The sequence below is a fragment of the Brucella ciceri genome (assembly GCF_041930145.1).
Classification (GTDB): Bacteria; Pseudomonadota; Alphaproteobacteria; order Rhizobiales; family Rhizobiaceae; genus Brucella; species Brucella intermedia.
In genome coordinates, this window is the sequence record NZ_JBHEEV010000009.1 from 57,672 (window position 1) to 114,510 (window position 56,839).

The window sequence follows — 56,839 nt, forward strand, 5'->3', positions numbered from 1 at the left end:
GAGCGCGGATTCCGTGAGATGCTCGGTCAAAAAAGCGGCAAAAAGGACTGTTTTTCGGAGAAATTCGTCCGGTTTTGCTGCAACATGCGCGCTGTCACAACATTTCGCTATAATGTGGCATGCAGGCATGAAACGCGGTTAAGGGCTCGTTCCAATCATCGCGGAACGGCTCAGGTGGTGAATTGGAGGATTTCTATGCCGAGCTATCGCGCGCCAGTTGAGGATACGAATTTCGTTCTCAACGACGTTCTGAATTATCAGCGTTACAACAATCTGCCGGGCTTTGCCGACGCGTCGCCCGATGTCGTCGAGGCGATCCTGTCGGAAGGCGCGAAGCTTGCGGAAGGCACCTTGTTCCCGGTCAACCACACGGCCGACCGTGAAGGTTGCAAGCGTTTGTCGGATGGCTCGGTCACCACGCCGAAGGGCTTCAAGGAAGCATATGATCTCTATCGTGAAGGCGGCTGGCTCGGCCTCGCCGTGCCGGAGCAATATGGCGGACAGGGGCTTCCCTATCTGCTGCATACGGCTGTCGGCGAATATATGTCTTCCGCCAATATGGCGCTCACCATGTATCCGGGCCTGACGCAGGGCGCGATTGCCGCGATCCTGACCCATGGCACCGACGAGCAGAAGGACACCTATCTGCCGAAGATGGTGGAAGGCACCTGGACCGGCACGATGAACCTGACCGAGCCGCATTGCGGCACGGATCTGGGCCTGCTACGCACCAGCGCCACCCCGCAGGAAGACGGTTCCTATAAGATTTCCGGCCAGAAGATTTTCATCTCGGCTGGTGAACATGACATGGCGGAAAACATCATCCATCTGGTGCTGGCCCGCATCGATGGCGCGCCGGAAGGCGTGAAGGGCATTTCGCTGTTCATCGTGCCGAAGTTCATTCTCGATGAAAACGGCAATCCGGGCGAGCGCAACGGCGTTTCCTGCGGTTCCATCGAAGAAAAGATGGGCATTCACGGCAATGCCACCTGCGTCATGAATTATGACGAGGCAAAGGGTTATCTCATCGGTGAAGCCCACAAGGGCCTGCGCGCCATGTTCACCATGATGAACGAGGCGCGTCTGGGCGTGGCCTTGCAGGGGCTTTCGATTGCCGAAACCGCTTACCAGAATGCCGTGATCTATGCGCGTGAGCGCATTCAGGGCCGTGCGCTTTCGGGTGCCGCAGCGCCCGATAAAAAGGCCGATCCGATCATCGTCCATCCGGATATTCGCCGCAACCTCATGAATATCCGCGCTTTCAACGAAGCCGGTCGCGCGCTCATTCTGTGGACGGCCCTCAACTCCGACATCGCGCACCGCTCCGGTGACGAGGCCGAGCGTCAGACTGCCGATGATCTCGTCGGGCTTCTGACACCCGTGCTGAAAGGCGTTCTGACCGACAAGGGTTTTGAACATGCCGTTATGGCGCAGCAGGTGTTCGGTGGCCACGGCTATATCGAAGAACATGGCATGAGCCAGTATGTGCGCGATGCGCGCATCGCCATGATCTACGAAGGCGCCAACGGCATTCAGGCGCTCGATCTGGTGGGCCGCAAGCTGGCGCTGAACGGCGGTCGCGCGGTTACGGCTTTCTTCAAGGAAGTGGGAGAATTCTGCGAAGCCAATCGTGAGAACGAGAAGCTTTCCTTCTTCACCAAGCACCTGAAGAAGGGTCTCAACGATCTTCAGGCCGCCACCATGTGGCTGATGCAGAATGCGATGGCCAAGCCCGACAATGCCGGTGCCGCCTCCAACGACTATATGCATCTGTTCGGTCTGGTGGCGCTCGGCTTCATGTGGGCGCGGATGGCCAGGATCGCGGAAGAAAAGCTTGGCAGGGGTGAAGGCAACAAGGCTTTCCTCGAAGCCAAGCTTGTCACTGCACGCTATTATTTCGAGCGGATCATGCCGGAAAGTGCAGCCCATCTTGCACGCATCCAGTCGGGTGCGGATTCGATGATGGCGCTCGAAGCGGACACATTCTGAACCAGAGATTACGCCGGGCTTTCGGGCCTGGCGTGCCAAAATTTGGCGGGAAGGAGCAAAAATGGCTGAGGCTTATATTTACGATCACGTGCGCACACCGCGCGGGCGTGGCAAGAAGGACGGTTCGTTGCACGAAGTGCCAGCCGTCCGTCTGGGCGCGAAGGTTCTTGAATCCCTGCGCGACCGCAACGGCATCGACACGGCAAAGGTCGATGACATCATTTTCGGCTGCGTCGATCCTGTCGGCGAAGCTGGTGCAGTTATTCCGCGTTCCGCCGCTTTTGAAGCCGGTTATGATTTCAAGGCGCCGGGCATCCAGATTTCGCGCTTCTGCGCTTCGGGTCTCGATGCGATCAATCTGGCGGCAGCCAAGGTCGCGTTCGGTTCCGACGATCTGGTGATCGCCGGCGGCGTCGAAAGCATGTCGCGCGTCGGCATGGGCATGTCGGGCGGCGCCTGGTACATGGACCCGTCGGTCGGCTTCCCCGGCTATTTCATGCCGCAGGGCGTTTCCGCCGATCTGATCGCCACGAAATACGGCTTCAGCCGCGATGACGTCGACGCCTATGCCGTCGAAAGCCAGAAGCGTGCCGCCAAGTCGTGGGAAAAGGGCTATTTCAAGAACTCGGTCATCCCGATCAAGGACCAGAACGGCCTGACCATTCTCGATCATGACGAGCATATGCGCCCGTCAACCGACATGCAGGCGCTGGGCCAGCTCAACCCGTCCTTCGTGATGCCGGGTGAAATGGGCGGCTTCAACGCCGTCGCCATTCAGGCCCATCCGGAAATCGAGACGGTCAACCACGTCCACCATGCCGGGAACTCGTCCGGTATCGTCGATGGCGCGGCTGGCGTCCTCGTCGGCTCCAGGAAGGCTGGCAAGGCATTCGACATGAAGCCGCGTGCCCGCATCCGCGCTTTCTCCAATATCGGTTCCGAACCGGCGCTTATGCTCACCGGCCCGGTCGATGTGACGGAAAAGCTTCTCAAGCAGGCAAAGATGAAGCTCTCGGACATTGATCTATTCGAACTGAACGAAGCCTTCGCCGCCGTGGTTCTGCGCTACATGCAGGCCTTCGACATTCCGCACGACAAGATCAACGTCAATGGCGGCGCCATTGCCATGGGCCATCCGCTGGGCGCAACCGGCGCAATGATCCTCGGCACGGTGCTGGATGAGCTGGAACGCCGCAATCTCAACACCGCGCTGGTGACCTTGTGCATCGGTGCCGGCATGGGCACGGCGACGATCATCGAGCGGGTATAGGGCGAGGGAGGTTTTACGAATGGCTTACACGAATTTCAAAGTTGAAACCGACGCCGACGGCATTGCTCTCGTCACCTGGGACATGCCTGAAAAGTCGATGAACGTCTTCACCGTCGAGGCGATGCAGGAACTGAACGCCATCATCGACGCAACGACCGCCGACGAGAAGGTCAAGGGTGTTGTTATAACATCCGGCAAGGACAGCTTCTCCGGCGGTGCGGACCTGACCATGCTGGAAGGCATGTTCAAGGAATTCCAGAAGCAGAAGGCCAAGGACCATCAGGTCGCCGTGCAGGCGCTGTTCGACAATGTCGGCAAGATGAGCGGCCTTTTCCGCAAGCTTGAAACCTGCGGCAAGCCCTGGGTTTCGGCCATCAATGGCACCTGCATGGGCGGTGCGTTCGAAATGTCGCTCGCCTGCCATGCCCGCGTTGCATCCGATGCGCCGGGCGTGAAGATGGCTCTGCCGGAAGTCAAGGTCGGCCTTTTCCCCGGCGCTGGCGGTACGCAGCGCGTTCCTCGCCTTGCCAACCAGCAGGATGCGCTCCAGATGATGACGACCGGCTCCAGCCTGACGGCGCAGCGCGCCAAGGCCATGGGTCTCGTCACCGAGATTGCTCCGGCCAAGAAGCTGGTCGAAACTGCCAAGAAGCTCATCAAGGGCGGTCTGAAGCCGGTTCAGCCATGGGATGAAAAGGGCTTCAAGCTTCCGGGCGGCGCGATCTATTCGGCTGCCGGTGCGAACCTTTGGCCTGCCGCAACGGCAATCCTGCGCCGCGAAACCTCCGGCAATTATCCGGCAGCGCTTGCCATCCTGAAATCGGTCTATGAAGGCCTGCTGGTGCCGTTCGACACCGGCCTGAAGATCGAGCAGCGCTATTTCACCGAAATCCTCCAGACGACAGAAGCAGGCATGATGATCCGCTCGCTCTTCGTGTCGCTGCAGGAGCTGAACAAGGGCGCGCGCCGTCCGACGGATGAGAAGCCGACCAAGCTCAAGAAGATCGGCGTTATCGGCGCGGGCTTCATGGGGGCGGGCATCGCCTATGTGACGGCGAAGGCTGGTATTCCGGTTGTGCTGATCGACCGCGATCAGGAATCCGCCGACAAGGGCAAGGCACACACCGCCGATCTGGTTACCAAGGAAATCCAGAAAGGCCGCGCCACCGAGGCCGACAAGGAAAAGCTCCTGTCGCTCATCACCGCGACGCCAGATTATGCTCTTCTCGACGGTGCCGATCTGGTGATAGAAGCCGTGTTCGAGGATCGCGAAGTCAAGCGTGTCGCGACCGAAAAGGCAGAGGAAGTTCTGAAATCGTCGGCGATTTTCGCATCCAACACCTCGACTCTGCCGATCACCGGCCTTGCCAAAGTCTCGAAGCGCCCGAAAAACTTCATCGGCATTCATTTCTTCTCGCCTGTCGACAAGATGATGCTGGTCGAAGTGATCATGGGTAAGAAGACGTCGGACAAGGCGCTGGCCGTCGCGCTCGATTACGTCCGTGCGATCAAGAAAACGCCGATCGTCGTCAACGACACGCGCGGCTTCTACGTCAATCGCTGCGTGCTGCGCTATATGTCGGAAGCCTACAACATGCTCGTTGAAGGTGTGCCCGCTGCCATGATCGAAAATGCCGCCCGCATGGCCGGCATGCCGGTTGGTCCGCTGGCGCTCAACGACGAAACGGCCATTGATCTGTCGCAGAAGATCCTCAAGGCAACGCTTGCCGATCTGGGCGAAAAGGCTGTCGATCCGCGCCATGTGGAACTGGTGGATCGTCTCGTCAACGAGTTCGACCGCAAGGGCCGCAAGAATGGCAAGGGCTTCTATGATTATCCGGCCAAGCCTGCGAAGAAGCATCTGTGGCCGGGACTGAAGGACCTCTACCCGCAGCAGGACCCTGACAAGGTCGATGTGAAGGAACTGAAGGAACGCTTCCTCGTCACCATCGCCCTGGAAGCTGCCCGCGTGATGGAAGAAGGCATCGTCACCGACCCGCGTGAAGCCGATGTCGGCTCCATTCTGGCCTTCGGTTTCGCGCCTTATACCGGCGGCACGCTGTCCTATATCGATGGCATGGGTGCGAAGAAGTTCGTCAAGCTCGCCAAGGAATTGCAGAAGAAATACGGCCAGCAGTTCAAGGCGCCGAAGCTTCTCATCGACATGGCTGAAAACGGCGAAAGCTTCTACAAGCGTTTCAATCCGTACAAGGCGGAAACGAAGAAGGCAGCGTAAGCTCGTCCCTTCCTAGGATCATCGGAGCGCGGCATGTTTCATGCCGCGCTTTTGTTTACGCTTCCGCCGCTGCTGGATTGCGCTCACCGCCAATAAGAAAATTTTCCCTGTTAATTCAGCCATCTTGCGCAATTCACGCTTTTTCGGTAGGTTGCAGCTGAAGATGGGACGGAAGATTAGGTTTAAAATCCTTTGAAACATATCTCCTGACGGGGCTGTCCGGATGATATGTCGGAACCTATGTGGCGGATCATGACTATGTTTTCTCACGAGAGCGTGTGGGCGGCCATCGATGCTCTGGCCGAACGTCATTCCCTGAGTGCGTCCGGGCTGGCGCGTCGGGCAGGGCTGGACCCGACGACCTTCAACAAATCCAAGCGCTATGCGTCGGACGGGCGCGCGCGCTGGCCTTCGACGGAATCGCTGGCCAAGGTGATGGAAGCGACCGGCTCGACCTTCGATGAGTTCACACGGCTCATCGGCGGGGAAACCCGCACGCCGCAATTTGGCGAATATACGCAGGACATGCAGTCGATCCCGCTGCTGGGCATGGCCGAAGCGGGCGCGGGCGGCTACTTCGACGATGCCGGTTTTCCGGCAGGGCAGGGCTGGGACATCGTGGAATTTCCCGCCAGCACGGGCGAAGGGGTGTATGCGCTGGAGGTTTCGGGCGACTCCATGTTGCCCCTTTACCGGGATGGCGATACGCTGATCGTTGCACCCAATACCGCCATTCGCCGGGGCGATCGCGTGGTGGTGCGAACGAAAGACGGAGAAGTGATGGCCAAGATCCTGCATCGCCAGACGCCGCGAACCATTGAGCTTCATTCGCTCAATCCAGAGCATCCAAACCGCGTCTTCGAGTCCAGAGATATCGAATGGGTCGCCCGCATTTTGTGGGCGAGCCAGTAATGGCGCAATCGCAGAACAGAAGCCACGCGCGCGCCGTTTTCGGCGGGCTGGCAGGTATAACGGGCGCTGTACTGGTCGCGGCCTTCGTGGCGCCGTTTTTTGGCGCGCTGGACCGTCCCGTCGTCGTCATCGATTCCGGTGATGCACAGACGAAGACCGGTACGGGCAACGGCATCGTTGTCGAACAGTTCGACTATAACGAGCCGGGAAGCTCGCCTGAAACGGGCAATACGCCGGAGGGAACGCCGTCGCAACCGGGCCAGACAGGTCCCGCCGATGGGCAGGCGTCTGCGGCAGCAGAAACGGGCAAGCCAAACGATCAGGCTGATGATGGCGGCATGGAACGCGAAGCGCCGCGCCCGCCGCTGAGCGATCTCGGCCTTGCATCCACGCCAAAGCCACCGGAGCCACCGGCACCGGCTACGCCTGTTGACGCAGGCGAGCAGATGCAGCTTTTGCAGCGTCCCGTCGCCGTGGCGGCCGGACGGCTGGAAAGCCAGGGCCGCACGATCGAGTTGCAGGGCATTGAAATCGTGCCCGTCGAACAAACCTGCCAGACCGCTTCCGGCGAAAGCTGGCCGTGCGGCATGCAGGCGCGCACAGCCTTCCGGCAGTGGCTGCGCTCCCGCGCCGTCATGTGCCGCCTGCCGCAAAACGATAGTGGCGCTGCGGTCGCGACCGAATGCACGCTTGGCAATGAAGATGCCGCCGCGTGGCTCGTTGCCAATGGTTGGGCGAAGGCTGCCCCCGGCAACGCCTATGAGGAAGTAGGCCGCAAGGCCGTGGAAGCACGCCTTGGGATTTTCGGCGACAGGCCCGATACGTCGCTGCCCAATCCGGAACCCGGCAGCAGCGATATGATGGATAACCCTTCACCTCTGGCCCCTGAACAGGAACCGCAGCCGCCATCGCCATCGCCATCGCCACAGCCACTGGACGGTTTTCCACCCGCGCCGCCCGCACAATAGAGCGGGACGAATTGAGAGCATTTCCAACGGTTTAAGCAGAACAGGAAACGCTCCAAGTCAACCATCATCCCGCTATGGGCTGCAACCAGCCCTATCCTGAGCCCGTGCGAAGCAGCGTGTCGAAGGGGCGGGCCTAAGGGGGGGCGAAGGGTCGGGCTTGAGCTTTCTGAACCTTCGTCCGACGATTCTTCGACAGGCTCAGGATGATCCTACGCTTCGCTCCGCACCTCAGGATGAGGATGTCGGTATAAAACAAAAGGGCGGCTCGAAGCCGCCCTTTTGTTCGATTCATTGATCTGGGTTAAGTATGTATTGATCTCTACGCCAGTTCGCCAGCCAGCGCCTTTTTGATCAGCGCGCGGGTTTCATCAATGCCGTAAAGCGCGACGAATGAGCCGAAACGCGGGCCGCGTTCCTGACCGATCAGCACTTCATAGAGCATCTGGAAGAAGGAAACCGAAACGCCGGGGCCACCTTCCGGGCTCTTCTTGGTATGGTCCTGATAGCGCTCGATGGCACGGGCGACATCGAGAATGGCGTTCTGGATGTCGTTGCCATCGGTTCCCGCAGGCAGCGTTGCGAGCTTCGCATCCAGCGTTTCGAGGGCTGCGCGTTCCACATCGTCCGGCGCACGGAACTGCTTGGTCGGCTTCACGAAATCGTTGAAGTAACGGATCGCATAGCCGACGAGCGCGTCGAGTTCCGGATTGTTTTCCGGTGTGACGCCCGGCACGTGCCGCGAGATGAAGCCCCACAGCACGCCCGGATTTTCGGCATTCGATGCGCTGACCAGATTGAGCATCAGCGCGAAGGTGACCGGCAGGTTCACCTTCGGCGGGTTGCCGTAATGAATGTGCCAGACCGGATTGTTCAGCCGGTCCTTCCATTCCTGACGTTCATAGGCCGAAAGATAGCTGAAATACTCGTCCACCGCCTTCGGGATGACATCGAAATAGAGCCGCTTGGCGGTCTTCGGCTTCTGGAAATTGTAAAGCGCAAGGCTTTCGGTCGGCGCATAGGCCAGCCATTCGTCGATGGAAATGCCGTTGCCCTTCGACTTGGAAATCTTCTGGCCAAGCTGGTCGAGGAACAGTTCATAGACGAAATGCTCCGGTGCGCGCCCGCCGAGGATTTCGCAGATGCGATCATAAACGCCAGCATTGGTCTGGTGGTCCTTGCCGAACATTTCGAAATCGACGCCGAGCGCCGCCCAGCGCATGCCGAAATCCGGCTTCCATTGCAGCTTCACATTGCCGCCGGTGACGGGCAGGGTGGTCTCAACGCCGTCTTCATCGTCGAAGGTGATGGTGCCAGCCTTGGCATCCACGCTTTTCATCGGCACGTAGAGCACGCGGCCGGACTTCGGCGAGATCGGCAGGAACGGGCTGTAGGTTGCCTGCCGTTCTTCGCCGAGCGTCGGCAGCATCACCTTCATGATGTCGTCATAGCGCTCGACGGCCTTGAGAAGCACCGCGTCGAACTTGCCGGATTTGTAATATTCGGTCGCGCTGGCGAACTCGTAATCGAAGCCGAAAGTGTCGAGGAAGCGGCACAGCATGGCGTTGTTGTGATCCGCAAAGCTCTTGTAGTCGCCGCCGAACGGGTTCGGAACGGCCGAAAGCGGCATTTGCAGATAGGGCTCGAGCGCTGCCCGGTCCGGCACATTGTCGGGGATCTTGCGCATGCCGTCCAGGTCGTCGGAGAAGCAGATCAGGCGCGTCTTGACCTTGTCGCCGGTCAGGATGCGGAAGGCATTGCGCACCATCGAGGTGCGCGCCACTTCGCCAAAGGTGCCGATATGCGGCAGGCCGGATGGGCCATAGCCGGTTTCGAAGATCACCGTATCGGGCAGGCCGGTCTTCTCATAGCGCTTGAGAATTTTCTTCGCTTCTTCAAAGGGCCATGCTTTCGCTTCCGCAGCCGCCGCGGTCAGTTCCGGGGTCAGCGTGATTTCGGGAAGGCGGTGCGAAGTCATGATTTTATCCTGATATCCTGTGAAGGGCTTTATTCTTTGAAAACGATGCGCCAAATGCGCACCCCTGCTCTATGGCGCGGCAACCCCGGTGCCGTCAACGGTCAGCGCCGAATTTCCTTGCGTAACCGCGTGAGGCTTCCTAATTTTCCCGTCAATTCCAATGAAATGATGATTCCGATCATGTTGTACAGGAGTAGCCCGATGAAAAAGATCACGCCGCAGGATGCGCTTGTCTACATCATGATCACGACGTCTGCTGCGGACACGACAATGACCGATGCCGAACTGTCGTCCATCGGCAATGTCGTTTCCCGCCTGCCGGTCTTTCAGGGCTTCGACAAGGAGCGCCTGCCGAAACTCGCCAGCGACTGCTATGCGCTTCTGGCGGATGAGGACGGACTGGAAAAAATCCTTGATCTCGCGCATGACGCCTTGCCGGAACGCCTCTACGATACGGCCTATGCGCTGGCCGTCGAAGTGGCGGCCGCTGATCTGCATGTGGAGCAGGAAGAGCTTGAATTCCTCCAGATGCTGCGTGACCGCTGGACGCTGGATGAACTGACCGTCGCCGCCATCGAGCGCAGCGCCCGCGTGCGCTTCCGCAAGCTCGATCCTGCTGTCTAGAACGGCTTTCCTGATCCTGGGCATGCAAAACGGGCGGAAAATCCGCCCGTTTCTATTCGTTCGGGAAAATCAGCACACGACCGGGAGCAGTCGTGCCTTGCGCCTTTCCAGAGCGACACGCATGATGCGGGCAGCTTCTGCGAATGTGGGCGTTTCCTTCCAGTGTTCAGCATGAATGATGCCGGTCGGGACGATAGCTTTCAGCGCTTCCAGCGTGTGGCGCGGCACCATGTCGGTGCAGTTCCACAGGCGGCGGAAGACGACGCTGATCCGTGTCACCTTGCCGTTGACCTGAACGGACGGCTCGGCGGTTTCCAAGGCCCAATCCTCATAGGCATCGACTGCATCCTGAAATGCATGATGCAGATAGATCGGTGCGTGACCGTCATGAAGCGGGGGCAGCAAACTGGACATTTCTGTTTCCTCTCTTCCAATGTGGTTCAGTTTTTCAGGGGGCATTTGCCGCTGGATGGATGAACTGGCAGCGCACAAATGCATTTCAAACAAGAGCCATGCAATGCTCTTCACTGGTCTATGTGTGCCGATCAGAAACTGAAGCTCACGAAATACGACAACACATAATTAACCATGATCTACGGAGAAAGCCCTGTTTGACAAGAGGCGATTTTCTTTAATTCAGCTTTTGGCGGAAAAATAATTCAAACGCATAGGTTGAATTACTGCAATAATAAGCTGGCCAATCTTTGAAATATTAGTTTTACTCTACGGTTACAAATGCCGGAAAACGAAGTCTTTTTCGGCATTTATTGTCACCGTAACAGATTTTGATCCTGTCATTTATGGGTGACTGATGTAGAAATGCGAACAACTGAGGCAAGATTGCGGGGCACGGGATATGGCGCAACTGGTTCTGTCGCGTAGGGCTTTTCTGGCGGGCTCAACCGCCTTGGCTGCTGTCGCCGTCTGGCCGCAACGGTCGGCTGCGGCAGGTCAGGCGCAGAAAGGCGGGCGGCTGGTTGTGGCCGCAGATTCAGAGCCGCGCAATCTCAATCCGGCCATCGTGGCATCCAATGGCGTCTTCTTCGTCGCAAGCAAGGTGGTCGAGCCTCTGGCGGAAGCCTCCTTCGAGGGCGAGAACGGTCTCGCGCCGCGTCTTGCCACTGGCTGGGAAGGTTCCGCCGACGGGCTGACGGCGACATTCCGCCTGCGGGATGGTGTCAAATGGCATGACGGCAAGCCCTTCACATCGGCGGATGTGGCCTTTTCGGCGATGGAAGTCTGGAAACCGCTGCAAAACCTAGGCCGTGTCGTCTTCAAGGCGCTGGAAAAGGTCGAAACGCCGGATGATCTGACGGCTATCTTCCATTTCTCCGAACCGACACCCTTCCAGCTTATCCGCAATGCCTTGCCGGCCTTGACCGCAGTGCTGCCGAAGCACGTCTTTGCCGGCAGTGACATCATGGCCAATCCGGCCAATGAAAAGCTCATTGGCACCGGCCCGTTCAAATATGCCGAGCATAAGACCGGCGAATATTACCGGCTGGTCCGCAACGACGATTATTGGGGCGAAGGCGAGCCTTATCTGGACGAGATCGTCTATCGTGTGCTGCCGGACAGGGCAGCAGCGGCGGGTGCGCTGGAGGCCGAGGAAATCGACCTGGCCGCCTTTTCCGCCGTGCCGCTTGCCGATCTGGACCGTATCTCGAAGGTTCCGGGCCTCACCGTCATTTCCAAGGGGTATGAGGCGCTGACCTATCAGCTGGTGGTGGAGATCAACCATCGCCGCAAGGAACTGGCCGACCTGAAGGTCAGGCAGGCGATCGCCCACGCTATCGACCGCGATTTCGTCGTGAAGACGATTTTCCTGGGCTATGCCAAGCCTTCAACCGGCCCTGTGCCGCGTTATGACAGCCAGTTTTATACCGATGACGTGCCGTCCTATCCGTTCGATGTCGCCAAGGCCAACGCGCTTCTGGACGAGGCGGGCTACAGGCGGGGCAAGGATGGCACGCGCTTCACGCTGAGGCTTTTGCCCGCACCCTATTTCAACGAAACGAAACAGTTCGGCGATTATCTGCGCCAGGCGCTTGCTGCTGTCGGTATCGATGCGCACATCGTCAACAATGATTCCGCCGCGCATCAGAAGGCGGTTTATACCGATCATGATTTCGATCTCGCCATTGCGCCCACGGTCTATCGCGGCGATCCGGCCATATCGACCACAATTCTGGTCGAAAGCGGCATTCCGGCAGGCGTGCCGTTCTCCAATCAGGGCGGCTATGCCAATGCGGAACTGGATGCGTTGATCGCCAAGGCCGCGCGTGAGATCGACGAGAAAAAGCGCACCGCCCTTTACCACCAGTTCCAGCAGATGGTGCAGGCGGATTTGCCGCTCATCAATGTCGCGGAATGGGGTTTCATCACGGTTGCAAGCGACCGCGTGAAGAATGTTTCCAACAATCCGCGCTGGGCTGTTTCCAACTGGGCGGATACCTGGCTCGAACAGTGACGAACCACCTGGATTGATTGTATCCTGCCATTGTGAAACAGATTCTGGCCCTTTTCCGCAAGCGACTGGTCGGCAGCATCATCGTGCTGCTGATTGTCATTGTCGGCTGCTTTTTCATGCTGGAAAGCGCGCCCGGCGATGCCGTCGACGCCTATGCCGTGACATTCGGCGGGGATGCGGCAACCATTGCCGAGATGCGGGCGCGCTGGGGGCTGGATCAATCCATCTGGCACCGGCTTGGAGCCTATCTGGCAGCGCTTGCGCAGGGTAATCTCGGCTGGTCCGTCAGTTTCAACCGGCCCATTCTTGACGTTATACTGGAACGCCTGCCCAACACGCTGCTTCTGATGGGGGCGGCGACCGCTCTGTCCTTTGCCGCAGGTTCGCTCCTCGGTATTGTGGCCGGGGCGAGGCCCGGAAGCTTTCGCGACCGGCTGCTGTCAGTCGCATCGCTCGTTCTCTATGCGATCCCCGGTTTCTGGCTGGCGCTCGTGCTGGTCATCCTGTTTTCGATCAGGCTGCGCTGGTTGCCGTCGAGCGGCATTGAAACAATCGCTTCCGGCAAGCAAGGGCTGGCGCGGGCAGGCGACATTGCTGTCCATCTGGTGCTGCCGGTTGTCTCGCTGGCGGTGATCTATCTGGCGCTTTACCTGCGGGTCATGCGGGCCGCCATGGCCGACATATGGCGCATGGATTTCGTGCGGGCCTTGCGGGCGAGGGGCATTTCGCGTTCGCGCATCATCCTGCGCCATGTGGTGCGCAACGCCTTGCTGCCGCTCGTGACCGTGCTGGGCTTGCAGGCCGCATCGATGCTCGGCGGCAGCGTGGTGATCGAAAGCGTTTTCGCCGTGCCGGGGTTGGGGCGGCTGGCGCAGGAGGCCGTTGCGAGCCGTGACACGCCGCTTCTGCTCGGCGTCATTCTGGTCAGCGCCATCATGGTGATCGCGGTCAATTTCCTCATCGACCTGATCTATCTCTGGCTCGATCCGCGCATCGCGAGGGGAGATGGCAGGGCATGAACCAGCCTAAACGTTATTTCAGAACGGGTGAGGGCATAACAGGCATGATCCTGCTGGCGCTGCTGGTTCTGGCGGCACTTGCCGCACCTCTCATCTTTCCCGGCGATCCTTTAAGCATTGTCGCAACGCCGCTGCTGCAACCCCTTGAAAATTCCCATTTTCTTTTCGGAACAGACCGGCTTGGACGCGATGTTCTGGCGGAGCTTTTCTATGGTGCGCGCACATCGCTGGGCGTCGGGCTGGCCGCCGCCCTTGCTTCAATTGTCCTTGGCAGCATCGTCGGAACGCTGGCCGGTTTTGCGGGCGGCATCATCGATGAAGTGCTGATGCGCATCACCGAAGCCTTCCAGACAGTTCCGGGCTTCCTGCTGGCGCTGGCGCTCACCAGCATTGCCGGGCCGTCGCTGCCGGTGCTGATTGCTGCAATCGCCCTTTCAAGCTGGACACAGGCTGCACGTCTGACACGCGGGCAGGTACTTTCGATCCGCGAAAGCGACTATGTGGTCTCGGCCCGCGTCATCGGCATGCATCCGATGGAAATCGCCTTCCGCCAGATATTGCCCAATGCGCTGCCGCCGGTGCTGGCGCTGGCGCCGGTCATCGTCGCTTCCGCCATATTGATCGAAGCCGCCTTGTCCTTTCTGGGTCTGGGCGATCCAAACCGCGTCACCTGGGGCGGCATGATCGCCGAAGGGCGCACGGTCTTGCGTTCGGCCCCCTGGCTGTCCATCCTGCCGGGTCTGGCGCTGGCAATGACTGTTGTCGGCGTCTATCTGGCAGGCGAAGGGCTGACGAACGCCATATCCCGCCGGGAGGCGCTGTCGTGAGCCCCCTTGTCCGCCTTGAAAAGCTATCCGTATCCTACGGCAGCGAGCCCGCGCTGGAGAATATCGATCTGGATATAGGACAGGGCGAAACGCTGGCGATCATTGGCGAAAGCGGCTCGGGCAAAAGCACGCTGGCGCTGGCCCTGGCCTCTCTCCTGCCGGGCAATGCGCACATTTCCGGTCAACTGGATTGGGCGGATGGCAAGCCGCGAGCGGGCCGCGATATAGGCTTCGTATTTCAGGACCCCGCGTCGAGCTTCGATCCGCTGATGACCGTCGGCGCACAACTTGTGGAAACCATTCGCGCCCATGCGAAAATCGACAGGGTGGCGGCGAAAGCAAGAGCGACAGGTCTTTTGCAGCGTGTCCATATTCCGCAAGCCGACGCCAGTTTCGCACGCTATCCGCATCAGTTTTCCGGCGGGCAGAAACAGCGCATCGCGATTGCGCTCGCCATTGCCGCCAGCCCGCGCCTGCTGATCGCGGACGAACCGACGAGTGCGCTCGACACCATCGTGCAGAAGGAGATCGTCTCCCTCCTGCGCGAACTGGTGCGCACAGACGGGATGACGCTGATCTTCATCACCCATGACATCGCGCTGGCCTCGGGACTGGCCGACCGCATCGCGGTTTTCCGGCAGGGAAAGCTGGTGGAGTTCGGCCCGGCACGAAATATCGTCTCCAACCCGCAGACGGATTACACCCGGGCGCTGATTGCCGCCGTGCCAGTGCTGGAGGCGGCGCATGGCTGAACCGCTTTTGCAGGCAGATCAGCTTGTGGTTCGCTATGGCGACGCCGTTGCGCTTGACGGCATCAGCCTCACGATCGAGCCGGGTGAAACGCTGGCGCTGGTCGGTCCATCGGGCAGCGGCAAGTCCACGTTGGCGCGTGCACTTCTGCGGCTTCACCCGCCTGAAAGTGGCGCAATCCGCTTTGAAGGCCGCGACTGGATGGCGCTCAAGGGAGCTGAACTGCGCAGGCAGCGCGCGCGCATGCAGATGGTGTTTCAGGACCCGCTTTCAGCCTTCAACCCGCGTGCGAGCGTTTATGATCTCCTGCGCGAGCCGCTGCGCATTCACGGGCTGAAGCGCGACATTGCCAGCCTTCTGCAAAGGGTTGGGCTTGATCCGGCGCTGGCGCGGCGCGGCGTCCATGAGATTTCCGGCGGGCAGCGCCAGCGTGTAGCGATAGCGCGGGCGCTTGCAACCGCTCCGTCGCTGGTCGTGCTGGACGAAGCGGTTTCGGCGCTCGATGTTACCGTGCGCGGCGCCATTCTCGCCTTGTTGCGGGAAATACAGAAAGCCGAGCGGACGGCCTATCTTTTCATCACGCATGATCTCGCGGTCGCGGCCCGGATGGCGGATCGTATCGCGGTGATGGAGCGCGGGCAGATTGTCGAATGCCGCCCGACGCAGGAATTGATAACGGCACCGCAAGCGCCTGTCACAAAGGCGCTGATCGATGCGGTGCCGAGACTATTTGTCTAAGCCTTCCCCAGTTCCACCGAACGCTTGCGGGCCGCTTCCACGGCTTCGGCCACAAGCGTCTTGAGACGGTCGCCGCCCATCAGCACTTCAAGCGCGGCGGCGGTGGTGCCGTTCGGGCTTGTCACCTGTTCGCGCAGTTTTGACGGCGTGTCCGTGCTGGCATCAGCGAGGGCGCCTGCGCCCATCACGGTCTGCATGGCAAGCAACGCTGCCGTTTCACGCGGCAGACCGGCGGTCACGCCAGCGTCGGTCAGCGCCTCGATGAAGTGGAACACATAAGCCGGGCCGGAACCCGAAACGGCGGTGACGGCATCCATCAGCGCTTCTTCGTCCACACGCGCAACCTTGCCGGAGGTCTCAAGCAGACGCGCGATGAAAGCTTCGTCCTCATCGCTCACATTAGCGTTCTTGTAGGTGACGAGCATGCCCTTGCCGATGGCCGCTGGCGTGTTGGGCATGCAGCGGAGCACGGCAGCGTCCTGTCCCAGCTCGCTTTCAAAAAGCGCGACAGGAATGCCCGCTGCGACGCTGACGAAAGTGGCAGCCGATGCAAACCGCTTATAGGCGGGCAGAACCTTTGCCATGACCTGCGGCTTGACGGCTACGAGAACCATGCGCGGCTTCAGATCACCGGGCAGGGCGTCTGCATCGGCAAAGGCATGGACGCCAGCGCCGGCAGCGCGATCGCGAAGCGCTTCGGTCGGCTCAACGACATAAACGTCCTTCGCCTTGAGGATACCGCTATCGAGCCAGCCCTTGAGCATGGCGAAGCCCATATTGCCGCAACCGACCAGAATTACCGTGTCATGCATATTGATCGTTCCACCCTTGGAGTTCGTTTGGAGCATGGTATAGCGCCGCCTCGCCGGACTGCGCAAGCATATGCGGCCTATCCACGTGTTTCTAAGGTTAAATCATTGATCGATCAGGCTATATCGCGCACTATGAGCCTGAATTGAGTGGAGTTTCGGAGGGGAAGAATGGATCCGGCTTTGACAACGGGCGTGCCGCCAGCCGAAGCTTTCGGCCATGTCCGCATCATCATAGGCATGATCCTCGGCTTGTGCGTTTCCCGCCTTTTGACAGGACTGGCGCGGTTCATCCAGCATCCGGGCAAGCAGAAGATTTATCCGGTCCATCTGGCCTGGGTGGGTTTCATCCTGCTTTCGGTCATCCATTTCTGGTGGTTCGAATTCGGCCTGCGCACCATTCAGCTCTGGACCTTCGAGAAGTATCTCTTCGTGATTTTCTACGCCGGTCTCCATTTCCTGCTCTGCACGCTGCTCTTTCCCGACAGCATGGAGGAATATACCGGCTACCGCGATTACTTCATTTCCCGGCGCAAGTGGTTTTTCGGCATTCTGGCATTGGTCTATGTCGCCGATTTCATCGACACGCTGTTGAAGGGCGCCGATCACTACCGGGTCTACGGCATCGAATATCCCATACAGGTCGCCTGCTTCATCCTGTTCAGCCTGATTGCCGTGTACTGGGGCGACAGGCGCTATCATGCGGCTTTTGCTGCCGTTGCGCTGGTTTATCAGATCACCTTCACGCTGCGCCATTTCGCGACCTTGAGTTAGAGCATTTCCAGCAAAAGTGTGAAACGTCTATGCGGGGAAATCAGTTCACTGGACTGATTTCTTATGCCGCTTCGATGCGTTGGATAATGCTATGAAACAAATAGTTAGAGCGGCTCTGTTTTAACCGGAACCGCTTTACGACTGTCGCTCTGCATTGCGCCGGGTTTCACCGTCCACGATTTCGCGGAACCGGCGCAGCAGCGGGTGGCGGGCGGTCTGCCTCACGCCGTAACCCAGGTTGAAAGCATAGTCGAAATCGGGCGGATTGAGCCCGATATTGTGCTGCATCATGGTTTCAAGCTTGTCGAAGCCCTTGGCGAAGATCGCCTCCGGTGAGCCGCCTTCGTTATAATCCGCCCAAAGCTCGATGATTTCCGTGCGCAGATCGTCCGGCAGCGGCTCGCACAGCGTCATGAGGTCGGCTCTTTCGCGCTCGGCTCGCCCGTCATCGGCGGATTGATGGATGGCGGGCACATCGCCCGAAATCGCTTCGCCCAGATCGTGGACGATGCACATCTTGATGAGTTTCAGCCGGTCGCAATCGCCCAGTTCCCGGTCGAACAGCGATACCAGCAGGCAAAGTCGCCAGCTATGTTCGGCGGTGCTTTCCGGTCGGCCTTGAGAGGTATGGCCGGAACGTAATGTGCTTTTCAGTCGTTCTGCATTCTGGATAAATCGAATGATGCCGTGCAGCCGGTCTGGATCGATGGCGTATTCCGTTTCGGCGTTCATGCGGGCCTCCTGATTTATCTGCATGAATCAACGTATATAATTGCAATTTTAACGGTTTATTTGCCATGATGAATATTAATCTGGATCAATAAACAGGGTGCAATCGGGACGGAACGATGGTGGAGAGGGACAGAGAGGGGAAACGTGCGGCTGGCCGTCCGCTTCTGGCCTATGCGCCGGAATTCCTGCAACCTGCTTCCTCGTTCCGTGGATTTCAGGATACTGAAGAGCGCGAACATCAAAGACGCCGGGAGGAACTGCTTCGCCGCAAGCAGGAACTGTTGGACGCCGAACATGATGGCTCCATTGATCCGAAGGCCGATATGCAAGGCCGGATGTACGCCGTGCGTGAGGCCTTGCAGGCCAATCTCGATGGTGCGGCGGCCAGGGCGCAACCAGTGCCGCAAACTCCCACAACCGCTTCAAAGCCTGAAAGCCAGCCGGTGAAATTGCCCCGTCGCAGGCGGCGCTGGGGGCTTCTGGCCGGTTTCACGCTGCTGGGCGGAATTATCGGAACTACCTATGCCTTTCTGGTGCCGCCACAATATGCGGCTACGGCTTCCATGCAGGTCTTCCCGCCGGAGCGGCGCAGCGAAATTGCCTCCAATGCCGTTCTTGAGCGGGCCGCGCAGATGGCGCGTATCGAACGTGCCACCGACCTCGGTGCCCCATCCGTTCTGGAGGAACTGCGTTTTCGCCTGACCCGACTGCTGCCCGAAGACCTGCGGTCTCCCGCAGTTGCATGGCCCCACTTGCCGGGCGCGCAATTGCTGCGCCAGCGCCTCGATTTCACGCAGGCGCTGGACAGCGGGACGGTGAATGTCGAAGCGACGGCAGACAAGCCGGAAACGGCGGCACTTCTCGCCAATGCCGTTGCGCAGGCGTTTCGCGATCATCTGCAGGGCGGCGCTTCGCCGGGCGGGCCTGAAGGCGACCTTCCGGCGCGACTGCAACGGTTGGAAGCGGATGCCGAAGCGGCACGGCAGGCGGCAAATGCCTTTCGTATGAGCCGGGATTTCGGCGATGACAACAACAAGGCCGCGCTTCAGCGCGAGTTCGCCGACAGCAAGGCTGAGACGGCGCGGATCGCAGCCGAGGCCAACAGCCTGAATGGGGCCAGCGCCGAAAGTCTCGTCCGCAAGGGCGTGCCGGAAAGCATGCGTTCGGGAGCCCTCGGAGCGCTGGTGGAGCGCTATCGCACAGCGGGGCAGGGGGGCGAAGCGAAGCAGATCGAGGCCCAGATCGCGACGGAGATTTCAAGCCAGCGCAGCGTCTTGCAGGCCGATCTTAAGAATGCGGTCGAACGTGAACAAAAAGCAGCCGCCGCCATTGCCGGTTTCGGCTCGACGCCCGCCACGGACGAAGACAAAGCCCGCCTGCAAATGCTGGAGCGCGATGCAGCGGCGAAGCAGGCGCTGTTTGAAGATTTGCAGATGCGTGCGGCGCGCGGTGAACCGGCCTCCGCTGGTTCCGCGGCGACGGTGCGGATTGTAGCGCCGGCCATTGCTGAACCGAACCCGCGCGATCTCCCGCCGCAGTGGATCATCGCCCTTGGCTTTGGGGGCGGTTTCCTGCTTGGCCTTCTTTCCATGGCGCTGGCCGGTCGCAAGCCTCGGTCGCCGTCAAAGATGGAAGCTGAACCGGAAGAGGTTCTTGAAACCTACGGCGAGACGCGTCTTGCCGCCGTAATCCGCGAGGCCAATGCGCGGTGGGAAGCCGAGAATGAAGGCGTCAGCCGACCGAGGGAAAACACCGCCCTCGGTCGTGCCATCGACGAGGTGCGTTCGTCCCGTGCTTCGCGGCTCTGACATGACCCGGCGTTCTGAAATTTCATAAAATCCTGCCATAAAATCCTGCATTGTCGCGCATTCGCCAATTGTCATCGGGCGTCATGACGCTTATGGGCATGTGTGCGGAAAATATGTCGTGTATTTCCCAGACAATCCCGAATGAACGGAGCGCTCGCTATGGCCCAATTGATTGATGGCAAGAAGCTCGCCGAGGATGTGGTTTCCACGGTGAAGACCGAGACCGAAAAGCTCGTGGCTGCAACCGGCATTGTGCCCGGTATTGCAGTGGTGATTGTCGGCGAAGACCCGGCAAGCCAGGTCTATGTCGCTTCCAAGAGCCGCAAGGCCAAGGAATGCGGTTTTCACTCCGTTCAGCATGACCTCCCGGAAACGGCGTCGGAGCGCGAGCTTCTCGACCTGATCGAGAGCCTGAACAACGACCCCGCCATCCATGGCATTCTGGTGCAGTTGCCGCTGCCCAGGCACATTGATTCAGGCCGGGTGATCCAGACCATTTCCCCCGACAAGGATGTCGACGGTTTCCATTTCATCAATGTCGGAAAGCTTGGCACCGGCGAGGTTGAAACGGCTTTCGTACCCTGCACGCCAGCGGGCGCGATGATCATGATCGAGCGCGTGCATGGCCGCGATCTTTCGGGGCTCAATGCCGTGGTGATCGGGCGTTCCAACATTGTCGGCAAGCCGATGTTCAATCTCCTGCTCGCCGCCAATGCGACGGTTACGGTAGCGCATAGCCGCACGAAAGACCTGCCCGCGATTGCCCGCACGGCGGACATTCTGGTGGCGGCGGTCGGACGCCCGCAGATGGTCAAGGGCGACTGGGTCAAGCCGGGCGCAACAGTGATCGATGTCGGCATCAATCGCATTCCGGCGCCTGAAAGGGGCGAAGGCAAGACGCGACTGGTCGGCGATGTCGATTTCGCGGAAGCCGAAAAGGTCGCCGGAGCGATCACCCCGGTTCCGGGCGGCGTCGGTCCGATGACCATCGCCATGCTCATGGCGAACACGCTCACCTCGGCTTGCCGCACTGCTGGCGTGAAAAAGCCAGTTTTTTGACACAATTGAACTGCGCTTTTTGTGCAGTTTCATTCCGGTTTTGATGGTTTGAGAGGCAAAACAGCTGAAATCACTGTTTTGCCTTAATTTCATTTCCGGCCTTTTCAGAACACCGAAGCGCCTTCGTCAGCCCGACCGGCGATCTGGCGGAAAGCACGAAACAATTCGCGTCCCATGCCATGTTCATTGCCGGAAAGATCGGGGCGATCCTCGCCGCGATCGTTCAGCAGGGCGATATTGGTCAAGGCTTCCAGCGTACCGTTGACGGCATCGAGGCGGATAACATCGCCGTCGCGGATTTTCCCGATGATGCCGCCATCAAGCGCTTCCGGCGTGACATGGATGGCAGAGGGAACCTTGCCCGATGCGCCGGACAGGCGGCCATCGGTGACAAGGGCGACACGCTGGCCGCGATCCTGCAAGATGCCCAGAACTGTCATCAGCTTGTGCAGTTCCGGCATGCCATTGGCTTTCGGGCCCTGATAGCGAACCACGGCGATGAAATCGCCGGTCAGCTCGCCCGCCTTGAACGCGGCCTGCATTTCCGCCTGATCGTTGAATACCCTGGCGGGCGCTTCGATAACCTGACGTTCCGGCTTCACGGCGGAAACCTTGATGATCGCATTGCCGATATTGCCGGTCAGGACCTTGATGCCGCCGGTAGGCTGGAAGGGCGCGTGAATCTTCGCCAGAACCTTGTCGTCGCCGCTTTTTTCCGGCACCGGCTCGCGCACGACATTGCCGTCAGCGCCAAGCTTCGGCTCGATGGCGTAAGGCCGCAGACCTTCGCCGAAGACGGTGCGCACATCCTCATGCAGAATGCCGCCATCGAGAAGCTCGCGGATGAGAAAGCCCATGCCGCCAGCGGCATGGAAATGGTTCACATCGGCAAGACCGTTCGGATAGACACGCGCCAGCAGCGGGACCACGTCCGAAATCTCGGAAATATCATGCCATGTCAGCTTGATGCCGGCGGCGGCGGCCATGGCGATCAGGTGGATGGTATGGTTGGTGGAACCGCCGGTCGCATTGAGACCGATGACGCCATTGACGAAGGAACGCTCGTCCAGCATTTCGCCGACCGGCGTGTATTCATTGCCGAGCGCGGTGATCGCCAGCGCACGCTTTGCCGCTTCGCGGGTCAAGGCGTCGCGCAGCGGCGTTCCCGGATTGATGAAGGATGCGCCCGGCAGATGCAGGCCCATGATTTCCATCAGCATCTGGTTGGAATTGGCCGTGCCGTAGAAAGTGCAGGTGCCGGGGCCGTGATAGGATTTCGACTCCGATTCCAGCAATTCGGCGCGCCCGACCTTGCCTTCGGCATAAAGCTGGCGGGTCTTGGCCTTTTCGTCGTTCGGCAGGCCGCTGGTCATCGGCCCGGCAGGCACGAACACGGCGGGCAGGTGGCCGAAGGCCAGCGCACCGATGATGAGGCCGGGAACGATCTTGTCGCAGACGCCGAGATAAACGGCGGCATCGAACATATCATGCGACAGGCCGACGGCGGTCGCCATCGCAATCACTTCGCGGGAGAACAACGACAGTTCCATGCCCGCGAACCCTTGCGTGACACCATCGCACATGGCGGGCACGCCGCCTGCAACCTGCGCCACGCCGCCTGCTTCACGCGCAGCCTGCTTGATGAGCTGCGGAAAGGTTTCGAACGGCTGATGCGCCGACAGCATGTCGTTATAGGCGGTGATGATGCCGAGGTTCGGAATCTCGTCGCCGGTCAGCGCCGCCTTATCGTGCGGACCGCAGGCGGCAAATCCATGCGCGAGGTTGGCGCAGCCCAGCACCGCCCGCTTCGGCTTGTTGGATGCAGCCTCACGCACACGGCCAAGATAGGCTTCGCGCGTCGGCTTGGACCGTTCGCGAATGCGCGCGGTGATTTCCTGAATGCGTTTATGCGCCGTCTCGGTGGGCATGGGTGTCACCTTTGCCGATATAACCAGAGCATTTCCTGTTTTTGATGAATCGCTGGAAATGCTCGATCTGTTTGTTTTATCGCGCATCTTTTCCGAAAACCGGTTCCCACTTTTCGGGATGCGCTCTAGCTGCTCCAGTAAAGCTGGATCGGTGTGCGGGCATGATGGAAGACAGCCCGCACGGGCATTTCATTCTCGTCATCGCCGGAAAGCGCCTTTTCCAGCGTTGCCTGCTTGGCGGCGCCTTCGATATGCAGAACCAGCATTTCGGCTTCGGCGATGATGGGAAGGGTCAGGGTCAGGCGTTTCTCACCAGCACCCTCGGCATGGATGGGCAGCACGAGCGCCCGGGTTTTCGGGTTGATCGCCTGATCGAGGCGGTCCGCACCCGGAAAGAAGGAGGCGGTATGCCCGTCATTGCCCATGCCAAGCACCACCACGTCGAAAGGACGGCGCAGCGCATCGATGCGGCTGGCGGCGGCAAGCGCCGCCGTTTCAGCGGTCGCTGCCGGATTGTAAAGGCCGACGAACCTTGCCACGCCCGCATGGTCGCGCAGAAGATGCTCACGCACCAGCTTTTCGTTGGAGCGGTCGCTTTCGACGGGCACGAAACGCTCATCCACAAGTGTGATCGTAACAAGGTTCCAGTCGATCATCTTGCGGGAGAGCACTTCGAACAGCCTGAGCGGCGTGGTGCCGCCGGAGACGGCGAGCGTCGCCTGTCCCCGTTCAGCGATGGCGGCATTCAGCTTGTTCGCAATGGCTTCGGAGAGCGCCTGCGCCAGTTCTGTTCCGCTGGTGAAATCGTGCCGTTCGATGCTCATTCCATTCCCTTCCAAGACAGAAATCAGAGGCTTTCGTGCCATGTGCGCCCGTCACGCTCGATGAGCGCGATGGACGATGACGGCCCCCATGTTCCTGCCGTGTAGCCCTGCACAGGCTGGCTGTTCAACTCCCAACCCTGCAGGATCGGATCGACCCAGCGCCATGCGGCTTCAACTTCGTCGCGCCGCATGAACAGCGTCTGGTTGCCGCGAACCACATCCATGATGAGGCGTTCATAGGCATCCGGATTGCGCTCGCTGAAGGATTCGGCAAAGCTCATGTCCAGCGGCACATGGCGCAGGCGCATGCCGCCCGGACCCGGATCCTTGATCATCAGCCACTGCTTCACGCCCTCATCGGGCTGGAGCCGGATGACGAGCTGGTTGGCGATCACCTTGCCGGCGCTTTCGCCAAAGATCGAATGCGGGATCGGCTTGAAGGTAACGACGATTTCCGAAACGCGCGTGGCAAGCCGCTTGCCGGTGCGCAGGTAGAAGGGTACGCCAGCCCAGCGCCAGTTGGCGATTTCGGCCTTCAGCGCCACAAAGGTTTCGGTATTGCTGGTGTCGCTTTCCAGATCTTCCAGATAGCCGCGCACCGGCCCGCCCGCCGAGGCACCGGCGCGATATTGGCCGCGCACCGTCACATCTTCGACATTGAGATTGGTAATCGGCTTCAAGGAGCGCAGAACCTTGACCTTTTCGTCATGGACCGCATCGGCTTCGACCGATGAAGGCGGCTCCATCGCAACAAGGCAGAGAAGCTGGAGAATGTGGTTCTGCACCATGTCGCGCAGCGCGCCCGCCTTGTCGTAATAACCGGCGCGTCCTTCCAGGCCGACCGCTTCGGCGACGGTGATCTGCACATGGTCGATATGGGCGGAGTTCCACAACGGCTCATAAAGCGCATTGGCAAAGCGCAGCGCCATCAGGTTCTGCACGGTTTCCTTGCCGAGATAGTGATCGATGCGGAAAATCTGGTCTTCGCGGAAAACGCTGCCGAGCGTGTCGTTGAGCGCCATGGCGGATTCCAGATCGCGACCGATCGGCTTTTCCACGATGATGCGCGTGTCGCGGGTGATTAGCCCATGCGCTTTCAGCCGAGTGGCGATATCACCGAACAGCGTCGGGCTGACGGCGAGATAGAAAGCGCGGATCTTTTCCGGCTTCTTGCCGATCAGGGTCTTGAGTGCATCCCAGCCTTCTTCCGACTTGGCATCGACAGCCACATAGCTGAGGCGGGCGAGAAACCCGTCGACTTCCTTCTCGTCGACTTCCTCTGGCTTCACATGCTCATGGATGGCATTGCGTGCGAACTGCCGGTATTCGTCATCCGTCATGGCGCTGCGCGATGCGCCGATGATGCGCGTCGGGTCGGTGAGCTGGCCTGCACGCTGACGCTGATACAGCGCCGGGATGAGCTTGCGTTCGGCAAGATCGCCGGAACCGCCGAACACGATGCAGTCGAAGGGCTCTACCGGAATTGTCTGGCTGGTCATCTATCGCTCTCTTCTCTTCTTGCGCAAATCAGTCTGCCTGTGGGCAGCATGCGATTTTAACGCTGCCCTTGTCTATTATCTAATCGATTTAAATTCAACAGTCGCAATGCCGCATTCCCGCGAAAGTGAAAGCATCCTGCGATAATTGACGGATTAACGGCTTGTGCACACATGACATGTTCATCTTAAGGCCATATTGGAACAAACAATCTGGATTCAAGTGATTTGGCCAAGTTGGACGGTATCTTGGTTATGCCAAAGGAGAATGACATGAAGAGGCTGCAGGATAAGGTCGCAATCATCACCGGCGCCGGTTCGGGCTTCGGTTCAGGCATGGCGCGCCGATTTGCAGCCGAGGGTGCCAAGGTCGTTCTCGCCGATGTGAACGTGAAGCATGTTGAGGATGAACTCGCCGAGATCGGCAAGAACGGCCTTGCCGTGCAGGCCGATGTTTCGCGCAAGGACGACATGGAGCGCGTGGCGCGCGCGGCGTTTGAAGCATTCGGCTCCATCGACATCATGATCAACAATGCCGGTTTCACACATCGAAACATGCCGCTGACGGAAGTCACGGAGGACAATTTCGATCTGATCGCCGCGGTCAACATGAAGGCGCTTTATTATTCGACCCAGATCGTGGTGCCGATCATGGAGCATCAGGGCAGCGGCGTCATCATCAACACGGCTTCCGCAACTGCGCTGCGTCCGCGCAAGGGGCTGGTCTGGTACAGCGCCTCCAAGGGCTGGATCATCAGCGCGACCAAGGCCATGGCGCTGGAGCTGGCGGAAAAGAACATCCGCGTCAACTGCATCTGCCCTGCCGAAAGCGAGGGTGAGGCATTGAAGCTGTTTCTGGAGGAGGATACGCCGGAAGCGCGGGCAGCGCTCAAGGCGACCATTCCGCTCGACCGGTTCTCGACGCCCGACGATGTGGCGGAAGCCGCTCTCTGGCTGGCCTCGGACGCCGCGTCGATGGTGACGGGGACGGCACTCAATATCGACGGCGGTTACTCAATCTGAGATTGCAGCTCTGGCGGCCTGCAAATGGCGTTGTTTTGCGCCTCCGGTGCTCATGCTCACCATAACCACAATCTACCAATCTAGCCGTTGGCTTCGGCGAGGAAGTCATCGAAGATGGCTTCCAGCCGCCTGTGCCGTTCGGCTGCCATGAGCTTTCCGGTTTCCGTCTTGAAACCGGAGGCAAGGCCGAACAGTTTCGTGCGGAAATGGTCGAGCGCGAAACGCTTGTCGTCCAGCGGGCGGTTTTCGGCGTGCGGGTCGCGCCAGTCGTAAAGCGCACTGCCCATGCGGCCCGCAATGTAGAAGCACCGCGCTGCACCAATGACGCCGATGGCATCGAGCCGGTCGGCATCCTGCAATATTTTCGCTTCCACCGTGACAGGCTCGATATTCGCCGAAAAACTGTGCGCCTCGATGGCGTGGGCGGCAAGGCCGATGCTCGCTTCATTCCAGCCGAGATCGCGCAGCAGCCCCGTCGCCTTTTCTGCCGCCAGACGCGAAGCGCGGTTTCGGTCGGGCGAATTCTTTTCCACGCTCACGCAATCATGCAGCAGGGCGGCGGCGCAAAGCACTTCCGCATCGCCGCCTTCATGACGCTGAATGGCGGCTGCATTCTTCCAGACGCGGGCAAGGTGGGACAGGTCGTGCGACCCGTCCTCGCCATGTTCGAGCGCATGAGGCAGCAGCCTTTCGGCGAGCGTTTCAAAGGGCGTGAAGATATGTGCTGTCATGCTGGTTCCGCCATGGTTGGGGGATTCGGTCCATGACAGAATTACGGGTTCCTGCGCAGCACGGTCCAGTTATAAAATGCGCCGAGCATCATGATCAGGCATGTGCCGAGAAACACGGAGCGCATGCCGAAGTGACCGCCGACAAAGCCGCCCGCGACCGGCCCGGCAACCTGGCCGACATATTGCGCCGAGACGGAAAGCCCGAGAATGCCGCCCGCCACACGGTCGGGGACATTGTGCCTTATGACGCTGCTGATGCAGGGCAGGAGGCCGCCCAGTGCCAGCCCCATCAGAAAGCGCAGGCCGATCAGCTGCCAGGCTTCGGTCACGAAGGCCTGCGGGATCAACAGGAGTGCGGAAATCGACAGCGCGCCGATGATGACGCGCGTATGGCCGATGCGGTCGGCAAGGCGACCGAGCCGCGATGACGACAGGATGCTGCCGAGTGCGGCAGCCGCCATCACCACGCCGGAAATTAGCGTCACTTTCGTCTGGTCGTCCATCAACTGCATCACATAGACGGTGATGATCGGCTCTATCGACATATTGGCGAAAAGCAGCAGCATGCCCGTCACCAGCATGGCGATAACCGGTTTCCTGTCGGGAACGGCTGCCCAGATGGATTCCGCCTTCTGCTCTTTCGTCGGCTTGGGCGGCTTGCGCTCTTCGCGGATCAGAAATGTCGTGGCCAGAAAGGTGAGAAAGATCACGCCGCCCGCCAGCCAGAAGGTTGCGCGGATGCCGATCAGCGGCGGCAATGCGCCGCCGAGCAGCGGGCCTGCCAGATTGCCCGCCATGATGCCCGCAGAAAGCGCGCCCAGCGCCCAGCCGGTTTTTTCCCTTGGCGTCTGCGTGGCGACGAGGATCATGGAGCCGGACGAATAGCCGCCCGCAATGCCGACGAACAGGCGCAGCGCCACCAGTTGCCACACGCTCGTCACCATGCCGATCAGCGACATGGCGATGGCCATGCCGAGGCTGGCGCGGATCAGCATCAGCTTGCGTCCGTAACGGTCGCCGAGCTTGCCCCACAGCGGCGCGACGAAGGCTGCGGCCAGAAAGGTCGCGCCATAGGCGATGCCCGACCATTGCACGATCGCCGCATGATCCGCGACACCCAGCTGTTCCACATAGAGCGGCAGGAAGGGCAGGAGGAGCGACATGGCTATGAGCGTAGTGAAGGAACCGAGGAGGCAGATCAGCAGGTTCTGCTTCCAGTAGCGTTCCGGGTTGTCTTCGGCGGTCACATTTTCCTGGCAGGCTGCGGTCTCATCGTCGGCAGCGGCTTGGGCGGTGCTCATGTCATATCTCGCGATTGCAATGTATTCCATTTTGGGATACCAAAACGGTATGCATGAATGCGCCTGTCGAAACGACTTGTCAATCGGGGCGCTGCCTTAAAACGGAGAATGGTTGCCGATGTCACAGATGAGGCAGGTTGAAACGCAGCTTCGCGACATGATCCTCGGCCTGGAACTGGGGCCGGGCGAGCGTTTGACCGAACGCTGGATCGAGGCGCAGTTTGCCGCCTCGCGCACACCGATCCGGGCGGCACTTCTGCGGCTGGAAGCGGAGGGGCTGATCTGCCGCGAAGGGCGCGGCTGGACGGTTTCGCCAATCAATCTCGGCGAGATCGAACAGATCGGCGTCTATCGCGAGGCGCTGGAAATCGCCGCGTTAAAGCTGACCTGCGCGCTGGAAGATCGCAGCGGCGTGGAGCCTATTGCGGCCATGCTGGACAGTTGCGACGCCGACACCTCGCGCGAGGAATGGCACCGGATCGGCATGGATTTTCATATCGAGCTGGCGCGGCTTTCCGGCAACGAGTTTCTCAGCCGTGGCGTGCGCGATGCCATGCAGCGCCTCTCACGGGCGCGCTGGCTGGAGGTGCGCGACGAGGCGGCGCTCGCCCGCGCATGGGCCGAACACCGCGCCATTCTCGACGCGGTGCGCGAAGGAAATGCCGAAAAGGCGACGGCGCTGATGGGCGCGCATCTGGACGGAAGCCGCAGCCGCCTCGTCAGCAATCTCCACGAGGACCGTCGCGGCCTCAAGGCGCGCGGCTTTGCCGTCATCAGCGCGTGACAGGGGTCACCGCCATTCGGGCAGCTTATGCCCGTCTCGCGAATAATATTGCGTGCGCCCATCACCGATGCCGATATCCCGCAAGAGATATTCCGGCGAATATTCGTTGATGGTGATACGGGTGCGCCTGAACGAAAACAGGCGTGAAAACAGCGCGCTCCAGCCGCTTTCCGTTGCGTGGCTGATCGCGGAGGCCGTGGCGGTCGTGCAGGCAGAATCGAGGTTTTTCATGATCTCACCTATCGGATGAAGCGGCTGTGGGAGGCAGCCGCCTGTTAAATTCTGCCTATAGCTATGCGCCGGAAAACCTTTGTTTTCCAATCGAACATCGAGTAGTGTGCATAAGGAAAACTTATGCATCATGACGACAGCGCTTCCCCCTTTATCGGCCATTCGCGTTTTTGAATCCGCCGCCCGCCATGCAAGTTTCACCCGCGCTGCGGCGGAGCTGGGCATGACGCAGGCTGCGGTCAGCTATCAGATCAAGATATTGGAGGAGCGCGTCGGCGCGCCCCTGTTTCTGCGTATGCCGCGACAGGTGGAACTGACGGAACTTGGCAAATGTCTGGCGCCTTCCATCACGGAAGCCTTCGAGACGATGCGCAATGCCTTTGCCAGCCTGCGGGAGGATGCGGAGGGCACCCTGTCGATCAGCGTTCTGGCCACCTTTGCCGCCAACTGGCTGGCGCATCGGCTCGGCTCGTTCCAGATGCGGCATCCATCGCTTGCGGTCAGGCTCGACACGTCCGACAGCTTGATCGACTTCGCGACGACCAATGTCGATATCGCGATCCGAAGCGGCTTCGGCAAATGGCCGGGACTGGAAGCGCATCAGCTCATCAAGGCGAGTTTCACGCCGATGCTGAGCCCGGCTCTGGCCGCAACCATCGGCGGGGTGAAGGAACCTGCCGACCTGCTACGGCTCAAGATCATCGACGCGAGCGACCCCTGGTGGAAAATCTGGTTCGAGGCGGCGGGGATCGAAAACCCGCAATTACCGGGCAATACGCAGAACCGGCTTGGAGCGCAGCACATTGAAGGGCGGGCGGCTGCCGCAGGGCAGGGCGTCGGCATCCTGACGCCCGCTTTCCACCAGATGGAAATCGCCACCGGCCAGCTTATCCAGCCCTTCGACATTCTCGGCGACGATGGTCGCGCCTATTGGCTGGTCTATCCCAAATCCCGCCGCACCACGCCAAAAATCCGCGCATTCAGGGAATGGATATTGAGCGAACTCGACTGCGGATAGATGGCAGCAGAAAGGCTCAATCTTTCGATGCGGCGAGGAAAACCGCGTGCTGGGCGTCATATGCGCGCTTGAAAGCCGCGCGTGCCTCCCCGCGCGCGACATAGGCGGCAAGGTTCGGATAGTCGTTCAATATGCCTGAACTCTTCAGCCGCCGCAGTACGGACACCATCAAAAGATCACCGGCACTGAATGCGCCCTCAAGCCAGTCATTATCGCCCAGACAGGCGGAAAGTGCGTCCAGTCTTTTGCGGATACGCGCTTCCACGATCGGCATGCGCTGCTCGTACCAGCTTTCCTGCCGTTCGACAAAACCGGCCATTTCCCGTTCGACGATTACCGGTTCGATGGTGTTATGCGCAGCGAACATCCATGTGATGGCGCGTGCGCGGCCATTGGCGTCATCCGGCAGAAGACCGGGGTTCTGCTCCGCGATATGAAGCACGATCGCGCCGGATTCAAACAGCGCCAGATCGCCCTCTTGATAGGTCGGTATCTGCCCGAAGGGTTGAAGATCGAGGTGGGGGCGGGCTTTCATCGCCTCAAACGAGACGAGGCGCATATCATAGTCCCGCCCGGTCTCTTCAAGCGCCCATCGAACGGGCATGTCCCGCGCCATCCCTCGGCCGCGATCGGGAGAATTTTCAAATGCGGTGATGATAGGACGTGGCGGACTGTCGCCGCTGGAAGGCGTTTTCGTCATGATGGTTCCTCCTCAACATCACTTCAAATGCAAGCCGGGCTTTCCGATGCAATCTCCGCCTTGTTCTCCAAACAATACCGACCAGTTGGTATGTTGTCAACGCGGGTGAAAAGCTAGCACTACAGTTGCACATTCATCAGGTCGTGGCGAACAGAGCGATTTTCGAGCACGGAGGGGAGCGGGGTTAAGGATACGCGAGCACCGGAGCGCAAAAAATGTTCTTTGCCGCCCGGCATCACGAGGAACGCAACTGTTGTTTCAGGAAGGGGAGACACGGTGAGGAGATCGGGCCGAGGATAACAGGAAAGGAGGGACGGATTGGGAAACGGAGAAAGAGGCGGGGGCGAAGCAGCGTGCCGGGCAATGAAAAGCCGGGAAGGTGGCGGCAGGTGCGAAGAGAACAGCGAAAGGGAGATACCATCGCAACGGGGAGGAGACCCGCGTAAACATCCAGATGCAGCAGTCCAATTGTCCAGTCAAAACATGCAATGCCGATCGTGGGGCCTGCTCGTGCGTCTTTTCCTTCGTCGCTCTACGGGGGAGACTTGCTCCATCGCATAAGCGCCAGAACGCCAGGCGCTCAAATTTTTTTCTGTCTCATGTCACATTCGGCATTGCCCGCTCGTCATGTCTATCGAAAGCCCTTCAACCAAAAGGAACGATACCATGACCCCTCTGCTCAACCCGTTCAACGTTGCCCCCGCCACGATGAAATCCTGGATGGCCGCTTCGATGACCATCGCCTCCAGTCTGGAAGCGAGCCTGATCGAACTCGTCAAAATCCGCTCGTCGCAGATCAATGCCTGCGCCAATTGCATCAACATGCATACGGTCGAGGCGCGTTCGCTGGGCGAGACCGAACAGCGCATCTATTTGTTGTCGGCATGGCGCGAAGCACCGTGCTATTCTGAGCGCGAGCGTGCGGCGCTGGGCTGGGTCGACGCGCTGACCCGCCTGTCACAAGGCCACGATCTGGAAGAAGCACGCCGCGCCATGCAGGCACAGTTCTCCGAGGAAGAACAGGTGAACCTTACGCTGATGATCAACATCATCAATGGCTGGAACCGCATGGCGGTCGGCTTCAATCTCTGGTTCGAACCCGAAACCAAGCAGCCTGTCGCAAAGGCAGCCGTCTGATGACCGACATATCCTCACAAGGCGATGCAGCCGAAAGCTTCGATCCGCTGCGCCCGAAACTGATCCGCGTTGCCTATCGTATGCTGGGTTCGGTCGCCGATGCCGAGGATATGGTGCAGGAGGCGTTCATCCGATGGATGAACGCCGACCGCAGCGAGGTGCGCGAGCCGGAAGCCTTCCTGCGCCGCACTGTCACCCGTCTATGCCTCGATTTCCTGAAATCCGGGCGCAACCAGCGCGAAACCTATTTCGGGCCGTGGATTCCCGACCCGGTTGTGGAAGAAGAGGCGGATGACGATGTCACCCTGCCGCTGATGCTGGCGCTGGAGCGTCTTTCGCCGCTGGAACGTGCGGCCTTCCTGCTGCACGACGTCTTCGGGCTGGATTTCGACGAGATAGCGCGGACCATCCAGCGCGATGCCGCAGCCTGCCGCCAGCTTGCGGCGCGGGCTCGCAAGCATGTGCGCGAGGAGCGTCCGCGTTTTCAGGTCGACAGGCAGCGCGGGCTCGAACTGGCGCAGGCCTTTTTCACGGCGTCGCGCAGCGGCGACATGAAAGCGCTTGGTGCGATGCTGGCGGCAGATGTGAACCTTCATGCCGATGGCGGCGGCAAGCGCCCGGCTTTCCCGAAGCCTGTTTTCGGCTTCGACGAGGTGATGAAGACCCACGAGAAACTGGCCGCCTATTTCAGCGGCAACCAGTCCACGCTGTTGCGCACGGTTTTCATCAATGGGTTGCCCGGCTTCATCACGCAAGAAGCCGATGGAGAAATCCAGACAACGGCGCTGGATATCGAAGAAGGAAAGATCGTCGGGATTTATGTCGTGCGCAATCCCGACAAGCTGAAGCACTTGCACTGAACTGGAGCGCCACTATCCGATGAAATAGCGGCAAAGCCCCGCCGCGCTAATGCCGATCAGCACGGTCGGCAGCATGGAAAAGCGCGTTGCAGCGAAGATGGTGATCGCGAGCGCTATCAGGTCGGCAGGCTTGTCCGACACGAAATCGGGCGCGATGACCGAGATCAGGACGCAGCCGGGGGCTGCTTCCATCACCGCCGTCGCACGTTTGCTGAGCGTACGGTTGCGCAGCAGCACATAGCCGCCGATCCGCGTGAGATAGGTGACGCTTGCCATCAGGACGATGGTCAGAACAGCTAACGGATCGATCATTCTTCACCTGCCAGCAGATAGGCTGCAACGAGACCGGACAAGGCCCCGGCGGCGACATACCAGGCGCCGGGAATGGTGAGATAGGTCAGTGCGGCCACGACAAGGCTGACCAGCCAGGGCCGCGCGGCCGCGAAGCCTTTCCACATGCCCGCCAGCAGCACCAGAAATACCGCCGGAAACGCCATGTCGAAACCATAGGGGCGCAGGTCTCCCATCATCGGCCCAAAGGCCGCACCCAGCGTGGTGAATAAAACCCATGCAAGGTAGAAAGGAATCGCCACGCCGGCATAGAAGGTGAGGCTCAAGGCCGGATTGACGCCCTTCGACTGGCGACGTTTGGCGTCGGCAAGGCCGAGCGCCCAGCTTTCATCGCACATCAGAAACAGGCTGGCGAATGCCTTGCGCTTGGGCAGATGGCGGATGAACGGGGCCAGCGCCGCGCCCATCAGCAGGTGGCGGCTGTTGACCAGAAAGGTGATGGCGACGATCAGCAGGACATGCGGCGGTGAGGTCCAGAGCTGGATGGCCGCAAATTCCGACCCGCCTGCAAAGTTCAGTCCGGTCATCAGCGGCACTTCCACGATGCTGAGGCCTTTTTGAGCCGCCTGCGCGCCCAGCACCAGCGCATAGGGAATGATGCCAAGCAGAACCGGCAGACCGGCTGCGGCCCCGCGACGGAATTCCGAGCCGCGCCCGGATCTGCTTTTTTGAGGCGCATAGGCCTGTGAAATATCCATAGAATTCCTGCTGGAGCGGTGCGCTCTGTCTGGTTGTTTGGCGGCGCTTGTGCAGCGTCGGGCGTCTCATCTGGCTGCAAGATACTGTGGCTGGCCGCTGGTTCGCGGCCGCCCCTTGGTCAGTCTCTTGCGGGCTTTCTTGAGAGGTTTCGCAACTATAACCGTTCTCTTCGGCAATTTGGTTGCGAATTACGCCGGTTTGCGCCAATGTTTGGCAGGAAATGCCACAGATATCGCCATAAATGGAATTCAAAGCCAATGAAGCTGGATGAGATCGATAAACGGATTCTCCGCGTGCTGCAGCGCGATGGCCGCATTGCCAATAATGATCTGGCACGCGAGGTCGGCCTGTCGCCTTCGCCCTGCTTGCGGCGGGTGAAGCTTCTGGAAGAGGCGGGCGTGATCGACCGCTATGTCGCCGTGTTGAACCCGGCCAAGGTCGGCAAGGGTTTGACTTTCTTCACGCGCATCCGGCTGGACCAGCAGGACGAGGAGACGCTGCAGACCTTCGCCAAGGAAATCCTGAAGCTGCCGCAGGTGCTCGAATGCTATTTCATGCTGGGCGACTATGATGCGATGATCCGGGTGGTCGCGGCGGATATCGAGGATTACCGCCGCTTCCAGTCGGAATATCTGAGCCGGATCAAGGGCGTTCAGAACCTGAAGACCGACGTGCCGAGCCAGACGGTCAAGCAGACTTCCGAAATGCCCCTGTAGCGGCATTTGTCGGGGGGATGCGATTATGCAGCCTCCTCTCTGGCAGGCATCGGGTGCGCGCGCGCCAGCTCCTCATTGATCTGATCGGCCAGTGCGAAGAAGTGCCTTCGCACCTGCGGAGCATAGGGGTTGGCGTGTTCGATCGCCTGAAATACTTCCGGCGCATCGTGGCGCACCATGCCGACCGCCTGCATCAGAAGATCGAAGCTCTTCGTCGTCATGCGGGTTGGCAATGGTTCCATCTGCACCAGAACCCGGGCGATCAGATGCGTCAGGCCCTGAACCATCGCCGCCTCGCGGTCGTGGTCCTCCGGTGTCGTTATGAAGACATTGAGGGAAAGATTCTTTTTCAGGAAGGCCGCAACGCGGTGGAAGCGCGTGCCGCGCACGGGGCAGATGGCGATTTTCAGTCCGGCAATGCCGTGGCGCGCGCTTTGCGGACCGAACAGCGGATGCGTGGCGACGATATCGACATGCGCGGGAAGGCCACGCCGCATGATGTCGGCAGGCCCGACCTTGACCGAGCCTACGTCCAGAACGAGCGCGCCGGGGCAAAGATGCGGAGCGATCTTATCCACCACGCTTTCGAGCGTTGCAACCGGCGTTGCAAGGATGACGATATCGCAGGCCGCAACCTGCTCCACGGAGGCCAGGGCAACACCGTGCACAAGTGCGGTCTGTTCCGGCTCTGCGGCAGGATCGTAAACATAGAGCCGGAAATACGGGTTCAGGTGACGGGCAATAAGCTGCCCGAATGCACCAAAGCCGATAATGCCGATTTTCGTATGCTGATTTCTGTCGCGAGACATGGACTGACCTCTTAAGGGCCGCATGGCCAGAGGCGCTGTCCTTGAAACTCAACCGCTGGCAATGCGGCGGTTGAACTATGACAAAGCAAACCCGCCGCTATGTGCGCGGGGCGTAATAAGACCGGGTGCTGATGCGTGCTTTGTTCATGCTGTCTAGCTATTCCTGCTTCGGGCGCATGTCAACATGTGGTTTATTTCAGATAGGCGCGAACCACGTCGACAAGTTCGCCTGCGCCTTCATCACGCTCCTTTTGCGGAAGGGCGCCATCGGCCACATGCATGAGAATATGGTCTTCGATCACTTCCGCCATCAGCCCGTTGACCGCGCCGCGAACGCCCGCAATCACCTGCATGACTTCCGCGCAGCCCTTCTCGTCTTCGAGCATCCGTTCCACGCCCTCCAGCTGGCCACGAATGCGGCGCACGCGGTTGATGAGCTTCTGCTTCTCGCGGATGGTATGGGTCATGGGCGCTTCGGTCCTTCATGGCAATATTGCTGGCATTCACGCGGTGCGCGGTTCAACCTCCACCGTCACATGCGACAAATCATGGATTGCAGCAAGCTTGTTCCGGTAATAGGACGGCGCTCGCGGCTCCTCCGCGATGATGGAAACGATGGCGCCGTGATGGCCCGGCCCGAGCTGCCAGACATGCAGGTCGGCGATCTCCCCGCCCTCGCGGCTGATGATTTCGGCGATCTCGTCCGGCAGGTCTTCTCCATCGGGCAGGTAGTCGAGCAGGGTCGAGCCGGTGTCCTTGATCAGCCCCCACGACCAGCGTGCGATCACCACCGCACCGACGATGCCGATCGCCGGGTCAAGCCAAAGCCATCCATAAAGACTGCCCAGCAGAAGCGCCGCGATGGCAAGCACCGATGTCAGTGCGTCGGCGAGCACATGCATATAGGCGGCGCGCAGGTTCTGGTCATGACCGTGATGATGATCGTGGCCCGGTTCATGGTGATGATGGCCATGGTGGTGCGAATGGTCGTCCCTCAGAAGCCAGGCGCAGACGAGATTGACGATCAACCCGATGACAGCGACCAGAATGGCCTCCTGAAAGCCGATGTTGACCGGTGCGCTGAACCGCCAGAAGCTTTCCCAGCCGATCAGAAGTGCGATCAGCGCCAGAACGATGGCGCTGGCAAAGCCTGCCAGATCGCCGAGCTTGCCGGTGCCGAAGGTGAACCGCGCATTATGCGCGTGTCTGCGTGCATAAACATAGGCGAGGGCCGCGATCAGCATCGCCGCCGCATGGGTGGACATATGCCAGCCGTCGGCGGTGAGCGCCATGGAGCCGTAAAGGTTTCCGGCGATGATCTCCACGATCATCATCGTCGCCGTGATGGCGATAACGAGCCATGTCCGCTTTTCATTGCGCCGGTGGTTTTCTCCCAGAAAGACATGGTCGTGTCCGGAGACTGGATGACGCCCGGAATGGTCGGCATGGTGATGCGTGCTCATGGAAACGCTCCCTTATTAGAATAGTGGGGTATACTATTTTTGAGCATGTTACAAATCACACTTTCATGGGGAGCGTTTAACCTCGATCAGCAGGAATGACCGCTGGCAACGCCTCTCAACGGCAGAAAAATACACCTTTAGCGGTAGGACCTACACCTATTCGAGAGGCCTTATGGCCTGATTGCAGGAATCTTTTCGGGGGCGGGATCGGCTAATATCGGAGTCGTAACTTGGGGCAAAGCATCGAAGCGCCGCTGGTCCGGGCAACGCGGAACGACGCTTCGGATTTTGAAGCTGCGCATCGTGCTTTGCCAGAAATCCACGCTGATTTTCAGGCCGGTGCCGTAACGAGAAGAGCGGAGGGATTCATGTCTTCAGACAAGAACGGGCATTCGCCGCGCAGTCGTGCGCGACGGCATTTTCTGGGCCTAACAGCCGCCACTGCCGCCAAGGTTGCGGCGCTGGGGGTGTTTGCTGCAACGGTGTCTTCCCGCCCGTCACAGGCGCTGGGCACGAAATGGTGGCATGGCGGACATGGCGGTGGCGGCGGAGGAGGCTCCGGCGCCAATTGTCTCCTGAAAGGAACGCTGATCGAAACGCCCGGCGGCCCGATGGCGGTGGAGGCATTGTCTGTCGGCGATCTTGTGACGACGGTCCGGGGCGACGCGCGCCCGATCAAGTGGGTCGGCTGGCAGAGCCACAGAAAGGGCGGCATGCAATGGGACGAGAGCGTGATGCCGATCCGCGTCAGGCGCCATGCCATCGACGGGAAAACACCGCAGCGCGACCTTTATCTTTCGCCCAACCACGCGCTGCTCATCGATGACGTGCTGATCCGCGTTAAGGATCTGGTCAACGGGCAGAGCATCGCCCGCGTGTCGATGGACAAGCCGATCGACTATTACAACATCGTTCTCGACAGCCATGATGCCGTGCTGGCGGAAGGGGCTGCCGTGGAGACTTACCTGATGCGCGGCGACAGCTACAGGAGTTTCACCAATTTTGCCGAATATCAGGAATTATATCCCGAGGAAGCCAATATCATCATGCAGCCCTATGCGCCGCTGATGGGCTATGAAGGTGCCCGCCAGCACATCCATGCGCTGTTGTGCATGAGCGGCATTCTCCCTGTGCGGGACGTGGTTGAGGAAACCTATCAGCGTCTGGCCGCGAAGGCAGGTGCAATCGTAGCGTAGAACATGAAGCACCGGACGATGGTAAGAATGGCGGGGTGCCGACTGCACTCCGCCTTTTTCCCGAGAGCAGTCCGGCCTAGATCCTGTCCATCAACGCATACCATGACAGGGCAAGGAACAGGAGCGGCGAGCGGAAGGTGCGGCCGCCGGGGAAGGCGAGGATGCGCAGTTCTTCGAACAGTTTCAGCCTGTCGCGATTGCCTGCAAGGGTTTCCGCGTAAAGCTTGCCCATGTAGTTGGCCAACATGACGCCATGGCCGGAATAGCCGCCTGCTGAAATGACGCCCGGCATGACCTCGCGCACGAAGGGCTGGCGCGGCATGGTTATGCCGACCGAACCGCCCCATGCATGAGTGATCTCGACATTATCCAGCGCCGGATAAATCTCGGCGATCTGGCGGCGAATATGGGTGCTGATGTCGCGCGGATTGTCGGCGGTATAGGCCTCGCGCCCGCCGAAAAGCAGCCTGCCGTCCTTCGAGCGGCGGAAATAGCGCACCACGAAGCGGGAATCGTCGATGGATTCACCGCCCGGAATGACCGGGCTGTCATCGCCCAGCGGCACTGTCGCCCCAATAAAGGAGCGGATCGGCATGACATGCGATGTGCTGACCGGTTCCAGCACCCCGCCATAGGCCCCACCGTAGGCATTGACGGCGATGAAAGCGTTTTTCGCGACGATGGTTCCGCGATCGGTTTCGACCTCGACCCGTCCGCTCGCCGTGCTGATTTTGGTGGCTCTGGTGTCTTCGAACAGTTTTGCGCCTGCCGCCTGCGCCGCTTTTGCGGTTCCGACAAGCAGTTTCAGCGGATGAATGTGGCCGGTCCCCGCATCATAGACGCCGCCATGATACCGTTCGGACCCGAGCAGGCTCGCCGTTTCCCGACGGTCGAGCAGACGCAGATGCGGATAGTTGAACCGGCTTGCCATCAGCTCGACGTGACGCTCATACGATTTCAGATAGCGCGGCTTGTGCACGACCGAAATCTGGCCGGGCACATATTCCATGTCGATCCCGTGCTGATCGGCAAAGGCGAGAAGATGGGCCTTGGCTTCCTCCGCCACATCGAAGAGGGCCTTGGCGCGTTCAAAGCCATATTGGGCTTCGAGGTCTTCGGCCCATGTGCGCTGGCCGGTGCCGAACTGCCCGCCATTGCGGCCCGACGCCCCATCCCCGAACCGCGCGCCGTCGATCAGCGTGACGTCCACGCCCTGCCTTGCGAGATGATAAGCCGCTGAAAGCCCCGTATACCCGCCGCCGATGACAACGACATCCGCCTGCCGCGACCCATCCATCTCCGGATATTGCGGGCGGTCCGGAACGGTCGCCTCGTACCAGGAATAGCCGGGCGAGATTGGGGACTGGTAGGGCATGGGCGGCTCCGGATGGGTAGGGCAGTAAGGCAATAGGGCAATAAGGCAGTATGTTTATTGATCGGTGAGCTTCCGGATCAGAAGCCTGAGAAGTTTGCCAATACTTTCGCTTTTCACCAACATTGAATTGATTGTTTCGTTCTGCATGAAACCAAGCCTTTCGGCGATGAGGAGATGCGTTTCCATTTCCTTGAGAGAGCCTTGGGCAATGCGCAGGAATTGCTGGTAAGAACCGCGATTTTCTCGCCCGAACCCTTCAGCAATATTAGCAGGAACAGAAACGGCGGCGCGGCGAACCTGACTTGTCAGACCGTAGATTTCTTCCTTGGGCCAGCCATCGGTCACTTTATAAATTGAGATGACCATCTCCATGGCCTGCTGCCAAACAAGGAGATCACGATATGAATTGACTGTCATGATCCCCCGTTTAGTTTTTTCCTACTGCCCTACTGCCCTACTGCCCTACTGCCCTACTGCCCTACTGCCCTAACTACACATTGAGCAGCAGAAACTCCCGTTCCCACGGGCTGATGACTTCCATGAAGGTTTCGAATTCGGCGCGCTTGATGGCGGCATAGGTGGTCATGAAGGAACTGCCGAACAGATTGCGCAGTTCCGCGTCTTCCTCGAACAGTTCCACCGCGTCGATAAGGCCGCGCGGCAGGTCGATTTCCTTGGTGTTGACGCTCGTGGTCGCAGGCTGTTCCGCCTCGATCTTGTTCACAAGGCCGATCAGGCCGCAGGCGAGGGACGCAGCAAGGGCAAGGTAGGGGTTGGCGTCGGAGGAGGGGATGCGGTTTTCCACGCGCCGTCCATTGGGGTCGGAGCGCGGAACGCGGAAAGCGGTGGTGCGGTTGTCATAGCCCCATTTGACATTGACCGGTGCCGAAGCGTCCGGCGTCAGACGGCGGTAGGAATTCACATAGGGCGCGAACATGACGAGCGCGTTCGGCACATGGCGCTGCATGCCGCCGATGAAATGGCGGAAAGCCTCGCTTTCGCTGCCATCCTCATTGGTGAAGATGTTGCGCCCGGTCTTCTTGTCCACGATGGACTGGTGGATATGCATCGCCGATCCCGGCTGACCCTGAATGGGCTTGGCCATGAAGGTGGCATACATATCGTGTTTCAGCGCCGCCTCGCGGATGGTGCGCTTGAACATGAACACCTGATCGGCCAGTTCCACCGGGTCGCCATGGCGCAGGTTGATTTCAAGCTGGCCTGCGCCTTCCTCGTGGATCAGCGTGTCGATCTCCAGCCCCTGACCTTCGGAGAAATGATAGATATCGTCGATCAGTTCGTCGAATTCGTTGACGCCCGCGATCGAATAGCCCTGACCACCGCCAATGGCGCGGCCCGAACGGCCGACGGGCGGCGTCAGCGGATAATCGGGATCGGGGTTCTTGCGAACCAGATAGAACTCGATTTCCGGCGCCACGACGGGCTTCAATCCGCGCTTGTTATAGGCGGCAACCACATTGCGCAGAACGTTGCGCGGGGTGAATTCCACCGCGCGCCCATCCTGATAGACCAGATCGCAGATGACCTGCGCCGTCGGATCGGACTCCCACGGCACAGCCGAAAGGGTCGAAAGATCCGGCATCAGCTTGAGGTCGCCGTCATCTTCCGGATAGTGGAAGCCGTAGCCGTCTTCCGGGTAATCGCCGGAAATCGTCGTCATGAAGACGGCGGAGGGCAATGCCAGCGAGGTATTGGAGGTGAATTTCTTCGACGGCATCATCTTGCCGCGGGCAACCCCCGCCTGATCGGGGGTAATGCATTCGATGTCTTCGATGTCGCGCCAGGCGAGCCATTCGGTTGCCTGCTTCCAGTTCTTCACACCGCGAAGAGATTTGACATAGGCAGGCGTACGGCGACGCGGCGCGCGCGTAACCTTCTTTTCCGTCGTATCAGCAGACATCCATCACCAGAAAATGATTTCGATATCGGCATGATAGCCGTGACAGGCCGCAATGACAAATGGGTTGGCCAAGCTTTTGTGTGCGCCGTCGCAGAAAGCGCACACAAAAGAAAATCCATGTGTCAGAGGCCGAAATGGCCCTTCAGCGCGGGCACGTTCGCCACCAGCTGGTCGATCAATTGCGGGTCATGGTCACGCACATAGTTGATTACCTGTCCGCCTGCTTCGGTGATCTGGTCGCTGGAAAGGCCGCTGGAGCGAAGCGTGGCCGCAGCTTTCAGAAGCGCGCTCATCTTTTCGCCCGCCACATTATCCATCAGGCCCGACAACGCACCCATGATGCCGCCGGCGCTGTTGGCGAGCACGTCGTGGGCGCTGGCGAGCTGCTGCGCATCCGGCAGGAGCGCGAAAATCTTGTTGCCGATTTCAGGTGCGCTGTGCTGCAGCACGGAAAACACCGAGCCGGCGAGCTTTTCGGCAAGCTGCGGATCGATGTTGATCTTGGTGGCGATGCTGTCGATGAGAGATTGGAGAGACATGAAAATTCCGTATTCCTTGCCCCCGCAAGGGGCGGTTCAAACCGCGGTTGGAGGCAAGGCGCAACGGCATCCGCCCCAACCATCTACAGGCGACCCGAAAACAGAAACCGGGCCGGGATGCAGGGACCATCAATGAGGCACCGGCGTCAATGCATGGGACGCCGCTTTGTCGGGGTTCGGTGAATTTTTGGTCAAGATTCAGATTGCGGCATTGGCGGTCGCCACTGCGTCCCGATTGCCCGAGGCAAAAAAAAGCCCCGACTGGCAGGACCAGCCGGGGAGGTCAGTTGAGGAAATCCGACCATAAAGCGAGTGGTATATCAAGTCCGTTTCATCGAATTTTACGGACAACCGCGCGTTTGGACATTGTGTCGCTGCCAAAACCCAGATGGGTGAGCATGGCGGCGACGGCGATGGTTGAGAGCGCCATCATTTCTCGTGGGTGACGATGACGGGAATGAGGAAGTCTCCCCAGTTGCCGTCGCCGTTCCCGTGCTGCCGAAGGCACACGAAGTGAAGGAACATGGCGGCGATGGCGATGGTCAAAGCATCATGATTGCTGGTTGGTGACGATGACCGGGATCAAGAGATCGCCCCAGTTGCCGTCGCCGCTCCCGTGCTGCCGAAGGCACACGAAATAAAGGAACGTGGCGGCGACGGCGATGGTCGAGAGCGCCATCATTTCTCGTGGGTGACGATGACGGGGATGAGCAAGTCTCCCCAGTTGCCGTCGCCGCCATGATGACGGGCCGAGCGGACCAGTTCCACGGAAACGCCTGCCTCGACCGCCTTCATGACGGTGTAGTTGAGGCGATGCAGATCGTTGGCGAGCATACGGATAACGGTCTGCTGATCCGTGGTCATGCTTGAAGATTGTTCTTCTGCTCTTTCCTTGACGCGTGCTGGCGAATTCATGGAACTGTTCCTCCTGTTTGTCGCCGGGCTGTTATTCAGCAGCCGGTCTGAACTGTGCTGTTTCAGTCGATTCCTTCATGGCGGTGGTCGAAGACTGGCCGCCGGTGATTGCAAGCGACACGGCATCGAAATAGCCGGTGCCGACTTCACGCTGGTGCTTGGTCGCGGTGTAGCCGTTGGCTTCGGCTGCAAATTCCGCTTCTTGCAGTTCGGAATAGGCTGCCATCTGCCGGTCCTTGTAACCGCGTGCCAGTTCGAACATGCCGAAGTTGAGCTGGTGGAAACCGGCCAGGGTGATGAACTGGAACTTGTAGCCCATCGCGCCCAGCTCGCGCTGGAACTTGGCAATCGTGGCGTCGTCGAGGTTCTTCTTCCAGTTGAACGACGGCGAACAGTTATAGGCGAGCTTCTTGCCCGGATGCGCCTTGTGCACGGCTTCCGCGAAACGGCGGGCCTGTTCGAGATCGGGCTTGGATGTTTCCATCCAGATCAGATCGCAATAGGGCGCATAGGCAATCGCACGGGCGATGCATGGCTCGATGCCGTTCTTCACCTGATAGAAGCCTTCCGCCGTGCGGCCCGCATCGTAGTCGACGAATGGCTGGTCGCGCTCATCGATATCGGAGGTCAAAAGCTTGGCGGCTTCCGCATCCGTGCGGGCGATGACAAGCGTTGCCGTTCCCATCACGTCTGCCGCAAGGCGCGCCGCGTTGAGGTTGCGGATATGCGCTGCCGTCGGGATCAGGACCTTGCCGCCAAGATGGCCGCACTTCTTTTCCGAAGCGAGCTGGTCTTCATAATGCACGCCTGCCGCACCTGCTTCGATGAAGGCCTTCATGATTTCAAAAGCATTCAGCGGACCGCCGAAGCCTGCTTCCGCATCGGCAACGATGGGCGCGAACCAGGTGTCGACCGAAAGTCCCTTGCCTTCGGCGGTTTCGATCTGGTCGGCGCGCTGCAAGGTCTTGTTGATGCGCTTGGCCAGTTCAGGGGCGGCATTTGCCGGATAGAGCGACTGGTCGGGATACATGGCCGAAGCCGTGTTGGCGTCCGCTGCAACCTGCCAGCCGGAGAGGTAGATTGCCTTCAGCCCGGCGCGAACCATCTGCATGGCCTGATTGCCGGAAAGCGCGCCGAGCGCGTTGACGAAATCTTCCTCGTGAATCAGCTTCCAGAGACGGTTGGCGCCCATTTCAGCCAGCGAATACTTGATCTCCACCGAACCGCGCAGCCTTTTTACGTCCTCGGCCGTATGCGCACGCTGGATGCCGTCGAAGCGACCCTTGGGCGCCGAAGGAATAAGGCTGTAAAAATCTGTCATTTCGGTGTCTCCTCACACTTTGAATTGGTTCGGGAAGAGCAATTTTCCTGCGCTCTTTCTGTGACCAGATTTACAATTGTGTTTGGGTTGCCGCCAGAAAAACCAACAAAATTGCCGCATAATTGAGGTAATGCTGTCGGTGTTTTGACTGGCAAGCCATGTAAATTTGTAAATATTGTCAAAACCGATCATTACGTCTATCTTGTAATGAATTGTAAAGATCGGGAGGGTCGAGTTGAGCGAGCGCAAGATATTTGCCGGGCCGCGCATCAGGCGCATCCGTAATGAACGCGGTTTGACCCAGACGGCGATGGCTGAGGCGCTCGGCATTTCGCCGTCTTATCTGAACCTGATCGAGCGCAACCAGCGCCCGCTGACGGTGCAGCTTCTTTTAAAGCTTGCCAGCGTCTACAAGCTCGACCTCGACAGTCTCCAGGCAGAAAGCGGCTCCACGATCACGGGCCTTAAGGAAGTGTTTTCTGATCCGCTTTTGACCGGCGAACTGCCGGGCGATCAGGAACTGGTGGAGATCGGCGAGGCGGCGCCCAATGCCGCCGTCGGCATCATGAAGCTTTACCGCGCCTATCGCGAGCAGCAGCAGCGCCTGTCCGACCTTTCGCAATTGCTGTCGCATGAGGGGAGCGGGGCGGAACTTTCCGCCACACGTCTGCCGCTCGATGAAGTGCGCGATGTGATGGCGCGGCGGGTCAATCATTATCCGCGCATCGAGGAGGAGGCAGAGAGTTTCTACACCCTTCTTAAACCGGACGGCGATTTATCGAGCGCCCTGAAGGATTGGCTGCGCCGCGAGCACGGCATTACGGTTCGCACGCTGCCGGTTGCCACAATGCCGAACTGGCGCAGGCGTTATGACCGGCATTCGCAGCGGCTTTTCATTTCCGAGCGCCTGTCGCCCTTCGATCAGTTGCAGGAAATCGCCATGGAGGCTGCACTTGTCCGCATGCAGGTGGTGATTGGCGCTGAAACGGAAGGCTTGAAGCTGTCATCGGGCGAGGCGAAGCGCATCGCGCGGTTCGAGCTGGCGCGTTATGCGGCGCAGGCCTTGATGATGCCCTACCGCCAGTTTCGCGATGCAGCCGTGCGGGCGCGCTATGATGTTGACGTGCTGCGCACGCGCTTCGGGGTCTCGTTCCAGCAGGCGGCAAACCGGCTGACCAGTTTGCAGCGGCAGGGGGCAAGTGCGTTGCCCTTCTTCGTCATGGAGATCGACCATGCGGGCAACCGCCTGCGCGTTGCGGGTGCGGAAGGTTTTCCGACCCGCTTCGGCGGGCAATGTCCCAAGCTGCCGGTCTATGCGGCTTTCGCCCAGGCAGGCCAGGTACTGGTCGAACCGGTGGAACTGCCGGACGGCTCGGCCTTTCTGACAATTGCCCGCACGCTGGAAGGGCCGCAGGGCGCGTTCAGCGAGCGTCCGCGCCGCACTGCGTTGCTGCTTGGTTGTGCGCTGGAAGCTGGCGCCGACACGGTCTACGGCGCATCGCTTTCAAAGGCCGGCAATACGGAGATCGGCCCTGCCTGTCGTCTGTGCGAAAGACAGGGCTGCATCACCCGCGCCGAGCCGCCGCTGACCCGACCGCTCGGGCTGGACGAGATGGTGGCGGGGCTTTCTGCCTTCGACTTCCAGTAGGGCGCGATATTTCGGCTTTGCTGGCCTGCAAATGGCGTGGCTTTTCGCTTTCGGTGCTCACCTACCCCAAATTACGCTCCGCTCCGGTTCTCAAGCCCCACCATTTTCGACTCCGCACAGCCCAAATCTCCTTGCCCTACGGTTGGGGCGGGGGGCTGCGATGCAATTTTTATGTTCGTCCTGTCACGACCCTGTTGACGAACGCGGCGCAATCTAAAAAAGTGCAATAAAGAAACCGTATATCCACCTTGAACCTGCACCGGAATTTATTGTGCAGATTGGAGCAAATGATGGGGATTAAATCCTTCCTTCTGGCAACGACCGTCGTGACGGGCCTTGTCGCAGCTGCCACATTTTCCGCGAGCGCACAGGAGCGGGTGGTCAATATCTATAACTGGTCGGATTATATCGACGACACCATCCTCAAGGACTTCACCAAGGAAACCGGGATCAAGGTCGTCTACGACGTTTACGACTCCAACGAAATTCTGGAAACGAAGCTTCTGGCAGGCGGTAGCGGCTATGACCTCGTGGTGCCGTCGGGCGAATTCCTTGGCCGCCAGATTCCGGCAGGCGTGTTCCTGAAGCTCGACAAGGACAAGCTGCCGAACCTCAAGAACATGTGGGACGAAATTTCGACCCGCGCGGCAACCTACGATCCGGGCAACGAATATTCCGTGAACTACATGTGGGGCACGACCGGCATCGGCTACAACAAGGCCAAGATCAAGGAAGCGCTCGGCACCGACACCATCGATTCATGGGCCGTTCTTTTCGATCCGGAACAGTCGGCCAAGTTGAAGGATTGCGGCATCTACCTGCTCGATTCCGCCAGCGAAATGCTGCGCCCGGCATTGAACTATCTGGGTCTCGACCCGAATTCCCCGTCGCCTGACGACTTGCAGAAGGCGCAGGATCTCTATCTGAAGATCCGCCCGAACATTCGCAAGTTCCACTCGTCCGAATATATCAACGCGCTGGCCAATGGCGATATCTGCATGGCCGTCGGCTATTCGGGTGATATCTTCCAGGCCCGCGACCGTGCCGAAAAGGCAAAGCAGGGCGTCGAGATCGGCTATTCGATCCCGAAGGAAGGCGCGCTGATGTGGTTCGACCAGATGGCGATCCCGGCAGACGCCAAGCATGTGCCGGAAGCGCTTGAATTCATGAACTACATGATGCGCCCGGAAGTGGCCGCCAAGGCTTCGAACTATGTGTTCTATGCCAATGGCAACAAGGCTTCGCAGGAGTTCATCGAAAAGGAAATCCTTGACGATCCGGAAATCTATCCGACCGAGGATGTCATGAAGAAACTCTTCGTGCCGACGCCTTACGACACCAAGACCCAGCGCGTGGTGACACGCGCCTGGACCAAGATCGTCACAGGCCAGTAATACCTGCCGAGGGCAGGCCCGGTAAAATCGTGAAGAGCGGCTCGCTGTTTATCAGGGGGCCGCTTTCAATCTTGTAACAGCATATTCATGCAGGTTCCGGCAGGCTTATAGGGGAACGGAATGGAATCTTTTGGCAGTTTTCGCCGCAAGTTTGCGCCTTGGAACGACCCTGCGGCCAAGCCCTTCATTTCTTTTGAAAATGTGACGAAGATTTTCGGCGACTTCACCGCCGTCGATGATCTGTCGCTCAATGTTTTCAATCGCGAGTTCTTTGCGCTGCTTGGCGCTTCGGGCTGCGGCAAGACCACGCTGATGCGCATGCTGGCGGGCTTCGAGGAGCCGACATCGGGCCGCATCACGCTGGACGGCCAGGACATGCGCGGCATCCCGCCCTACAAGCGCCCGGTCAACATGATGTTCCAGTCCTATGCGCTGTTCCCCCACATGACGGTCGAGAAGAATATCGCCTTCGGCCTGAAACAGGACGGCATGGCGAAATCGGAAATCGATGCGCGCGTGGCCGAAATGCTGAAGCTCGTGAAGCTTGAGCAATATGGCAAGCGCAAGCCGCATCAGCTTTCCGGCGGCCAGCGCCAGCGCGTGGCGCTCGCCCGCTCTGTCGCCAAGCGCCCGAAGGTGCTGCTGCTGGACGAACCGCTTGGCGCGCTGGACAAGAAGCTGCGCGAGCAGACCCAGTTCGAGCTGATGGATCTGCAGGTCAAGCTCGGCATGACCTTCATGGTCGTCACCCACGATCAGGAAGAGGCGATGACCATGGCCGACCGCATCGCGGTCATGGACAAGGGGCGCATCAAGCAGGTGGCGACGCCTGCGGAAGTCTATGAAGCGCCGCGCTCCAAATTCGTGGCCGACTTCATCGGCAATGTGAACATCATTGAAGGTGAGGTGGTGAAAGCCACCAATGGCGAGGCTGAGATCGCCACGGAAAAATTCGGCTTTCATATCCAGACGGAAACCCGCGAAGAACTCGATCCGGGCCAGAAGGTCTGGTATGCGGTGCGTCCCGAAAAGACGCGGATCACGCGCGAAAAGCCGGACGATGCTTCGATAAACGCGGTGGAAGGCGAGCTTTGGGATATCGCCTATTTCGGCGACATGACGGTGTTCCATGTGCGGCTGGACAATGGCCGCACGATCAAGGCCGCAAGCCTCAACGCCGTGCGCAGGACCGAAAATCCGCTGACCTATGACGAGCGCGTCTGGGTTTCCTTCGATACCGACGCCGGTCTGGTGCTCACAGCGTGAGGATTGCCCCATGCAGAAGCTGATTGCTTCCATTGCCAGCCGTCTCGTCATCGCGGTGCCTTATCTCTGGCTGCTGGTATTCTTCCTCGTCCCGTTCTTCATCGTCTTCAAGATTTCGCTGTCGCAGGTCGCGATGTCGATTCCGCCTTATGTTCCAACCTTTGGGATCGCTGAAGGGCTTGCCGCGAACTGGGCGAAGATCAAACAGCTCTCCTTCGACAATTATCTCTGGCTGCTCGACGATCCGCTCTATTACAAGGCCTATCTGTCGAGTGTCCGCATCGCGGCGATTTCAACCTTCCTGACTTTGCTGGTGGCCTATCCGATGGCCTACGGCATTGCGCGTGCGCCGACGACGATCCGCCCGACGCTTTTGATGATGGTGATCCTGCCGTTCTGGACATCGTTTCTGATCCGCGTCTATGCGTGGATCGGCATTTTGAAGCCGGAAGGACTGCTCAACCAGTTTCTGATGTGGCTGAATATTATCGATGCGCCGCTGACTATTCTGAATACGGATACGGCGGTCTTTATCGGTATCGTCTATTCCTATCTGCCTTTCATGGTGCTCCCGATCTATTCGTCGCTGGAAAAGATGGACTATTCGCTGATCGAAGCGGCGCAGGATCTGGGCTGCACACCATTTTCCGCCTTCTGGAAAACTACCTTCCCGCTGTCGCTTGCGGGTGTGCTGGCTGGCTGCTTCCTAGTGTTCATTCCTGCCATCGGCGAATTTGTGATCCCGGACGTGCTGGGCGGTTCGGAAACGCTCATGATCGGCAAGACGATCTGGAACGAATTCTTCTCCAACCGTGACTGGGCCGTGGCCTCTGCGGTGGCCGTTGTCCTTCTGGTCATCCTGATCATTCCGATCGTCATATTCCAGCAAGTTCAGGCACGTGCGCAGGAAAAGGGGAAATAGACCATGAATAGCAATTGGTCACGTTTCAATATTGCGTCAGTCGTGCTCGGCTTTGCATTCCTGTATCTGCCGATCGTTATCCTTGTGATCTTTTCGTTTAATGAATCGCAATTGGTGACTGTCTGGGCCGGCTTTTCCACCAAATGGTATCGGGGGCTTCTGGATAATGAATCGCTGATGGCGGCAGCATGGATAACGCTGCGCATCGCGTTTCTTTCAGCGACCGTGGCAACCGTGCTCGGCACGCTCGCCGCGCTGGCGCTGACGCGCTATACGCGTTTTCGAGGACGCATCCTGTTTTCGGGCATGGTCTATGCCCCGCTTGTCATGCCGGACGTCATCACCGGCCTTTCGCTGCTCCTGTTGTTCGTGGCGATGAATTTCGACCGCGGCTTCTGGACGATTGTTCTGGCCCATATCACCTTTGCCATGTGTTTCGTGGCAGTCGTCGTGCAGTCGCGCCTGGTGAGCTTTGACCGCTCGCTGGAGGAAGCGGCGATGGACCTCGGCGCACCGCCGGTCACGACTTTCATGAAGGTAACGTTACCGGTGATCCTTCCTGCCGTGGTTTCCGGCTGGATGCTGGCTTTCACGCTTTCGCTCGACGATCTGGTGATTGCAAGCTTCGCCTCCGGCCCGAGCGCAAGCACCTTGCCGATGAAAATCTACAGCCAGATGCGGCGGGGTGTAACACCGGAAATCAACGCGATCTGTACGATCCTGATCGCGCTGGTCACCACCGGCGTCATCGTCGCATCCATCGTCAACAAGCGCCGCGAAGTGCAGCGCCGCCGCGATGAGCAGGCGGCATTCCGCCTCGGGTAATGGTGGCTGCCTGCTGGCCGTTTCCGGTCAGTAGGCAAACCGCGCCGCGAGAAGTTTGCCCCGAGCCATTGTCGGCAACTCGATATAGCGGTGCATCAGCGTAGCGACGCCCACGCTCAGGACAAGATAGGCCGGCAGCAGCGCAATCAGCGCGACATGCCCGTAAAACACATGCACGAGCGCAAAAAGCACAGTCGCATGGACGAGATAGAGGCTGTAGGAAATGCGGCCCAGAAATTGCGGCAGGGGCAGGAGCAGGAAGCGGCGCAACGTGTCGCTGGAAACCGCAAGCAACATGACCCACACCAGCCCTGTGATCGTCGCCCAGTCCGTCAGGTCTCCGAGCCAGCTTTTGAGCATGGGCGGCCCGGCTCCATAGGTGACGAGTATCAGAGCCAGGATATTGATCGCGATCGCCATCCGGTTTGATAGCCGCCGGTAGAAGCTTTGAATGGCAGGCAGGTTCTGCGCCATCAGGCTGCCCAGCAGGAAGAAGCTGGCAAAATGCACGGTTATCCACCAGCCGCCCGTATAGGGATCGGATCGAAGGCCATTTGCGAGAATGGAAAGCCCGAAAGCAACCACAATGGCCGTTGTTGGCCGTAATGCGATGGTGAGGGCGAAGAGCAGCGGAAATATGATGGATATCCGCATCTCGTAAACCAGAGACCAGAAAGCCGTGTTCACTTCGCCATTGGGATAGGCGCCGATGAACAGCAGATGCTGCGCGATCGTTTGCGGCGTCACCGGTGTGGTCCATGTGAGGTTGAACCAGTTGCTGAGCTGCGGGATCGGCCCGTTCAGAAACAGGGCGCCGACAAGCGCGAGCGAAAGCGCAACGAGATAGGGCAGATATATGCGGCAGGTGCGTCGGATAAGATAGGCTGGATAAGATGGCGCATGGTTCATGAAAGGCAGCGTGAGAACGAAGCCGCTCAACAGGAAGAAGAGCAGGACTGCTTCATGAGCGGCAAAAAAGAACCGCAGCGGGGATCGAAGCAGAATGAAAAAGTATGGCCCCATGGCATCATAGGGCCAGATGTTCACGAAATGCCGCATCAGGACGACGGTCGCTGCCAGTCCGCGCAACGCATCAAGTTCGGGATAGCGTCCCGGCTGGGTATGTATCGGCACGAGCGCGATCCCCTGCTTTAGTGAGGGAACCGACTTTGCGGGCCATGGGTCCTTCGGTCAATTCGGGCCTTCGGATGGCCCGCATCACCGAAAGACGTAAGCGCGCCCCGCATGCAGGAACCGGATTATTGCCCCATTCCCGGCGAGGACGGTGAGATGAAGGGCCTGTCCCACGAGCCGCCGACAAAGAAATTGAGCGGCGGCTTTGCGGGCGGGGCTTCGGCAGGCGGCTGGCTGTTCTGGCCGTCGGTGCCGCCTTCCTGTTGCTGTTGTTGCGGCTGGCCGTTGGGGAAGACGACCTCGCCGCTCAGCGCCAGGCTGCGATCCACGAAAGGCACGATGCCTGCCAGTGTCAGCGTCCCGTCGGATGTGTCGAGGCGCGCATTTTCCAGCGTCGCCACCCCGTCGGAAAGATTGGCCTTCACATCCAGACGATTGAAGGCAAGTGCAACATTCTCCTTGCGTTCAAGCGCGAAAAAACGCTGGCTTTGCGCCTTGGAGAGAAAATCCTGCACGGCAAAGCCCTGCATCTGGCCATTGTTGAGCTGGATGGAAACATTGCCCTGCGCATTGGTCAAAAGGCCGGACCAGCGATTGGCCGGGCCTTTCATGAACAGGGAAACATTTCCCTTGCCGCTCACGAAAGGCTTCTCGAAGCCCATTGCGGTGAAGAACTGCGAGCTGTCGATATCCGAAGCGTTGAAGCGCAATTCGCCGCTCGCGCTTTTCAGGTCGCGCACGATCTGGACATTGGCCTGCATGATGCCGTTGAAGGCCTTGGCGTCGCCGATATCGAAGATGGCACGGCCACCACGTATCTGCACGGCAGCGGCCACGCCCGTCATGTTGACCGGCCCCGCCGTGGCGTTCTGAGCCGAAAGACGAAGGTCGACCTCCGCGCGGTCGATGAAGCTTGTGTCGACCAGCTCCCGGTCGGCATTGTCGCGCTCGCTCGGCGAACGCGCGGCGCTGTCGGGAAGCGGAATGAAGGCCGAAAACAGGCGGCGAAGGTCCAGCTTGTCGAAGGCCAGGGTGCCGGTCACCGCCGGTTGTGCCTGCTCCAGACCGATTTCGATCACGCCCTTGGCCGGGCTGTCGTTGGCGGTCATTTCCACGTCAGCAAATTTGAGCCGTTTCGGTGTCGCGGTGATGGTGGATTCCAGCGAAAACGCGCCGATCTCCGCACTGCCCGCCATAGGCGGCAGGCTAAGCCAGCGCACCGCGCCGCTGAGCGAGGGCGTTTTTGCCGTCAGCGCGCCTTCGAAAAAACGATCCTTGGAAATATTTGCCTTGCCCTGAAAGGTGAGGCTCAACGGATTGGCGGTGAGGCTCGCGGTCACATCCGATGTGCCGCCTGCCAGCAGCGGCAGTGCCTGCGCGGCGGTCAGGCTGAACTGTGAAGTCTCGTCACGCCATTTGGCGCTGCCCTTCAGCGTCGCGGCGCTGGATGTGCGCGGCCATTCCAATGTTGCGCTGACATTGGTGATCTGCTCGTCGCTGGTGATTTCCGGCTCGCTGCCCGGCCGGTTGAAGGCAATCGTCCCGTCGCGAACCACGACGCGGCCAAAGGGCTGCGAGGCCTGCTGCGCGGCCAGCGCATTGTCGCCGGAACCGCTTTGCTGCAATGCGCGCTGCGCGCGGATAGCGGTGCCAAGGCGCCCGTTGGAATTGGCGATGGCGTCAAGGAGTTGCGAGAAATTCGAAACCGGCCCGTCGAGGTTTACATGTGGGCGGACGATCTGCGTTTCGGAAAACGAGATATGCCCCATGATGGCATCGAGCGGCGAAAGCTCGACATCGATGCGATCCGCGCTCATGAGCGGCTTCTGGCCCTGATCGGTGAGCTTGCTGAGCGTCACGCCGTTCAGGGAGGCGCGCAAAACAGGGAAAACCTTCAGGCGGGGCGCCTGCTTGAGTTCGACGCTGTAACCAGTCCAGGCACTGATTTCCTGAGCAACGCGGATACGGATGGCATCGGTGGAAACGATGAAAGGCACCACAGCCAGCAAGGTTGCTGCAGCCGCGGCGCAGAGAATGACGAGCGCAATTATGAGGCGCGTAAATCGGGGCCAGCGCATCAACCATCCAATCAGTGAAACAAGGTTACGGTGTAAACTAGAGTATTTTTCAGTCAAATGGAAAGATGGAATGCTGCATAAATGCGGCGAAAACAAAGAGATAGAGCGCGCCCTGATTTGTTTCGCCAGGTGAAGCAGGCGGGAAATGTCAGTTGGTTAATCAATTGCTGCGCGGAAATTAACCCTGATTTTACAGAGGCTACCAAGGCGTAAACCCGAAACGGGGAATTTAAGCCCTTGTTAACCGGCTTCACGCGATAAGGAAGGCAACACCTGAGTGATGATCGAGCTGCCGTTTCCGGTGCTCCGTTGCGAATTGCTTTTGTGTCCTTTTGTCTCTGAGATTCCGATAGCGCCGGTTCGTCCGGCGCTTTTTTTTGCCCGCGCAAGGGCTGAGGAGGCTCAGTCCGCCAGAACGCGGGTCGGCGGGAAGGCGATCTCGACCACCGTTCCATGTCCCGGAGTGGAATCGATGGCAAATTGCGCCCGATTTGCTTCCACCATGGCTTTTGTCAGCGGCAGGCCCAGGCCGGTGCCTTCGTTGCGCCAGTCCTTGGCGCTTTCAGCCTTGCGCCGCTCCAGCGCGTTGACCTGCCGGAAAGGCTTCAGTGCCTGTTCCACCTCGGATTTGGTCATGCCGATGCCGGTATCGCGCACCCGCATCACCACATCGCCGTTCAATTCGTAGCTTGTCGACACGATCACCTGACCGCCCGGCGCGGTGAAGCGCACCGCGTTGGACAGAAGGTTCAGCGCGACCTGCTTGATCGAACGCGTATCGGCAACGATGTCGGGCAGGTTGGACTGGAAGCTGGAGCGGATGATGACGCGCTCGCGATTGGCCTGCGGCTGCATCAGCGCGATGGCTTCGGCGATGGCATCGTTGAGCGACACCGCTTCAAACTGCATGTCGAGAGCGCCGGCTTCGATCTTCGAGATATCGAGCAGGTCATTGACCAGCGCCAGCACATGGTTGCCGGAACGATTGATGTCGCGCAGATAATCCCGATAGCGGTCATTGCCGATAGGGCCGAACTTCTCGTCGGCCATCAGTTCGGAAAAGCCGATGATCGCGTTAAGCGGCGTGCGGATTTCGTGGCTGATGCGTGCCAGAAACTCCGTCTTCTGGCTTGAGGCGCGCTCCGCCTCCTTGCGTGCATTGGTCAGTTCTTCCTCGGTGCGCTTCCATTGCGTGATGTCACGCAGCACGGCACAGAACCCACGCGTATGCGGCAGCTTGCCGATGGTCATGAACAGCGGAATAAACCCGCCCTTGGCTTCGCGGCCAATCACCTCGCGTCCGTCATTGAGGACGCTCAGAACTCCGTTGCCGGAAAGACCGTGCAGATAGTCCATCGCAGCGCGCTGGCTTTCAATGGCGAACAGCATCGAGAAGAACTTGCCTTCCGTCTCCTCGCGGTCATAGCCGAACAGGGCCGAGGCCGAATGGTTCATGGAGCGGATGCGGCCTTCCGGGTCGATGAGGACAACGCCGTCGGTTGCCGTGTCGAGAATGGTCTTCAGTTCCTCGACATGATCGGCCAGCGCTTGCTTTTCTTCATCCTTGTCCATCGCCACCGGCGTTTCAACCGGAGCGGCAGCGGTTTCGACCGGCGCGGGTGCTGCGGGGGCTGCTACCGGCATCAGGCTCAGCATGAGTGCGCGGCCGTCGCGCCAGGCAATGGCATTGAGGTGCGCATCGACAGGCTCTTCACTGCCATCGGCGCGGCGCAGCACCATGCCCTGCCGCGTTTCGCCATCGTCGCTTTCGCTGTTGAACAGCACATCAACGCCACCCGCGCCGCGAATATCGTCGAGCGATTCATAACCGGTCAAATCGAGCAGGGCCTGATTGACGTAGTGGATCGTATCGCCCGAATGGATGATGACCGGCACAGGCAGATTGGCCAGCAGGGCAGTTTCATCGCCGTGCGCCGGGCTGGGGATGTGCAGTGCCGCTTCTTCAACGGCGACCGGCTGCGGGCTGCCCGCAACAGCCTCTTCCGACAGCGCGCCCGCCTCGCTGGTCGACCGCGAACTGGCGAGACCCTGCTTGCGCAGTCGGTCGGCGATTTCGCGGAAAGCGTTGCGTTCAGTTTTGGTGAGACCGCCTTCGGGGCGCTCTTCACGCTCCCGTTCCTTCAGGATGCGCGCCTGATCCGCCGCCACTTTTTCCTGAGCGCAGGCGTTCAGCAGGCTGATGACTTTGTCGGATTCGCGACGGCCGGGCGTCGGCGCAATATCGAGCGGCGGCTTGGGCAACGTGGCGACAGGCCTGTCGTCGTTGGCGACTTCTTCGCTCAACGCCAGAATGTCGTCGTCTTCTACAGGCGTCACCGTTTCCACGGTCTCGCTGACGGGCTTGCGCGTTTGCGGAATTCCGCCTGCAAGCACCAGACCGATTTTTTCAGGGTCCTTTTCCGCATCTGCCGGACGGACCACGCCGAAGCCGCGAAAGCCGGTGAACTCCCGATCACGGGAATAGACGGGCAGGGCGGCAAGCTCCACCGGCACACGCAGATCCGTGCCTTCCACCGGCCACATCAGGCGTTTTCCCGACCATGTATCGCGCTTGTCGAGCAGGGCGGCAATGCTGCCATCCGGATCGAAGCCGAAGACATTGGCGACATCGGCAAAGCGGCGTCCGACGACATCGGCTGCATTCGGCCCGATCGTCGCCGCAAGATCCGGAGACACTTCGGTGAATGCGCCATCCGGTCCAACCTTCCAGATGAAGCGCGCGGGAGGTGCATCCTGATCGAACACGAAATTCCGGGGCTTCGGCTGATCGGCTGAAGCTTGTTCGACCATATCGACGTTCGCGCTCTCGGCAGGCTCGGGGAGCATCTCTTCGAGTATCTCCTCGGCCTCGCCGGGCAGCGCAACGGGCGCTGCCTGCACGACGTCCGGCGCATCGCCGATAATGCAGAGGAGATGCATGGGGCGCGTATCGGTCAGCCGCGCAATCGCTCCCGGTACGGAATGTCTTCCAGCGCGGATGCGGCGCTTGACGATGCGGTCAGCCGCGTCTGCGGCTTCGATGACGAGGTCTTCCAGCGTGGCGGAAGAAATTTCAAGCGCGGCAAAACGCGGGCTCGCTGCAATCACGCGGCTGTTTGCGTCGATCAGGGCCACATGGGTGGTTTCATCGCTCAGACCGGAAATGATGGCTTCGGCCTTGGTGTTTTCGCCATTGGCCGTCAGCAGCAGGCCGGACACGCCATCGGGAAGTGCGATATGCGAAACGTTGAAACGGGTCAGGTCGGAACGCAGG

At 59.7% G+C, this 56,839-nt stretch carries 52 protein-coding genes (1 of these 52 running past the window's edge); 26 read left to right on the forward strand and 26 right to left on the reverse strand.

The genetic code is table 11. From position 1 onward, the window contains the following. Positions 1-195 precede the first annotated feature (195 nt). The 5 genes from JNC63_RS17090 (at position 196) to JNC63_RS17110 (ending at position 7,375) form a co-directional block, all read left to right on the forward strand. Entirely contained in the window at positions 196-1,989 is a 1,794-nt protein-coding gene (locus JNC63_RS17090; protein ID WP_063620291.1) for an acyl-CoA dehydrogenase C-terminal domain-containing protein, read from the forward strand. A gap of 61 nt (positions 1,990-2,050) precedes the next feature. Continuing rightward, positions 2,051-3,259 (forward strand): acetyl-CoA C-acetyltransferase, encoded by a 1,209-nt coding sequence (locus JNC63_RS17095; RefSeq protein ID WP_063620290.1) that lies wholly within the window; start codon positions 2,051-2,053, stop codon positions 3,257-3,259. Positions 3,260-3,278: 19 nt separating this feature from the next. Next, positions 3,279-5,495, forward strand: coding sequence for a 3-hydroxyacyl-CoA dehydrogenase NAD-binding domain-containing protein (locus JNC63_RS17100; protein ID WP_063620289.1), 2,217 nt, complete (start codon positions 3,279-3,281; stop codon positions 5,493-5,495). 258 nt (positions 5,496-5,753) lie between these two features. After that, positions 5,754-6,407 (forward strand): S24 family peptidase, encoded by a 654-nt coding sequence (locus JNC63_RS17105; RefSeq protein ID WP_025091003.1) that lies wholly within the window; start codon positions 5,754-5,756, stop codon positions 6,405-6,407. Continuing rightward, a complete protein-coding gene (locus tag JNC63_RS17110; protein WP_374846540.1) occupies positions 6,407-7,375 on the forward strand; it encodes a thermonuclease family protein in 969 nt (322 codons plus the stop codon). Before JNC63_RS17105 ends, JNC63_RS17110 begins: the two co-directional genes overlap by 1 nt. Before the next feature lie 319 nt (positions 7,376-7,694). On the opposite strand, the gene JNC63_RS17115 is transcribed toward JNC63_RS17110, so the two are convergent. Then, positions 7,695-9,350 (reverse strand): lysine--tRNA ligase, encoded by a 1,656-nt coding sequence (locus tag JNC63_RS17115; RefSeq protein ID WP_063620286.1) that lies wholly within the window; start codon positions 9,348-9,350, stop codon positions 7,695-7,697. A 201-nt stretch (positions 9,351-9,551) separates the two neighbouring features. Between JNC63_RS17115 and JNC63_RS17120 the strand changes: the two genes are divergently transcribed. After that, entirely contained in the window at positions 9,552-9,974 is a 423-nt protein-coding gene (locus tag JNC63_RS17120; protein WP_006470576.1) for a tellurite resistance TerB family protein, read from the forward strand. A gap of 69 nt (positions 9,975-10,043) precedes the next feature. Here the strand turns inward: JNC63_RS17120 and JNC63_RS17125 are convergent, their stop codons facing one another. Continuing rightward, positions 10,044-10,388 (reverse strand): BRA0787 family protein, encoded by a 345-nt coding sequence (locus tag JNC63_RS17125; RefSeq protein WP_063620285.1) that lies wholly within the window; start codon positions 10,386-10,388, stop codon positions 10,044-10,046. A gap of 442 nt (positions 10,389-10,830) precedes the next feature. Here JNC63_RS17125 and JNC63_RS17130 point away from each other — a divergent pair, with 442 nt between their 5' ends. Genes JNC63_RS17130 through JNC63_RS17150 form a run of 5 tightly spaced genes read left to right on the forward strand, consistent with a single transcriptional unit; the run spans position 10,831 to position 15,778 of the window. After that, the gene (locus JNC63_RS17130; RefSeq protein ID WP_063620284.1) at positions 10,831-12,444 is read left to right on the forward strand and encodes an ABC transporter substrate-binding protein; all 1,614 of its coding nucleotides are present in this window, start codon (positions 10,831-10,833) and stop codon (positions 12,442-12,444) included. Between the two features lie 17 nt (positions 12,445-12,461). Then, the gene (locus JNC63_RS17135; RefSeq protein WP_063620283.1) at positions 12,462-13,463 is read left to right on the forward strand and encodes an ABC transporter permease; all 1,002 of its coding nucleotides are present in this window, start codon (positions 12,462-12,464) and stop codon (positions 13,461-13,463) included. Next, positions 13,460-14,290, forward strand: a complete 831-nt coding sequence (locus JNC63_RS17140; RefSeq protein ID WP_063620282.1) for an ABC transporter permease — start codon at positions 13,460-13,462, stop codon at positions 14,288-14,290. Before JNC63_RS17135 ends, JNC63_RS17140 begins: the two co-directional genes overlap by 4 nt. Continuing rightward, positions 14,287-15,042, forward strand: coding sequence for an ABC transporter ATP-binding protein (locus JNC63_RS17145; RefSeq protein WP_063620281.1), 756 nt, complete (start codon positions 14,287-14,289; stop codon positions 15,040-15,042). The genes JNC63_RS17140 and JNC63_RS17145 overlap by 4 nt, the downstream gene beginning before the upstream one ends. Next, positions 15,035-15,778 carry an ABC transporter ATP-binding protein gene (locus JNC63_RS17150; protein ID WP_063620280.1) on the forward strand — a complete coding sequence of 248 codons (744 nt, stop codon included), beginning with the start codon at positions 15,035-15,037 and terminating at the stop codon, positions 15,776-15,778. Before JNC63_RS17145 ends, JNC63_RS17150 begins: the two co-directional genes overlap by 8 nt. On the opposite strand, the gene proC is transcribed toward JNC63_RS17150, so the two are convergent. Then, a complete protein-coding gene (proC, locus tag JNC63_RS17155) occupies positions 15,775-16,590 on the reverse strand; it encodes a pyrroline-5-carboxylate reductase (protein ID WP_006470579.1) in 816 nt (271 codons plus the stop codon). The genes JNC63_RS17150 and proC overlap by 4 nt on opposite strands. 168 nt (positions 16,591-16,758) lie before the next feature. On the opposite strand from proC, the gene JNC63_RS17160 reads away from it, so the two are divergent. Then, the gene (locus JNC63_RS17160; RefSeq protein WP_063620279.1) at positions 16,759-17,361 is read left to right on the forward strand and encodes a hypothetical protein; all 603 of its coding nucleotides are present in this window, start codon (positions 16,759-16,761) and stop codon (positions 17,359-17,361) included. Between the two features lie 135 nt (positions 17,362-17,496). Here JNC63_RS17160 and JNC63_RS17165 read toward each other — a convergent pair whose 3' ends face one another. Further along, positions 17,497-18,093: an HD domain-containing protein gene (locus JNC63_RS17165; RefSeq protein ID WP_063620278.1), complete on the reverse strand. Its 597-nt coding sequence runs from the start codon at positions 18,091-18,093 to the stop codon at positions 17,497-17,499. A 116-nt stretch (positions 18,094-18,209) separates the two neighbouring features. Between JNC63_RS17165 and JNC63_RS17170 the strand changes: the two genes are divergently transcribed. Then, positions 18,210-19,901, forward strand: a complete 1,692-nt coding sequence (locus tag JNC63_RS17170) for a Wzz/FepE/Etk N-terminal domain-containing protein (protein ID WP_063620277.1) — start codon at positions 18,210-18,212, stop codon at positions 19,899-19,901. Positions 19,902-20,060: 159 nt separating this feature from the next. Then, on the forward strand, positions 20,061-20,960 hold the full coding sequence (folD, locus tag JNC63_RS17175) for a bifunctional methylenetetrahydrofolate dehydrogenase/methenyltetrahydrofolate cyclohydrolase FolD (protein WP_025091015.1): 900 nt from the start codon (positions 20,061-20,063) through the stop codon (positions 20,958-20,960). A gap of 104 nt (positions 20,961-21,064) precedes the next feature. Here the strand turns inward: folD and edd are convergent, their stop codons facing one another. The 3 genes from edd to zwf form a co-directional block, all read right to left on the reverse strand. Beyond that, a complete protein-coding gene (edd, locus tag JNC63_RS17180) occupies positions 21,065-22,888 on the reverse strand; it encodes a phosphogluconate dehydratase (protein ID WP_025091016.1) in 1,824 nt (607 codons plus the stop codon). A gap of 125 nt (positions 22,889-23,013) precedes the next feature. Then, complete coding sequence (pgl, locus tag JNC63_RS17185) at positions 23,014-23,712, reverse strand: 6-phosphogluconolactonase (protein ID WP_021587394.1); 699 nt, start codon at positions 23,710-23,712, stop codon at positions 23,014-23,016. A gap of 23 nt (positions 23,713-23,735) precedes the next feature. Further along, positions 23,736-25,211 carry a glucose-6-phosphate dehydrogenase gene (gene zwf / locus JNC63_RS17190; protein WP_006469298.1) on the reverse strand — a complete coding sequence of 492 codons (1,476 nt, stop codon included), beginning with the start codon at positions 25,209-25,211 and terminating at the stop codon, positions 23,736-23,738. A gap of 270 nt (positions 25,212-25,481) precedes the next feature. Here zwf and JNC63_RS17195 point away from each other — a divergent pair, with 270 nt between their 5' ends. Further along, the gene (locus JNC63_RS17195; protein ID WP_006473068.1) at positions 25,482-26,231 is read left to right on the forward strand and encodes an SDR family oxidoreductase; all 750 of its coding nucleotides are present in this window, start codon (positions 25,482-25,484) and stop codon (positions 26,229-26,231) included. A gap of 80 nt (positions 26,232-26,311) precedes the next feature. Here the strand turns inward: JNC63_RS17195 and JNC63_RS17200 are convergent, their stop codons facing one another. Continuing rightward, on the reverse strand, positions 26,312-26,962 hold the full coding sequence (locus JNC63_RS17200; RefSeq protein ID WP_063620276.1) for an HD domain-containing protein: 651 nt from the start codon (positions 26,960-26,962) through the stop codon (positions 26,312-26,314). A gap of 41 nt (positions 26,963-27,003) precedes the next feature. Beyond that, positions 27,004-28,263 (reverse strand): multidrug efflux MFS transporter, encoded by a 1,260-nt coding sequence (locus JNC63_RS17205; protein ID WP_063620275.1) that lies wholly within the window; start codon positions 28,261-28,263, stop codon positions 27,004-27,006. A 118-nt stretch (positions 28,264-28,381) separates the two neighbouring features. Between JNC63_RS17205 and JNC63_RS17210 the strand changes: the two genes are divergently transcribed. Beyond that, on the forward strand, positions 28,382-29,047 hold the full coding sequence (locus JNC63_RS17210) for a GntR family transcriptional regulator (protein WP_006473066.1): 666 nt from the start codon (positions 28,382-28,384) through the stop codon (positions 29,045-29,047). Between the two features lie 6 nt (positions 29,048-29,053). On the opposite strand, the gene JNC63_RS17215 is transcribed toward JNC63_RS17210, so the two are convergent. Further along, the gene (locus JNC63_RS17215; protein WP_063620274.1) at positions 29,054-29,278 is read right to left on the reverse strand and encodes a hypothetical protein; all 225 of its coding nucleotides are present in this window, start codon (positions 29,276-29,278) and stop codon (positions 29,054-29,056) included. A gap of 130 nt (positions 29,279-29,408) precedes the next feature. Between JNC63_RS17215 and gcvA the strand changes: the two genes are divergently transcribed. Continuing rightward, a complete protein-coding gene (gene gcvA / locus JNC63_RS17220; protein WP_063620273.1) occupies positions 29,409-30,296 on the forward strand; it encodes a transcriptional regulator GcvA in 888 nt (295 codons plus the stop codon). Between the two features lie 16 nt (positions 30,297-30,312). Here the strand turns inward: gcvA and JNC63_RS17225 are convergent, their stop codons facing one another. Next, on the reverse strand, positions 30,313-30,996 hold the full coding sequence (locus JNC63_RS17225) for a glutathione S-transferase family protein (protein ID WP_075041842.1): 684 nt from the start codon (positions 30,994-30,996) through the stop codon (positions 30,313-30,315). 666 nt (positions 30,997-31,662) lie between these two features. On the opposite strand from JNC63_RS17225, the gene JNC63_RS17230 reads away from it, so the two are divergent. Further along, entirely contained in the window at positions 31,663-32,133 is a 471-nt protein-coding gene (locus JNC63_RS17230; protein WP_063620271.1) for a carboxymuconolactone decarboxylase family protein, read from the forward strand. Then, positions 32,133-32,993 (forward strand): sigma-70 family RNA polymerase sigma factor, encoded by an 861-nt coding sequence (locus JNC63_RS17235; protein WP_063620270.1) that lies wholly within the window; start codon positions 32,133-32,135, stop codon positions 32,991-32,993. Before JNC63_RS17230 ends, JNC63_RS17235 begins: the two co-directional genes overlap by 1 nt. 12 nt (positions 32,994-33,005) lie before the next feature. On the opposite strand, the gene JNC63_RS17240 is transcribed toward JNC63_RS17235, so the two are convergent. Further along, entirely contained in the window at positions 33,006-33,305 is a 300-nt protein-coding gene (locus JNC63_RS17240; protein ID WP_063620269.1) for a branched-chain amino acid transport AzlD family protein, read from the reverse strand. Then, positions 33,302-34,042, reverse strand: coding sequence for an AzlC family ABC transporter permease (locus JNC63_RS17245; protein ID WP_006473062.1), 741 nt, complete (start codon positions 34,040-34,042; stop codon positions 33,302-33,304). Before JNC63_RS17245 ends, JNC63_RS17240 begins: the two co-directional genes overlap by 4 nt. A 258-nt stretch (positions 34,043-34,300) precedes the next feature. On the opposite strand from JNC63_RS17245, the gene JNC63_RS17250 reads away from it, so the two are divergent. Continuing rightward, positions 34,301-34,759 carry an Lrp/AsnC family transcriptional regulator gene (locus tag JNC63_RS17250; RefSeq protein WP_006473061.1) on the forward strand — a complete coding sequence of 153 codons (459 nt, stop codon included), beginning with the start codon at positions 34,301-34,303 and terminating at the stop codon, positions 34,757-34,759. 23 nt (positions 34,760-34,782) lie between these two features. Here JNC63_RS17250 and JNC63_RS17255 read toward each other — a convergent pair whose 3' ends face one another. The 3 genes from JNC63_RS17255 to dmeF all read right to left on the reverse strand — a co-directional run bounded on the left by JNC63_RS17255 (position 34,783) and on the right by dmeF (position 37,031). Further along, positions 34,783-35,568, reverse strand: coding sequence for a prephenate dehydrogenase/arogenate dehydrogenase family protein (locus tag JNC63_RS17255; RefSeq protein ID WP_063620268.1), 786 nt, complete (start codon positions 35,566-35,568; stop codon positions 34,783-34,785). Positions 35,569-35,759: 191 nt separating this feature from the next. Continuing rightward, positions 35,760-36,035, reverse strand: a complete 276-nt coding sequence (locus tag JNC63_RS17260) for a metal/formaldehyde-sensitive transcriptional repressor (protein ID WP_021587391.1) — start codon at positions 36,033-36,035, stop codon at positions 35,760-35,762. Positions 36,036-36,071: 36 nt separating this feature from the next. Beyond that, entirely contained in the window at positions 36,072-37,031 is a 960-nt protein-coding gene (gene dmeF, locus JNC63_RS17265) for a CDF family Co(II)/Ni(II) efflux transporter DmeF (RefSeq protein WP_063620267.1), read from the reverse strand. A 368-nt stretch (positions 37,032-37,399) separates the two neighbouring features. Between dmeF and JNC63_RS17270 the strand changes: the two genes are divergently transcribed. Continuing rightward, on the forward strand, positions 37,400-38,227 hold the full coding sequence (locus JNC63_RS17270) for a Hint domain-containing protein (RefSeq protein ID WP_063620305.1): 828 nt from the start codon (positions 37,400-37,402) through the stop codon (positions 38,225-38,227). A 76-nt stretch (positions 38,228-38,303) separates the two neighbouring features. Here the strand turns inward: JNC63_RS17270 and JNC63_RS17275 are convergent, their stop codons facing one another. The 7 genes from JNC63_RS17275 to aceA all read right to left on the reverse strand — a co-directional run bounded on the left by JNC63_RS17275 (position 38,304) and on the right by aceA (position 44,298). Then, complete coding sequence (locus JNC63_RS17275) at positions 38,304-39,602, reverse strand: NAD(P)/FAD-dependent oxidoreductase (protein WP_063620266.1); 1,299 nt, start codon at positions 39,600-39,602, stop codon at positions 38,304-38,306. A 54-nt stretch (positions 39,603-39,656) separates the two neighbouring features. Beyond that, entirely contained in the window at positions 39,657-40,019 is a 363-nt protein-coding gene (locus tag JNC63_RS17280) for a four helix bundle protein (protein WP_063620265.1), read from the reverse strand. A 73-nt stretch (positions 40,020-40,092) separates the two neighbouring features. Next, positions 40,093-41,523 (reverse strand): glutamine synthetase family protein, encoded by a 1,431-nt coding sequence (locus JNC63_RS17285; protein ID WP_006469280.1) that lies wholly within the window; start codon positions 41,521-41,523, stop codon positions 40,093-40,095. Between the two features lie 122 nt (positions 41,524-41,645). After that, the gene (locus JNC63_RS17290) at positions 41,646-42,062 is read right to left on the reverse strand and encodes a DUF2267 domain-containing protein (RefSeq protein ID WP_021587386.1); all 417 of its coding nucleotides are present in this window, start codon (positions 42,060-42,062) and stop codon (positions 41,646-41,648) included. Positions 42,063-42,612: 550 nt separating this feature from the next. Then, positions 42,613-42,741 (reverse strand): hypothetical protein, encoded by a 129-nt coding sequence (locus JNC63_RS17295; protein WP_273784435.1) that lies wholly within the window; start codon positions 42,739-42,741, stop codon positions 42,613-42,615. Then, entirely contained in the window at positions 42,741-42,977 is a 237-nt protein-coding gene (locus JNC63_RS17300) for an SMc00767 family acetate metabolism repressor (protein ID WP_006473055.1), read from the reverse strand. Before JNC63_RS17300 ends, JNC63_RS17295 begins: the two co-directional genes overlap by 1 nt. A gap of 31 nt (positions 42,978-43,008) precedes the next feature. Next, positions 43,009-44,298, reverse strand: coding sequence for an isocitrate lyase (aceA, locus tag JNC63_RS17305; protein ID WP_063882798.1), 1,290 nt, complete (start codon positions 44,296-44,298; stop codon positions 43,009-43,011). Between the two features lie 235 nt (positions 44,299-44,533). Here aceA and JNC63_RS17310 point away from each other — a divergent pair, with 235 nt between their 5' ends. The 5 genes from JNC63_RS17310 to JNC63_RS17330 all read left to right on the forward strand — a co-directional run bounded on the left by JNC63_RS17310 (position 44,534) and on the right by JNC63_RS17330 (position 50,353). Then, the gene (locus JNC63_RS17310) at positions 44,534-45,946 is read left to right on the forward strand and encodes a helix-turn-helix domain-containing protein (RefSeq protein WP_063620263.1); all 1,413 of its coding nucleotides are present in this window, start codon (positions 44,534-44,536) and stop codon (positions 45,944-45,946) included. Between the two features lie 290 nt (positions 45,947-46,236). Next, the gene (locus JNC63_RS17315) at positions 46,237-47,340 is read left to right on the forward strand and encodes a polyamine ABC transporter substrate-binding protein (RefSeq protein WP_063620262.1); all 1,104 of its coding nucleotides are present in this window, start codon (positions 46,237-46,239) and stop codon (positions 47,338-47,340) included. A gap of 120 nt (positions 47,341-47,460) precedes the next feature. Next, positions 47,461-48,606 (forward strand): ABC transporter ATP-binding protein, encoded by a 1,146-nt coding sequence (locus tag JNC63_RS17320; RefSeq protein WP_063620261.1) that lies wholly within the window; start codon positions 47,461-47,463, stop codon positions 48,604-48,606. Positions 48,607-48,616: 10 nt separating this feature from the next. Further along, complete coding sequence (locus tag JNC63_RS17325) at positions 48,617-49,528, forward strand: ABC transporter permease subunit (RefSeq protein ID WP_063620260.1); 912 nt, start codon at positions 48,617-48,619, stop codon at positions 49,526-49,528. A gap of 3 nt (positions 49,529-49,531) precedes the next feature. Next, positions 49,532-50,353 (forward strand): ABC transporter permease, encoded by an 822-nt coding sequence (locus JNC63_RS17330; RefSeq protein ID WP_025091033.1) that lies wholly within the window; start codon positions 49,532-49,534, stop codon positions 50,351-50,353. 27 nt (positions 50,354-50,380) lie between these two features. Here JNC63_RS17330 and JNC63_RS17335 read toward each other — a convergent pair whose 3' ends face one another. From JNC63_RS17335 to pdhS, 3 genes are all read right to left on the reverse strand, one after another. Then, complete coding sequence (locus tag JNC63_RS17335; RefSeq protein WP_063620259.1) at positions 50,381-51,487, reverse strand: acyltransferase family protein; 1,107 nt, start codon at positions 51,485-51,487, stop codon at positions 50,381-50,383. A gap of 125 nt (positions 51,488-51,612) precedes the next feature. Next, on the reverse strand, positions 51,613-53,565 hold the full coding sequence (locus tag JNC63_RS17340; RefSeq protein WP_063620258.1) for an AsmA family protein: 1,953 nt from the start codon (positions 53,563-53,565) through the stop codon (positions 51,613-51,615). 402 nt (positions 53,566-53,967) lie between these two features. Continuing rightward, positions 53,968-56,839: the 3' portion of a cell-division control histidine kinase PdhS gene (gene pdhS, locus JNC63_RS17345; protein ID WP_063620257.1), read on the reverse strand. Its footprint extends 272 nt past the window's final position; only the last 2,872 of its 3,144 coding nucleotides appear in the window; its start codon lies off the right edge, out of view; the stop codon is at positions 53,968-53,970.

Excerpts from the sequence above, each read along its gene's own strand:
- JNC63_RS17280 (WP_063620265.1), bottom strand. The coding sequence starts at position 40,019 with ATGACAGTCAATTCATATCGTGATCTCCTTGTTTGGCAGCAGGCCATG.
- JNC63_RS17270 (WP_063620305.1), top strand. The coding sequence starts at position 37,400 with ATGTCTTCAGACAAGAACGGGCATTCGCCGCGCAGTCGTGCGCGACGG.
- JNC63_RS17300 (WP_006473055.1), bottom strand. The coding sequence starts at position 42,977 with ATGAATTCGCCAGCACGCGTCAAGGAAAGAGCAGAAGAACAATCTTCA.
- JNC63_RS17160 (WP_063620279.1), top strand. The coding sequence starts at position 16,759 with ATGGATCCGGCTTTGACAACGGGCGTGCCGCCAGCCGAAGCTTTCGGC.
- JNC63_RS17230 (WP_063620271.1), top strand. The coding sequence starts at position 31,663 with ATGACCCCTCTGCTCAACCCGTTCAACGTTGCCCCCGCCACGATGAAA.
- JNC63_RS17245 (WP_006473062.1), bottom strand. The coding sequence starts at position 34,042 with ATGGATATTTCACAGGCCTATGCGCCTCAAAAAAGCAGATCCGGGCGC.
- JNC63_RS17250 (WP_006473061.1), top strand. The coding sequence starts at position 34,301 with ATGAAGCTGGATGAGATCGATAAACGGATTCTCCGCGTGCTGCAGCGC.
- JNC63_RS17110 (WP_374846540.1), top strand. The coding sequence starts at position 6,407 with ATGGCGCAATCGCAGAACAGAAGCCACGCGCGCGCCGTTTTCGGCGGG.
- JNC63_RS17115 (WP_063620286.1), bottom strand. The coding sequence starts at position 9,350 with ATGACTTCGCACCGCCTTCCCGAAATCACGCTGACCCCGGAACTGACC.
- JNC63_RS17100 (WP_063620289.1), top strand. The coding sequence starts at position 3,279 with ATGGCTTACACGAATTTCAAAGTTGAAACCGACGCCGACGGCATTGCT.
- JNC63_RS17165 (WP_063620278.1), bottom strand. The coding sequence starts at position 18,093 with ATGAACGCCGAAACGGAATACGCCATCGATCCAGACCGGCTGCACGGC.
- JNC63_RS17095 (WP_063620290.1), top strand. The coding sequence starts at position 2,051 with ATGGCTGAGGCTTATATTTACGATCACGTGCGCACACCGCGCGGGCGT.
- gcvA (WP_063620273.1), top strand. The coding sequence starts at position 29,409 with ATGACGACAGCGCTTCCCCCTTTATCGGCCATTCGCGTTTTTGAATCC.
- JNC63_RS17215 (WP_063620274.1), bottom strand. The coding sequence starts at position 29,278 with ATGAAAAACCTCGATTCTGCCTGCACGACCGCCACGGCCTCCGCGATC.
- JNC63_RS17285 (WP_006469280.1), bottom strand. The coding sequence starts at position 41,523 with ATGTCTGCTGATACGACGGAAAAGAAGGTTACGCGCGCGCCGCGTCGC.
- JNC63_RS17195 (WP_006473068.1), top strand. The coding sequence starts at position 25,482 with ATGAAGAGGCTGCAGGATAAGGTCGCAATCATCACCGGCGCCGGTTCG.
- JNC63_RS17290 (WP_021587386.1), bottom strand. The coding sequence starts at position 42,062 with ATGTCTCTCCAATCTCTCATCGACAGCATCGCCACCAAGATCAACATC.
- JNC63_RS17090 (WP_063620291.1), top strand. The coding sequence starts at position 196 with ATGCCGAGCTATCGCGCGCCAGTTGAGGATACGAATTTCGTTCTCAAC.
- JNC63_RS17240 (WP_063620269.1), bottom strand. The coding sequence starts at position 33,305 with ATGATCGATCCGTTAGCTGTTCTGACCATCGTCCTGATGGCAAGCGTC.
- pgl (WP_021587394.1), bottom strand. The coding sequence starts at position 23,712 with ATGAGCATCGAACGGCACGATTTCACCAGCGGAACAGAACTGGCGCAG.
- JNC63_RS17140 (WP_063620282.1), top strand. The coding sequence starts at position 13,460 with ATGAACCAGCCTAAACGTTATTTCAGAACGGGTGAGGGCATAACAGGC.
- JNC63_RS17315 (WP_063620262.1), top strand. The coding sequence starts at position 46,237 with ATGGGGATTAAATCCTTCCTTCTGGCAACGACCGTCGTGACGGGCCTT.
- JNC63_RS17170 (WP_063620277.1), top strand. The coding sequence starts at position 18,210 with ATGGTGGAGAGGGACAGAGAGGGGAAACGTGCGGCTGGCCGTCCGCTT.
- JNC63_RS17150 (WP_063620280.1), top strand. The coding sequence starts at position 15,035 with ATGGCTGAACCGCTTTTGCAGGCAGATCAGCTTGTGGTTCGCTATGGC.
- edd (WP_025091016.1), bottom strand. The coding sequence starts at position 22,888 with ATGCCCACCGAGACGGCGCATAAACGCATTCAGGAAATCACCGCGCGC.
- zwf (WP_006469298.1), bottom strand. The coding sequence starts at position 25,211 with ATGACCAGCCAGACAATTCCGGTAGAGCCCTTCGACTGCATCGTGTTC.
- proC (WP_006470579.1), bottom strand. The coding sequence starts at position 16,590 with ATGCATGACACGGTAATTCTGGTCGGTTGCGGCAATATGGGCTTCGCC.
- JNC63_RS17330 (WP_025091033.1), top strand. The coding sequence starts at position 49,532 with ATGAATAGCAATTGGTCACGTTTCAATATTGCGTCAGTCGTGCTCGGC.
- JNC63_RS17205 (WP_063620275.1), bottom strand. The coding sequence starts at position 28,263 with ATGAGCACCGCCCAAGCCGCTGCCGACGATGAGACCGCAGCCTGCCAG.
- JNC63_RS17260 (WP_021587391.1), bottom strand. The coding sequence starts at position 36,035 with ATGACCCATACCATCCGCGAGAAGCAGAAGCTCATCAACCGCGTGCGC.
- JNC63_RS17200 (WP_063620276.1), bottom strand. The coding sequence starts at position 26,962 with ATGACAGCACATATCTTCACGCCCTTTGAAACGCTCGCCGAAAGGCTG.
- JNC63_RS17235 (WP_063620270.1), top strand. The coding sequence starts at position 32,133 with ATGACCGACATATCCTCACAAGGCGATGCAGCCGAAAGCTTCGATCCG.
- JNC63_RS17320 (WP_063620261.1), top strand. The coding sequence starts at position 47,461 with ATGGAATCTTTTGGCAGTTTTCGCCGCAAGTTTGCGCCTTGGAACGAC.
- JNC63_RS17340 (WP_063620258.1), bottom strand. The coding sequence starts at position 53,565 with ATGCGCTGGCCCCGATTTACGCGCCTCATAATTGCGCTCGTCATTCTC.
- JNC63_RS17295 (WP_273784435.1), bottom strand. The coding sequence starts at position 42,741 with ATGGCGCTCTCGACCATCGCCGTCGCCGCCACGTTCCTTTATTTCGTG.
- JNC63_RS17255 (WP_063620268.1), bottom strand. The coding sequence starts at position 35,568 with ATGTCTCGCGACAGAAATCAGCATACGAAAATCGGCATTATCGGCTTT.
- JNC63_RS17275 (WP_063620266.1), bottom strand. The coding sequence starts at position 39,602 with ATGCCCTACCAGTCCCCAATCTCGCCCGGCTATTCCTGGTACGAGGCG.
- JNC63_RS17225 (WP_075041842.1), bottom strand. The coding sequence starts at position 30,996 with ATGACGAAAACGCCTTCCAGCGGCGACAGTCCGCCACGTCCTATCATC.
- JNC63_RS17210 (WP_006473066.1), top strand. The coding sequence starts at position 28,382 with ATGTCACAGATGAGGCAGGTTGAAACGCAGCTTCGCGACATGATCCTC.
- JNC63_RS17130 (WP_063620284.1), top strand. The coding sequence starts at position 10,831 with ATGGCGCAACTGGTTCTGTCGCGTAGGGCTTTTCTGGCGGGCTCAACC.
- aceA (WP_063882798.1), bottom strand. The coding sequence starts at position 44,298 with ATGACAGATTTTTACAGCCTTATTCCTTCGGCGCCCAAGGGTCGCTTC.
- JNC63_RS17325 (WP_063620260.1), top strand. The coding sequence starts at position 48,617 with ATGCAGAAGCTGATTGCTTCCATTGCCAGCCGTCTCGTCATCGCGGTG.
- JNC63_RS17125 (WP_063620285.1), bottom strand. The coding sequence starts at position 10,388 with ATGTCCAGTTTGCTGCCCCCGCTTCATGACGGTCACGCACCGATCTAT.
- folD (WP_025091015.1), top strand. The coding sequence starts at position 20,061 with ATGGCCCAATTGATTGATGGCAAGAAGCTCGCCGAGGATGTGGTTTCC.
- JNC63_RS17120 (WP_006470576.1), top strand. The coding sequence starts at position 9,552 with ATGAAAAAGATCACGCCGCAGGATGCGCTTGTCTACATCATGATCACG.
- dmeF (WP_063620267.1), bottom strand. The coding sequence starts at position 37,031 with ATGAGCACGCATCACCATGCCGACCATTCCGGGCGTCATCCAGTCTCC.
- JNC63_RS17105 (WP_025091003.1), top strand. The coding sequence starts at position 5,754 with ATGTTTTCTCACGAGAGCGTGTGGGCGGCCATCGATGCTCTGGCCGAA.